At 41.9% G+C, this 45,130-nt stretch carries 35 protein-coding genes and 1 tRNA gene; 19 read left to right on the top strand and 17 right to left on the bottom strand.

Features of this window, described 5'->3' with window-relative positions; genetic code table 11:
* Positions 1-606: methyltransferase domain-containing protein (locus VK664_RS27515; RefSeq protein ID WP_461401944.1), on the bottom strand; the 606-nt coding region annotated here is incomplete at its 3' end.
* Between the two features lie 16 nt (positions 607-622).
* Positions 623-3,160, bottom strand: coding sequence for a YfhO family protein (locus tag VK664_RS27510; protein WP_461401943.1), 2,538 nt, complete (start codon positions 3,158-3,160; stop codon positions 623-625).
* A gap of 372 nt (positions 3,161-3,532) precedes the next feature.
* Here VK664_RS27510 and VK664_RS27505 point away from each other — a divergent pair, with 372 nt between their 5' ends.
* Complete coding sequence (locus VK664_RS27505; protein WP_461401942.1) at positions 3,533-4,312, top strand: queuosine precursor transporter; 780 nt, start codon at positions 3,533-3,535, stop codon at positions 4,310-4,312.
* A 66-nt stretch (positions 4,313-4,378) separates the two neighbouring features.
* On the opposite strand, the gene VK664_RS27500 is transcribed toward VK664_RS27505, so the two are convergent.
* Entirely contained in the window at positions 4,379-4,915 is a 537-nt protein-coding gene (locus VK664_RS27500; RefSeq protein ID WP_461401941.1) for a GNAT family N-acetyltransferase, read from the bottom strand.
* A 105-nt stretch (positions 4,916-5,020) separates the two neighbouring features.
* On the opposite strand from VK664_RS27500, the gene VK664_RS27495 reads away from it, so the two are divergent.
* Positions 5,021-8,104, top strand: a complete 3,084-nt coding sequence (locus tag VK664_RS27495; RefSeq protein WP_461401940.1) for a TolB family protein — start codon at positions 5,021-5,023, stop codon at positions 8,102-8,104.
* 150 nt (positions 8,105-8,254) lie between these two features.
* Here VK664_RS27495 and VK664_RS27490 read toward each other — a convergent pair whose 3' ends face one another.
* Entirely contained in the window at positions 8,255-10,897 is a 2,643-nt protein-coding gene (locus tag VK664_RS27490; RefSeq protein WP_461401939.1) for a valine--tRNA ligase, read from the bottom strand.
* 1,070 nt (positions 10,898-11,967) lie between these two features.
* On the opposite strand from VK664_RS27490, the gene VK664_RS27485 reads away from it, so the two are divergent.
* The 3 genes from VK664_RS27485 to VK664_RS27475 all read left to right on the top strand — a co-directional run bounded on the left by VK664_RS27485 (position 11,968) and on the right by VK664_RS27475 (position 14,839).
* Positions 11,968-13,341, top strand: coding sequence for an exonuclease domain-containing protein (locus VK664_RS27485; protein WP_461401938.1), 1,374 nt, complete (start codon positions 11,968-11,970; stop codon positions 13,339-13,341).
* Positions 13,342-13,464: 123 nt separating this feature from the next.
* Positions 13,465-13,959, top strand: coding sequence for a hypothetical protein (locus VK664_RS27480; protein ID WP_461401937.1), 495 nt, complete (start codon positions 13,465-13,467; stop codon positions 13,957-13,959).
* A 148-nt stretch (positions 13,960-14,107) separates the two neighbouring features.
* Positions 14,108-14,839 carry an esterase family protein gene (locus VK664_RS27475; RefSeq protein ID WP_461401936.1) on the top strand — a complete coding sequence of 244 codons (732 nt, stop codon included), beginning with the start codon at positions 14,108-14,110 and terminating at the stop codon, positions 14,837-14,839.
* Between the two features lie 159 nt (positions 14,840-14,998).
* Here VK664_RS27475 and aat read toward each other — a convergent pair whose 3' ends face one another.
* Positions 14,999-15,646: a leucyl/phenylalanyl-tRNA--protein transferase gene (gene aat, locus VK664_RS27470; protein WP_461401935.1), complete on the bottom strand. Its 648-nt coding sequence runs from the start codon at positions 15,644-15,646 to the stop codon at positions 14,999-15,001.
* A 38-nt stretch (positions 15,647-15,684) separates the two neighbouring features.
* Positions 15,685-15,990, bottom strand: a complete 306-nt coding sequence (locus VK664_RS27465; RefSeq protein WP_461401934.1) for an ATP-dependent Clp protease adaptor ClpS — start codon at positions 15,988-15,990, stop codon at positions 15,685-15,687.
* Between the two features lie 57 nt (positions 15,991-16,047).
* Here VK664_RS27465 and VK664_RS27460 point away from each other — a divergent pair, with 57 nt between their 5' ends.
* Positions 16,048-18,138, top strand: coding sequence for a hypothetical protein (locus tag VK664_RS27460; protein ID WP_461401933.1), 2,091 nt, complete (start codon positions 16,048-16,050; stop codon positions 18,136-18,138).
* A 179-nt stretch (positions 18,139-18,317) separates the two neighbouring features.
* On the opposite strand, the gene VK664_RS27455 is transcribed toward VK664_RS27460, so the two are convergent.
* Positions 18,318-18,734 (bottom strand): VOC family protein, encoded by a 417-nt coding sequence (locus tag VK664_RS27455; RefSeq protein ID WP_461401932.1) that lies wholly within the window; start codon positions 18,732-18,734, stop codon positions 18,318-18,320.
* A 285-nt stretch (positions 18,735-19,019) separates the two neighbouring features.
* On the opposite strand from VK664_RS27455, the gene VK664_RS27450 reads away from it, so the two are divergent.
* The 5 genes from VK664_RS27450 (at position 19,020) to VK664_RS27430 (ending at position 24,816) form a co-directional block, all read left to right on the top strand.
* Positions 19,020-19,649 (top strand): NAD(P)-dependent oxidoreductase, encoded by a 630-nt coding sequence (locus tag VK664_RS27450; RefSeq protein WP_461401931.1) that lies wholly within the window; start codon positions 19,020-19,022, stop codon positions 19,647-19,649.
* Between the two features lie 114 nt (positions 19,650-19,763).
* Positions 19,764-21,053, top strand: a complete 1,290-nt coding sequence (locus VK664_RS27445) for a flavin-containing monooxygenase (RefSeq protein WP_461401930.1) — start codon at positions 19,764-19,766, stop codon at positions 21,051-21,053.
* Positions 21,054-21,319: 266 nt separating this feature from the next.
* Positions 21,320-21,769, top strand: coding sequence for a GNAT family N-acetyltransferase (locus tag VK664_RS27440; protein ID WP_461401929.1), 450 nt, complete (start codon positions 21,320-21,322; stop codon positions 21,767-21,769).
* A 385-nt stretch (positions 21,770-22,154) separates the two neighbouring features.
* Entirely contained in the window at positions 22,155-23,870 is a 1,716-nt protein-coding gene (locus VK664_RS27435) for an arylsulfatase (RefSeq protein ID WP_461401928.1), read from the top strand.
* Positions 23,871-24,384: 514 nt separating this feature from the next.
* Positions 24,385-24,816: a response regulator gene (locus VK664_RS27430; RefSeq protein ID WP_461401927.1), complete on the top strand. Its 432-nt coding sequence runs from the start codon at positions 24,385-24,387 to the stop codon at positions 24,814-24,816.
* 36 nt (positions 24,817-24,852) lie between these two features.
* On the opposite strand, the gene VK664_RS27425 is transcribed toward VK664_RS27430, so the two are convergent.
* Positions 24,853-25,104, bottom strand: a complete 252-nt coding sequence (locus tag VK664_RS27425) for a hypothetical protein (RefSeq protein ID WP_461401926.1) — start codon at positions 25,102-25,104, stop codon at positions 24,853-24,855.
* Between the two features lie 153 nt (positions 25,105-25,257).
* Here VK664_RS27425 and VK664_RS27420 point away from each other — a divergent pair, with 153 nt between their 5' ends.
* On the top strand, positions 25,258-26,337 hold the full coding sequence (locus tag VK664_RS27420) for a chemotaxis protein CheB (RefSeq protein WP_461401925.1): 1,080 nt from the start codon (positions 25,258-25,260) through the stop codon (positions 26,335-26,337).
* Between the two features lie 175 nt (positions 26,338-26,512).
* Here VK664_RS27420 and VK664_RS27415 read toward each other — a convergent pair.
* Positions 26,513-26,587: transfer RNA gene (locus VK664_RS27415), tRNA-Val, on the bottom strand.
* 162 nt (positions 26,588-26,749) lie between these two features.
* Complete coding sequence (locus tag VK664_RS27410; RefSeq protein ID WP_461401924.1) at positions 26,750-27,169, bottom strand: response regulator; 420 nt, start codon at positions 27,167-27,169, stop codon at positions 26,750-26,752.
* Positions 27,170-27,457: 288 nt separating this feature from the next.
* Here VK664_RS27410 and VK664_RS27405 point away from each other — a divergent pair, with 288 nt between their 5' ends.
* The gene (locus VK664_RS27405; protein WP_461401923.1) at positions 27,458-28,312 is read left to right on the top strand and encodes a lysostaphin resistance A-like protein; all 855 of its coding nucleotides are present in this window, start codon (positions 27,458-27,460) and stop codon (positions 28,310-28,312) included.
* 263 nt (positions 28,313-28,575) lie between these two features.
* On the opposite strand, the gene VK664_RS27400 is transcribed toward VK664_RS27405, so the two are convergent.
* Complete coding sequence (locus VK664_RS27400) at positions 28,576-29,010, bottom strand: DUF1810 domain-containing protein (protein WP_461401922.1); 435 nt, start codon at positions 29,008-29,010, stop codon at positions 28,576-28,578.
* Positions 29,011-29,056: 46 nt separating this feature from the next.
* A complete protein-coding gene (gene mtaB, locus VK664_RS27395) occupies positions 29,057-30,382 on the bottom strand; it encodes a tRNA (N(6)-L-threonylcarbamoyladenosine(37)-C(2))-methylthiotransferase MtaB (RefSeq protein ID WP_461401921.1) in 1,326 nt (441 codons plus the stop codon).
* Between the two features lie 34 nt (positions 30,383-30,416).
* Here mtaB and VK664_RS27390 point away from each other — a divergent pair, with 34 nt between their 5' ends.
* From VK664_RS27390 to priA, 4 genes are all read left to right on the top strand, one after another.
* Positions 30,417-30,977 (top strand): DUF4258 domain-containing protein, encoded by a 561-nt coding sequence (locus tag VK664_RS27390; RefSeq protein ID WP_461401920.1) that lies wholly within the window; start codon positions 30,417-30,419, stop codon positions 30,975-30,977.
* A gap of 36 nt (positions 30,978-31,013) precedes the next feature.
* Positions 31,014-31,589 (top strand): hypothetical protein, encoded by a 576-nt coding sequence (locus tag VK664_RS27385; RefSeq protein WP_461401919.1) that lies wholly within the window; start codon positions 31,014-31,016, stop codon positions 31,587-31,589.
* A 310-nt stretch (positions 31,590-31,899) separates the two neighbouring features.
* Complete coding sequence (locus tag VK664_RS27380) at positions 31,900-32,682, top strand: lysophospholipid acyltransferase family protein (RefSeq protein WP_461401918.1); 783 nt, start codon at positions 31,900-31,902, stop codon at positions 32,680-32,682.
* Positions 32,683-32,764: 82 nt separating this feature from the next.
* Complete coding sequence (priA, locus tag VK664_RS27375) at positions 32,765-35,203, top strand: replication restart helicase PriA (protein ID WP_461401917.1); 2,439 nt, start codon at positions 32,765-32,767, stop codon at positions 35,201-35,203.
* Positions 35,204-35,272: 69 nt separating this feature from the next.
* Here priA and VK664_RS27370 read toward each other — a convergent pair whose 3' ends face one another.
* Positions 35,273-35,437: a hypothetical protein gene (locus tag VK664_RS27370; protein WP_461401916.1), complete on the bottom strand. Its 165-nt coding sequence runs from the start codon at positions 35,435-35,437 to the stop codon at positions 35,273-35,275.
* 444 nt (positions 35,438-35,881) lie between these two features.
* Positions 35,882-36,556, bottom strand: coding sequence for an NAD(P)H-binding protein (locus VK664_RS27365; protein ID WP_461401915.1), 675 nt, complete (start codon positions 36,554-36,556; stop codon positions 35,882-35,884).
* Positions 36,557-36,577: 21 nt separating this feature from the next.
* Here VK664_RS27365 and murB point away from each other — a divergent pair, with 21 nt between their 5' ends.
* Complete coding sequence (gene murB, locus VK664_RS27360) at positions 36,578-37,606, top strand: UDP-N-acetylmuramate dehydrogenase (RefSeq protein WP_461401914.1); 1,029 nt, start codon at positions 36,578-36,580, stop codon at positions 37,604-37,606.
* A gap of 867 nt (positions 37,607-38,473) precedes the next feature.
* A complete protein-coding gene (locus VK664_RS27355; protein ID WP_461401913.1) occupies positions 38,474-40,834 on the top strand; it encodes an ABC transporter permease in 2,361 nt (786 codons plus the stop codon).
* An 11-nt stretch (positions 40,835-40,845) separates the two neighbouring features.
* Here the strand turns inward: VK664_RS27355 and VK664_RS27350 are convergent, their stop codons facing one another.
* The 3 genes from VK664_RS27350 to VK664_RS27340 all read right to left on the bottom strand — a co-directional run bounded on the left by VK664_RS27350 (position 40,846) and on the right by VK664_RS27340 (position 44,649).
* Positions 40,846-41,439 carry a hypothetical protein gene (locus tag VK664_RS27350; RefSeq protein WP_461401912.1) on the bottom strand — a complete coding sequence of 198 codons (594 nt, stop codon included), beginning with the start codon at positions 41,437-41,439 and terminating at the stop codon, positions 40,846-40,848.
* A gap of 247 nt (positions 41,440-41,686) precedes the next feature.
* Positions 41,687-43,216: a sigma 54-interacting transcriptional regulator gene (locus tag VK664_RS27345; RefSeq protein ID WP_461401911.1), complete on the bottom strand. Its 1,530-nt coding sequence runs from the start codon at positions 43,214-43,216 to the stop codon at positions 41,687-41,689.
* 335 nt (positions 43,217-43,551) lie between these two features.
* Positions 43,552-44,649 (bottom strand): vWA domain-containing protein, encoded by a 1,098-nt coding sequence (locus VK664_RS27340; protein WP_461401910.1) that lies wholly within the window; start codon positions 44,647-44,649, stop codon positions 43,552-43,554.
* Between the last annotated feature and the right edge of the window lie 481 nt (positions 44,650-45,130).

The raw sequence follows: 45,130 nt of genomic DNA, 5'->3' as shown, positions 1-45,130 counted from the left end.
CCATTTCCTGTGCCAGAGTATGTGTTTTATATGTGAAGCCGGGTTATGATAATTGGCTGTGGTTGAAGAATAAATCAGCGCCCCCGGTTGGTAAGAATATACCGTATTAAAAAAGGTATCGAGCTTGTAAATATGTTCAATGACGTTACGGGATGTAATGATATCACATTGGATATTTTTTTTGTCAAGAATCTCCAATGTATCCTGTATATCACCTACAATGTATTCATCGATGTTGACACCAATGGCTTTTGCTATCAGCAGTGCACTTGTTTTCCAGTCTTCCAGGTGATCATTATAAATAACAGTTTTGCAACCGATCATCCTGGCGAGCATATATAAGGTGCCAACACCTGCGCCATAATCCATAATTACGGTTTCACCTACAGGCTTGCCTTTTAAAGTGATGGACCGGTATAAAAGATGAGCGCTTGTTTCGATTGAAAAAAACAATCTTTTAAAATGGCTGCTTCTAAAATAATCGAGACAATGTTGAGGCATGCCAAGGGTCTCAACTGGTAACTCAGTTAGTCTTTTCAATAAATCAGCCGCCTGATCCTGTATGGTACGACTTAAAGCATCTTTTTGTGGCAGAAAAATATCCATTGAAACATTTGCCGCATCAGGCTTTTACCGTTGTCGAATTATTTTTGCGATACTGTTTCCATTCATACCAGGCTGCCCCGAATAAAAGCAGGAAAGAAATGATGCCAATTACGAGGCCAATTTTATCCCCGAGCCTGAATGACTCCGGGTCGAATTTGAATTCTATTTGATGACTACCTGCCGGAACTGCTAAGCCGCGCAAAGTATAATTCACTCTTGCTATCGGCACTTCTTTGCCATCAATAAATGCTTTCCATCCACGGGGATAATAAACTTCACTAAACACTGCAAACTGTGGTGCAGAAGATTTTGAACTGTATTTAATTTGATCGTTCCGGTTAAAATCAAGTTTTATAGTAGCAGCAGAATCCGGTTGTGGAGCTACTGTAACTTTTGGTTGCTCACGTTTATCAATGACTGCAGTTTGAGCAGGGTTCAGGCTGTCCAGCGCTTTCATTTCTTCATCAGCGCTGTTGACGTATTTAAGCTCCTTTACAAACCAGGCTGGTCCCAGTGCCCCGGGATTTAGCTGGGCCATCGGCTGACCAGTCTGTGGATTCTGGGCAATAAAATACTTCGTGTTAAGCATGTTTATTACGTTCATGTTCATTTTAGAGATCTGGTTGGTCAGCAAATCATCATACAGGGATAATTTTGCGGGATGGTAACCGGCAATAGAATTGTGGTGATAAGATGATCTGGCAGTTGAAGGGGAGATTTCGTCGAATACGCGATAATAACTGGTATCCTGTTTAATCTGCAGATCAGCAGCATTGGCAGCAAAAGGTGCCATGAATTCTTCTTCACTTACATATTTATCTTTGTTCAGGTATCTGGCATCAACCCCGATAAGATCAATGAAACTCAAAGCACATATTGCAATGCCGGCATAGTGGGCCTTGATTTTGCCGGAAGCAGCTAACCAGATAAGGACAGCGCCTAACAATATATAGATAATCGATCTTCCAAAATCTGCTGCAAACAGCGCTTTACGATCTGCTTTCAGACCGGTGAGAATGGAAGATGCGATCCCGGCTGTTTGTTGTTCGATCTGCGGATTATTGGGATTAGACCGGGCCATAGCCTGGGTTACCTGGCCCATGTATTGTTGAATCTGGCCATCTGCAGAACCACGGAAATCGGCATTCAGATAAGTCAGGGCAAGCAAGCCTATGACAACTAAAGTAGCGATCCCACTAAACTTTAGTTTTTTGAATAATTCTTTCTTATCCCACTGTTCATACATTAAAGATTGTAAAGCCATTGCTGCCAGAGCGCAGACAGTTAATTGCGATATAACCAGGGCCATAGCAGGGGCCCTGAATTTATTATAGAAAGGCAGATAGTCAAACAAAAAGTTATTGAAGGCGGCAAAATGGGAGCCCCATGAAAGCATGATCCCCAACAATGTTGCTGCTACCAACCATCCCTTATGCCAGCTTTTTACAACAAACAAACCAACAATAAAGAGCAGGCAAACCAAAGCGCCAAAATACACGGGGCCCTCTGTAAAAGGTTGATCACCCCAATACGGCGAGCTGGATTGTAAAAATCCATTCAAAGCTTGCTGTGGCAAACCGGACTCCTGTAACGCTTCTATGGTTTTGCTATCTTCCGGAAGAGGTTGTGTAGAACTTCCCCCGCGGGCATTCGGGACTATCAGGGTAGACGTCTCCGTTATGCCATAACTCCATTGGAATGCATAGTCGCGATCCAGGCCATTTTTGGATTTGTTATCCTTGGTATCATTAGGGTTGGTGGCAATGGTTAATTCTGATTTGCCACCGCGCATCGTTTCCTTGGCATAATCATAAGTAGACAATAAGGTAACGGAATAGGAAGCAAAACCGATAAGACCGGCTATCAAAGCAAGGCCCGCGACCTTGGCGAGGTGAATATAATCTTTGGACTTTACTATTTGTATGAAAAAAGAAACGCCCAGGCAAACGGCAATAAGTAATGTATAATAAACCACCTGAACATGGTTTTGATAAAACATCAGTGTGCTGAATAAAAATGCCGTAACAAAACCCAGCACATATTTACGTTGGGTTAACAGGATCAAACCTGCAAGCACAGCAGGCGCATAACCCATAGATGAAAACTTGGTGGTATGGCCCGTTGCAACCAGTATTGCATTATACGTTGAGAATGCATAAGTGAGTGAACCAAAGATAGCGGGCACACTTTTTAATTTCAGCGTTATGCTTAAAATATAAAAACCTATACAGGCCAGGAAAAACAATCCGGCTGGTTGAGGCAGGAAAAACATAAAAACATAATGCAGCCAGGCGATCGTAATATTATATTGCGATTCGGCCATAATCTGGAATGTCGGCATCCCACTGAAAAGACTGTTGGTCCAGAGCGGAAAGTATCCGTATTTCTCCTTGAATTCAAAAGACTGCTGTGCCATTCCTTTCCAGTTAAGCACATCGCTAGAATTCGCGACCATACCCTGGAAAACCGGCAAACAATAAATCACTGAAATAATCAAGAAAATACCAATCGCAATTGCATGGGGCCTGAACTGTTGCCACAAAGTTTTATTCATCAGATATTTATTATATTATGAAGCAAACGCCCGCCTGAATAGCCAAGTTTCCGCTTTTGATTGAGCAAAATAATGCATTTTTACACCAAGTTAACCCATGAAGATCTTAATATTTTTCAGCCGTATCGCGCTGTTATGCAATATCTGCTTCATTATTGCGGAAATAATGAGGTATTCCGATGATCTGCAACTCAACCCGGTTTACTCAACAGTTGTAGTTCTTGGCTATGCGTCTATGATATTAAATGTATTGCTTGCAATCGCAATTGTGATTATTTTCGCCACCCGAAGGCAAAGTTTCAATTCCATTCCCCGTTGGTTATTAATTATTAACTTCCTCTTTTTGATAGCACAAATTTTTATTTTCCTCTCATGATTCATAATATTATTAAGGACAAGGGGACAAGGTTATTTATAATCCTGGGAGGTTTTTTTATAGCAAATGCAATCATTGCAGAAGTAATCGGGGTGAAGATCTTTTCATTGGAAGATACCCTTGGAATAGATAAGGCAAATTTCTCGCTGCTTGGCGCACAAAATCTTTCATTCAGCTTATCTGTCGGCGTGATTCCCTGGCCGGTCATTTTCGTGATGACGGATATCATCAATGAATATTATGGTGTGAAGGGAGTGCGTTTTCTGTCTTTGCTCACGGCGGGCCTGATCGCTTTTGCTTTTTTCGTATTTTATTTTGCCATCAAAACGGCGCCCGACACCGGCTTTTGGTTGAGTTCATATTCCAAAGATGGAGTTCCTGACATGCAGGCCGCCTACTATGCAATCTTTGGCCAGGGTATGAATATCATCGTTGGTTCGATAACAGCTTTCATCATCGGCCAGATAGCCGATGCCTTTATTTTCAGAAAAATCAAGGCGTTTACAGGTGAAAAAAGAATCTGGGCGCGTGCTACTATAAGCACCCTGTTTTCGCAGATGATAGACAGCTTCGTGGTAACCTATATCGCCTTCTACATATTCCGGGGAGTAAGTTTTGGCCAGTGCACCGCCTGGGCGCTCACTTCTTATAGCTACAAATTCCTGATTGCATTATTATTTACACCTGTAATTTACCTGGTTCATTGGCTGGTTGAAAAATATCTCGGCAAAGAAACGGCAGCAAATATGAAAGAAGCTGCCATGCGCGGAAGCTGAAAAAAGTGGTGAGTTGTGAGTGGTGAGTGGTAAGTTGAGTGGTGAGTGGTAAGTTGAGTGGTTGGGTTATGAAATCTTCAATTCCATGATGTAATCATCCATAACGAACCCATTGCCGATGTCGGTTTTTTCCTCTTTTATCTTTGCAAATCCAAGGCGTTCGTAGAAATTCAGGGCAGGATTGAAGCGGTTTACGCCCAGCCGAAGTGATATTGGTTTATCTGGTTCCGGCCCCGGGGTAGCGGAATGCCCGATTTTTATTTCTTCAATGATGAAATCGAGCAGGGCTTTTCCAAGACCTTTTCCCTGTTTGTCCGGGAGAATATATAGTTTATGTAGTTTATGGAGGCCGTTTTTATCCAGTGCGCCAAAAGACGCAAATCCAACCGGCTCTTCTTCAAGTTCGGCCAGGACAAATAAATGTTTTTGTTTTTTCATCTGGTCCATCAACGCATCCGGGCTATAAAACAGGTTCAGCATATAGCTGATCTGTTCTTTTTTCAGGATGGAACCATAGGCGTTGGGCCAGATCTGCTGGGCCAGGAAACCGATTGTATTAATATCATCAACATCCGCAAAACGAATCACCAACTCATTGTCCATGCCTGTAGTTTTTTTGTCTATACCCGTAATTTTTTTTAGTAGACAAAGATATTTATTCCCCTTAATATAAATTGGATCTGTATTTTCCCGTTCAATTCATTTCGCATGAGGCGCATCGTTCTTTTTATTTTATCAATGCTGTTCATTGCTCATGGCAGTGCACAGGTGTTCGGCGGCCATCCGCCTTCGCAAAAATGGCTGCAGATTAATACCGATACGGTCAGGGTAATTTTCGCTCCGGGCCTTGAAAAAATAGCCGGTGAAATAGTTGATATAACCCGGGGGCTAAATAATACTACATTACAAACGATCGGATCGCGCATGCGGAAGATCAGTATTGTTTTACAAAATCAGACCACTAACTCAAACGGATATGTGGGCCTGGGTCCATGGCGAAGTGAGTTTTACCTCACGCCGATGCAGAATAGCTTTGATCTTGGAAGTTTACCCTGGCACAAGTCACTGGCCTTACACGAGTACAGGCATGTTCAGCAGTTTAATAATTTTCGGAAAGGCGTTTCAAAAGTGGCCTATTATATTTTTGGTGAACAGTTACTTGGCCTGGTGAACAGCGCCGCGGTACCAAATTATTTCTGGGAAGGTGATGCCGTTTACCAGGAAACATTAATGAGCGGGCAGGGCAGGGGAAGGCTGCCAAATTTTCACAATGGATATAGATCCATATGGTCAGCAGATAAAAATTATTCCTGGCTTAAGCTGCGTAATGGTTCCCTTCGCGATTATGTACCCGATCATTACCAGCTCGGTTATCTGCTCGTAGCCTATGGCCGGGAGAAATATGGCGATAGTTTATGGGCAACAATTACCGACGATGCAGTTCGGTTCAGGGGCTTGTTCTATCCATGGCAAAGATCCATTAAAAAACATACTGGTTTATCCTATGCTGCATTTCGCGAAGCTGCTTTCGGATATTTTGAAAAGGAGCTGGCGCCTTCAATTGCGCCCGGTCGCGGGGCCAAATCAAAACCTGAAACCAAAGCCAGTTCGAATACTGATACTTATGCCAAGGCCAGTTCAAATACTGATACTGATACTGATACCAAAGTCAATTCAAATATCGATACTAATGCTAAATCCAGTTCGAATACTGATACTGAAGCCAAAGTCAGTTTAAATAGTGATACTGAAGCAAAAGTCAGTTCGAATAATAATACTGATGCTAAAGCCATTTCAAATACCGATACTGATGACAAAGCCGGGTCAAATACTGAAAACGGTTCAAAAGATAGTGTCTCCCTGTTCGCCGCCGGGCGAAAACATTTTGCGGGCGATGAACGCTATCCTCAATGGATAACCGAAAACCAGGTCCTCATGGTAAAATCAGATTATAAAAACATTTCTGCCTTTGTTACCCGGGACATCAACAGTGGCAGAACTAAAAAGATCAGGACTATTGATATTTCGGAGGACCAATATTATTCCTACAAAAATAACCGGATAGTTTATGCCGCATTTCTGCCTTCCACCAGGTGGGGATGGCGGGATTATAGCAGCATCAGACTGGTTGATCTAAGCTCAGGCCGGCAACGAACCATCACCGGCCACACCAGGTATTTTTCCCCTGATATTTCGGAGGATGGTAAACAGGTTGTTGCAGTGGAGCAGGATGCCATGGGAAGAAGTTCCCTGCATATTCTCAACACAGACAGTCCATCACTGAAAGAGGTATTGCCGAACCCCGGCCGACTTTTTTATAGCTATCCGAAATTTGTTGCAGACAACCTCCACGTTATCTCTGCCGTAAGAAATGAAGCCGGTGAAATGGCACTTGTCAAAATAAACCGGTTGGATGGTAGTTTCGAAAACCTGGTTCCCTGGTCTATGAATGTTATTGGCTTCCCCCTGGTGCAACATGACACGATTACTTTTACTTCTTCATACGCTGGCACCGACAGGCTTTTTATGTTGATTGGAAAAAGACTTTACCGGGTAGATGTTGATCCGCAAAATTCATCGACAGGTAATTACCAGCTTAGTCTATTGAATGGAAATTATGCCTGGTCGGCTTTTTCAGCGGTGGGCTATCGCCTGCAAACAGGTCGCCCGGCATTGATTGAAGAATCAGTGTCGATCTTTGAGGAGGAGATGCCAGCTTTCGGAGCAGGTCTTCCATCTTCCAATTTCCTGGATCAGATACCGCGCTCAGACTACCGGGTAACCAAATACAGAAAATCTTTTAACCTGCTTAATCCCCATAGCATCCGACCTTATCTGAATGAACCGGATTTCAGACTTTCACTGATCGGTGAGAATGTACTCAACACCTTTGTTTCGGAACTCTATTTTAATTATAACAGCAATGAAAAGAGTAAAGAAATTGGTGCAAATCTTACATATGGTGCATTGTTTCCATGGATACGTGGTGGCATGAACTATACTTTTGACCGGAGCACCAGGGTAAACGGAAACCGGGTTTACTGGGATGAAGCCGAAGCCAACCTGGGTCTAAGCGTGCCATTGAACTTCACCAGTGGCAAATGGTACAGGCGCCTGAATATTGCATCAGACTATGTGATAAACGCACGAAACTTCAAGGGTGCATACAAAGACAGTTTTGATAATCGCTCCTTTGGATATATCAGGAACACAATTAGCTTTTCAAACCAGGTGCAGCAGGCTCGCCAGCATATATACCCCCGGTTTGCTCAAACCTTAAACCTCAATTATTCAGTTTCTGTAAGTTCATTGGAGGCAAACCAGTTTCTTGCTTCGGCTTATTGGTATTTTCCAGGTATACTTAAGACTCACAACCTTGTTTTTAACACCGCCTTCCAGGGACGCGATACGCTGAGAAACGCCCTGTTCAGCAACAGTTTCCCATTTTCACGGGGATACACAGCCGAAAACTATCATCATATGTTTAAGCTGGGAGTCAACTATCATCTGCCGCTTGTTTATCCTGACTGGGGTTTTGCGAGTATTATTTATTTCCAGCGGATACGGGCAAACCTGTTTTACGACTTTACCCGTATCAATGATTTTAACCGCCTGGGAAAATTCGTTGGCGCCAATTTCCGTTCAATCGGAACTGAGTTGTTTTTTGATACAAAATGGTGGAACCAGCAACCGGTAAGTTTTGGACTTAGGTACAGCTACTTGCTTGATGCAGCAAACCAGGGATTGTCGAAAAACCAGTTTGGTTTCATTCTTCCACTGGAACTCCTTTAAGAGAGTTATGAGTCATGTTAAGAAGTGATGAGTTATGAGTTATGAGTGTGTTATGAATGTGATGAGTTCTGAAATATTGGCCTGATCTTTCACAACTCATAACTCTTCAACTCACTCATAACTCATCACTCATAACTCTAGTCAAGTTTTTTACATGGATCTAAGGCTCTCTTCAATTGTACGGAGCTTCGCTTCCGCATCCGCTTTTTTCTTTTGCTCGAGGGCAAGAACTTCCGGTTTTGCGTTGGCAATAAAACGTTCGTTGCCAAGTTTTTTATCGATAGATAAAAGAAAACCTTTCAGGTAATCCAGCTCTTTGTTCAGGGCTGAAATCTGTGCAGTGTTGTCTATGGCAGCGGTTGTTTCTATATAGTATTTATCGGTTCCAACTACCAGGGAGATCGTGTTTGTTATGGCATCTGGTACATGAGCTATTCCATTGATATTAACCTGCTTAACAAGTATATCCTGAATTTTTATATAAGTGCCGGGATTTGGAGAAACGATGTATAATTTGATTGGTTCCTTTGGCTTAATCTGGTTCTTTACGCGCGCATCCCTGAGACTGGTAATTAAATCTTTCAGAAAATTTGCCTGTTCAAGAACCGGTTTGTCAAATGACAAGGCCGGTGCATATTGTGATACAGTCAGATCCTGCTTCCTTTCTTCAAGCAGGTGAAATATTTCTTCCGTTATGAAGGGCATGAATGGATGAAGTAATTGCATCAATTCCGTAAAAAAACCGACCGTACTGTCATAGATCTTCGGGTTCACCGGTAATTCAAAACCGGGCTTCACCCATTCGAGGTACCAGCTGCAGAAATCATCCCAGATCAGTGAATAGATTGTTTTCAGGGCTTCATTAAGGCGGAAGTCTTTATATAACAATTCGACATCTGCTTTTACCTGGTTGAGGCGATTGCGGAACCAGTCAACCGCAAAATGATCCATTTCCGGTTCTTCTGTTCCTACACGGGATTCCCAGTTTTTTACAAGTTTCAGCGCGTTCCACAATTTGTTATTGAAATTGCGTCCCTGCTCACAACTGCCTTCATCGAACAGCAGGTCATTACCGGCTGGTGAAGAAATCATTATTCCGAACCGAACGGCATCAGCTCCAAATTTTTCAATGAGTTCGAGCAGGTCAGGGGAGTTGCCCAGCTGTTTGCTCATTTTGCGTCCCTGTTTGTCTCGCACCATCCCCGTGAAGTAAACATCAACAAATGGTCTTTCCTGTTTAAACTCCATACCTGCCATGATCATGCGCGAAACCCAGAAAAATATAATATCCTGCCCGGTTACCAATACCGAGGTAGGATAGTAATAATTGATCTGCGGATTTCCTGGCTCTGTGATCCCCTTAAACACCTCGATTGGCCAGAGCCAGCTGCTGAACCAGGTGTCCATCACATCTTTATCCTGTTCCAGCTTTGCGTTCTTCAGTTCAGGATGTTCTGCCAGCAAATGATCAAGCGTTTCAGCTACATAACAAGTACCGTTTTCATCATACCATGCCGGGATCTGCTGTCCCCACCAAAGCTGGCGCGAAATACACCAGTCTTTTACATTTTCAAGCCAGTATTTATAGGTAGCCAGAAATTTATCGCCCGGATGTATTTTGATTCTTCCTTCCAATACCTCCGCGAGAGCGGGCCCTGCGAGTTCCTTCATTTTCACAAACCACTGGGTGGAAATCCTTGGCTCAACCACTGCACCACTCCGTTGTGAAAATCCAAGCCGGGTTGTATAATCTTCTTCCTTCAGGAGCAAACCTTCCTCCCGTAATTGGGCAACCGCTTTTTTCCTGGCTTCGAAACGATCCAGGCCCACGAAAACTTCTGCCGCAGCGCTGATGGTTCCATCTACGTTCAGCGTGTCAATAACCTCGAGATTATGTTTGAGCCCGATATTATAGTCATTGATATCGTGGGCAGGGGTAATCTTCAAAGCACCGGTACCAAAAGCCGGGTCAACGTATTCATCAAAAATCACAGGCACTTTCCGGTTAACCAGGGGCACAACGACGTGTTTGCCACGCAGCCATGCATAACGTTCATCGTTAGGGTTCACACAAACTGCTGTATCACCCATGATTGTTTCAGGGCGCTGTGTAGCAATGGAAATATACCGGGGAGCTTCAATGGGCGCATGTGGGTTACCGGTAGCCTGGTCGTTTATCACCAGGTAGTTGACATAATAAAGTTTACCCTGGATGTCGCGGTGTTCCACTTCTTCATCCATGAGGGCGGTGCCGGCAGCAGGGTCCCAGTGAATCATTCTTGCACCGCGATATAACTTTCCCTTCTTATAAAGGTCTACGAAAACTTTCATCACCGCCTGGTAATAATGCGGGTCCATCGTAAATGTAGCCCTGTCCCAGTCAACGCTGCAGCCAAGTTTCGCTATCTGGTGATAAATGATATTGCCATATTTTTCTTTCCATTCAAAAGCATAACGCAAAAATTCTTCCCTGGAGAGATCTGATTTCTTTATCCCTTTTTCTTTCTCGAGCATTTGAACAACCTTTGCTTCCGTGGCTATAGCTGCATGGTCGCTGCCAGGCACCCAGCAGGTGTTGAAGCCGCTCATGCGCGCTTTCCTGATGAGAATATCCTGGACGGTTTCGTTCAGGGTATGACCCATGTGCAAAACACCGGTAACATTTGGAGGGGGAATCACAACGCTGTAAGCCGGGCGATCGTCAGGCTCGCTATGAAAATATTTTTTTTCCTGCCAATGCTTATACCATTTCTCCTCAACCGTTGCGGGATTGTAATTTTTGCTCAGTTCCATATTCTTACTTAAGTCTTCTTTGAATCGGGATGCAAAAGTAAGAAAAGAAAGCTTTGTAGGGATAAACAGGGGTTTGGCGGGCGACAAAAAAATAAATGGTGCATAAGGCAAAAGACCTCCTGCACCATTAACAGTGTTTTTGAATTATATAACCCTAAGTTAATTTCTTAAGTATAGGTTTATTCCCTAGGCATACCAAAACAGGTAAGAAAGGAACATTACCAGGAAAAGGAAACCAAACGCCCATAATGCGATCTTTAGATTTTGAGCGATGTGGAAAGAAGTCGTCTTCTTCATATGTTACAGTTTTAGTTTGAACTATTGTATTACGAATAGTTTTCCAGGTACGTGGATAGGGGTAATTTGTAAGATATTCTGACTACTTTCTAAGGGGAGGGATCAAGGGGGAACACTGCATGGGCCAGCGTTGAAACAAAAGTAATATTTCAAGTTGAAACTTGCAAGTGGTTAAATAGAGAAAAACGCTTAATATGTTAAAATTGGGGGGGACAACCCATAAAAATACCCGCAGATCTGGGCTGCGGGTATGTAAAATCTGTTGACCGTGACTCTGGAGAATCACGTTCGGGCGTCGGTTAACGCTGGGTGAACCAGAGCGAAAATGCCACCAGTGCCAGGAAATACAGCACAGCGGCTGCGGCAAGGGTGAAAACTTCAGTTTTTTTCTGGGTGCTTGTGTTTTGCATAGCTGATTGGATTTTAATGTTTAAACCATACAGGGTTGGATTTCAGGATTCATAGGGATTAGAAGTTTAACATAAAGATTTAGATGTTTAAGATACCATTAACGGCATCGGATATTGTAAAGTGCCACTACCGGCACCTGGTTTATCAGGGACTATATTCATTTTTTCAGGCTTTTTGTAAAAATTCAGTTCAGGCCCTCTTAATAGCGGCACATTATTAGCCGATAGTATTCCGGGAATACATTACTGATCCTATTTATTGTAATTTCTATTATATATAGTGAATTATTATTCGGCGCGAACAAGGATTTATGGGAAAATCCTAATTTTTTTACCACTGTTATTACTAACTTTGTTAGTATCATGTACGCCATCGTCGATATAGAAACAACAGGAGGTTATGCAGCTAATAACGACATTACTGAAGTTGCTATTGTGTTACATAATGGAAATTCTGTAGTGGATCGCTATGAAACACTTATAAGGCCAGCAAGGGACATCCCTTATTATATCCAGGTGCTGACAGGCATCACACCCGCGATGGTAGAGGATGCCCCGACTTTTGAAGAAGTGGCCGAGGATATATTTGACCGGCTGAAGGACTGCGTTTTTATTGCTCACAATGTCAACTTCGATTACTCTTTTATCAAACATCATCTCCAGCTTTGCGGCTTCGAACTTAACGTCCAGAAGCTTTGCACAGTAAGGCTTGCGCGCAAGGTGTTCCCTGGTTTACAGTCTTACAGCCTGGGTAAACTTTGTGTCCATTTCGAAATTGTAATTCAGAACCGGCACCGCGCCGGCGGCGATGCTGATGCCACGGTAACTTTGTTTGAAAATATACTACTTCATAACGGTATCGAACATGTGCAGAACTTCCTGAAGAAGGGATCCAAAGAACAATACCTGCCACAATTCCTGCCAAAAGAAGAAATCGATAAACTGCCATATACCCCCGGCGTCTATTATTTTCATAACCAGAAAGGAAAAATAATCTATGTCGGAAAGGCCAGGAATATCAAGTACAGGGTTAGAAGCCACTTTTCGCATAATGGTGCGGGTAAGCAAAGGCAGGAGTTTATGCGGAATATCTATAGTATAACCTATAAAACATGCGGTACTGAACTGATGGCTTTTATTCTTGAGAGTATTGAGATAAAACGTCTGTGGCCGGAGTACAATGCAAGCCAGAAAAGATTCACAGCAGCTTATGGCATCTATGCCTTTGAGGATCAGAATGGTTATCTAAGGCTGGCCATCAATAAAAAAATGAAAAACCAGGAAGCACTTTACACTTTTCAGCTGCTGCATGAAGGTCACAGGCTTCTGAAGCGTCTCATACATGATTTTGACCTTTGTCCTAAACTTTGCTACCTGCAGAAGGATGTTGGACCTTGCCTGCCGGATAGTCCTAAAACCTGCTTTGGTGCCTGTGAGAAAAAAGAAGAAGCAGCGATTTATAATGAGAGGGTAATGCGGGCCAAAGATTTCCTGGACAATCATCTTCCCACCTTTGCTGTTTTGGATGATGGTAAGGACAATAATGAACAAAGTTGTGTGCTCATTGAAAAAGGAAGATTCTATGGAATGGGCTATATACCCATGGATACACAGGTCTCCAGCCTTGATCAGCTCAAAGAATATATTATCCAATATCCCGAAAATGACTATATCAGGGGCCTTGTTTATAATTTTGCCGATAAAAGGCCCGAGAAGAAAAGACTGATTCCAGCTTAGATAGCACTTCGAAATTAGTTAGCACTTAAAAAACGGTTTCCTTTAAATTTTGACGGTTGATTGAATTCCGGAACAGTAATTGCGTTAGGATTATTTTTGTCTAACCCAATTATAAACCGTTCAATGAGATTATCATTCAGGCACTTTATTCCAGTAATTCCAATCGCATTTTGCAGTATCACGTTTATATCATGTGGAGATTCATCGACCAATAAACCAGTATCGGGGAAAGATTCCGCTTCCGGGATCCGGTCCGTTGCTGACATGATTCCTGAAGATCGTGCAGCAATAAAAAAAGAACCGGTTGCCATCTACATTGAAAAAGTCAAAAACCCTTTGAATGACTGGCGATTCCAGGTTCAGTTATTCGAAACACAGAAAACATTTCGCTTTCTTATGAAACTCGAATACGAAGAAATGAGAGAAACCGATACGTTGAAAATACCTAACCTTGGCTTCGAACCAAAATTGAAAATCATCAAAGGAAAAGAGCCTTATTCCTGCATCATTGGTTTTATTGATAACAAAAATGAGTTCAGGGAATATAAAAAGGTGATCGCTACAAACAACAGGTTGCGGGTGGTCACACTGAAACATTATGCTGTTTACTTGAAGTAGCGTTGAGTAAGGTGGTCACACTGAAAAATTGAGCTGTTTGCATGAAGTTGCATTGAGTAAAATGTACCATCGGTTGCTTTAAGGAAGTTAATACCGCAATAATTAATCAAACTAATATTGCTATCTTTCTTTTAAACAACATCAACGCATGGAAAGACATCTTAAATCGTGGTACAGTCCCCGTCTTGAAAAGGAAATGCCCATTGCCGTTTATGGAAGTTATGGTTTCGCCCTTCTGCTGATACCTACTGCTGCGGCAGATTTTCTTGAATACGAGCGTTTTCAGCTGATCGAGTCTTTAAGACCTTTTATTGATGGCGGTAAGGTAAAAGTGTTTTCCATCGACAGCATCAACCTGGAAAGCTGGATGAATCATGAAATGGATCCATATCATAAAGTGCACAGGCAAAATACCTGGAACGAATATGTTTACCAGGAAGTAATTCCTTTTATCAGGCAGAATACAAGCGCCGAAACACCGGTTATCGTCAGCGGTGCTTCTTTCGGTGCGCTCCATAGTGCGAACCTTTTTTTCAAAAGACCAGATCTCATAAACGGTTGTATCCCGATGAGCGGTGTTTATGATCTGACCGAATATTCCGGGGGATATTGGAACGACGATGTTTATTACAATAGTCCCATGCACTATTTGCCCAATCTTACTGATCATAATATTCTTGAACAGATCAGGCGTAGCGGTCATATACATATTTTCTCAGGATCTGGTGCTCACGAAGATCCGGGCTCCGCAGGCAGATTTGCGGCTATTTTATACTCGAAAAATATTCAGTATGAACTGGATATCTGGGGCCACGAATGGAGCCATGACTGGCCAACCTGGCGGGCAGTGTTACCACATTATTTAGGAACAAGATTCTGAAGAAGTGGTGAGTGGTTAGTTGAGTTATGAGTTATGAGTGATGAGTTATGAGTTGAGTTATTGAGTTATGAATTATAAAGCCCGTTGCCTAAGCTCTGCAACCCCGATAGGGGTTGACTTCGCATAGCCCGGGGTGAAACCCCGGGTATATGACCGGTTTTATGAAATCTGTTCCTTAAGCAGATCAATAAAATCTTTGCGATCAATCATGGTGGCTCCTAATGACTCCAGGTGAGGAGTATAGACCTGGCAATCGATCAGCACAACGCCTTCGTTTTTCAATAACTCAACATAGTTGATAAAAGCAAACTTTGATGCATTGCTCATATTACTGAACATGCTCTCCCCAAAAAACACATTACCCATCCGGATACCATATAATCCGCCCACGAGTTTTCCTTTAAACCAGGTTTCTGCTGAATGCGCATAACCATCACTGTGAAGACCAGCATAGGCCCGCTTCACTTCTTCCGAGATCCAGGTACCATCCTGGCCACGACGGGTTATCGTTTTGCAGTTTTCAATCACCTGGTTGAAGGCCGTATTGACCGTGAATTTAAATTCACCTTTACGGATAAGAGACTTCATTGTTTTGCTCACTTTCAAATCGCCGGGAAAAAGGACGAATCTTGGATCGGGGCACCACCATAAAATATCATCTCCTTCGTACCAGGGAAAAATGCCCTGGCGATAGGCCAGTAAGAGCCGTTCCCGGGAAAGATCTCCACCAAGAGCGAGGAGGCCATCGGGTTCTGAAAGATGTACTGGGGGGAAAGTAAGTGTTTTATCTAAGGCAAAAATCGGCATGTTAAAATCTAACCTATCAGCAGGTTTTTATGAAAATTTTAAGTGCCGGTAACAATTTCAATTGTTGCGCTGATACCCCTTTCGGTAATTGCGTCGCAATAAGGTTTGAGCTCATCATAGCTGCCGTTTTTTACGGCGTACTTTCCCTGGTAGTGAATAATATAAGCGCATTGTTCTGCCTGTTCGCGGCTGTGCTTACAAACCTCCATCAGCGTTTCAATCACCCATTCGAAGGTGTTCACTTCATCGTTCCACACAATGAGGTTACAGGGGTCCTCATGCAAAGTCAGCACATCTACCTCTTCCTCATAAAGTGGCTTCGTGTTATTACTAGTCAGAATCATACACTTAAGTTCGGTGAATGTAAAATTAAAAATTGAATCTGATGCTGCAACTTTTGTGTGCTGCTTTTTGTCTGGAAAGGGAGCGAACAAACCACAAAATTTGCTGTTCTCTACCAGATGGCGAGACTTTTTCAGAAAAAATCAACTCCGGGGCTTCCTCCTGAAAAAGGTAAAGCTGTTGTTCTTTCATTGGAACAGGGATACCGTGGGCTGGATCTCCTTGTAGATCTTATACGAAAAATCAGGCCAGATCATCACCGGAATATAGAGCAGGCAGAGACCAAAATGAAGGCCCTTCTTTTCCAGTTACATGAGGACAGGTCAGCATTATTCTCAATCAGGCGCGCTTTGTTGAGCCAGTTTCTTAAAAGTAACCTGGTACCCGCACTTACCCAAAGCGGCATTGTTAGCTCAAGGAGTTTTATCCAGGAGCTGATGGGTAAGCTGAAACATAAAATTTTGCCTGAACTTCTTCAGAAAAATGATTTCCTATATGTGATCAGCCATGTATTTTATCGTAAAACCGATTTTGTATGGGTGCAGGGCATCGATAAAGAACTCTGGATGAAGTTTTTTGAGATGATAGGTATCCAGGTTAATATCCAGGAACCCGCGCTTAATTCGCAGCTGAAACAATCCATGCAGTTACTGAGTTACCGGGTTGCAATGCTTGGCCTCGAAAAAGAATTGATGCATAGTTATGACGATGTCAGCAATGCTATTTATCCTTTCATTGAGCAGAACCGGCTCACAAATTTATGCCTTGAGAAAAAAGACATTCTTTCATCCAATGAAAGAATGCTGATCTTTTCAAATATCCAGGAGGCTCTTTATAATTGCGAGCAAAGCCTGAAATATATTCATGACCAGCGGATCATGCGTGGCACCAGCCTGGCTCAGACCTTTGTTGTTGTGCGGTTGCGTCAACAGATACAAAGGCTGTTTATCATCATTGATGTGCTGGACCGCGACCAGTCGTTTGACAGTGACCGCTTCATCAATTATTTTTTTACAGTTATCAGGAACCAAAATACAAAGAACAGTGTGGGTGAGTTTCTGTCTCAAAACCTCGGTTTGGTGGCTTACCAGATTGCCGAACATAAAGGCAGAAAAGGTGAGAAGTATATCAGTTCTACCCGCAAAGATTTCTCACAGTTATTCTGGAGTGCAGTTGGTGGTGGATTTATCATTTCTGTTGTTGCCATAACAAAAAACCTCATCGGCAAATTGCCTTTACCGCTGTTCTGGCAGGGAGCGGTTTATGGTACCAACTATGCTGCCGGGTTTGTTTTGATGGATAGCACCAATACCACGCTTGCAACCAAACAGCCTGCTTATACTGCTTCTGCAGTTGCAAGTTCTCTTGACACGCAAAAACGGTCAAGCCGTCCTGATCTCTGGAACCTTGCAATTACGGTTGGTAAAGTTGCCCGAAGCCAGATCGCATCTTTTGCAGGTAACCTGGTGATTGTATTCCCATTTACATTTGTACTGGCCTGGTTATACGATTTAATCTTTGGTGTAAAGATCGCGTCAGGAGAGGCGGCATTGAAATTACTTGCTGACCAACATCCCTATCATAGCCTTTCCTTATTGTACGCCTGTTTCACCGGTTTCTTTTTGTTCGTGAGTGGATTGATCGCTGGTTATGTAGAAAACCATGTGGTATATGGAAGGGTTGGAGAAAGACTGCGGGATCACCCGTTATTCAGCCATACATTGTCACCAAACGCTTTAAATAAGCTAGCGAGATTTGTGCAGAATAGTGCGGGTGGTTTTGCAGGTAGCGTTATGCTTGGGATCTTTCTCGGAGTTTCCGGGCCGCTTGGAAAATTTCTTGGGGTTCATTTCGATATCAGGCATATTACGATAGCTGCCGGTAATGCCAGCATCGGTTTATATGGGGTTGGATATAAAAATCTCGCTCCTTCTTACCTGGTTATTGTCCTCATTGGTGTTTTGCTTATTGGTATGCTTAATTTCCTGGTAAGTTTTTCACTGGCATTTTTTGTAGCTGTGAAATCGAGGGGAATAAAATTGAAGGAATACCCGGAATTTATCTGGATACTGTTCCGCTATTTTAGAAAATATCCGATGGATTTTATTTTTCCCCCAGGCAGGCCAAGGCAGGCGAAAGAACTGTATTAGAATTATGAATTATGAGTTATGAGTTATGAGTTGAGTGGTGAGTTGTGAGTTATGAGTTGAGTGGTGAGTTGAGTGGGAATCTACATGGTTGAGAATCGTCATTGTTGGGAATCCACATCGTTTGAGAATACTCTTCTTAATTTTAATACTCATGTTAACATTAATGGCAAGCCCCGCTGCTAGTCTTTCTCCGTATTGGTTGTAAAGATTACCGGCTGAATCAGGTCCCAGAGATTTCCATATAAATCTTCAAAAACGGCAACCTTGCCCCAGGATTCAATAAGTGGTTGCCTCACTATATTGATTTTGTGCCGGGTAAGATTGTCGAAATCCCGTTCGAAGTTATCTGTATGAAGAAAAAGGAAAACCCTTCCACCGGTTTGATTGCCAACCCGGCTTTTCTGTTCTTCATTGGTAGCTTTTGCCAGTAATAAACTGCAGCTTCCAGGTCCCGAAGGCTTAACCTTTACCCAACGTTTTGTTTCGCTGAGTTGAGTATCCTCTGTCAGTACAAAGTTTAATTTATTTGTATAAAACGCTATGGCCTCATCATAGTCGTCAACAATAATGGCAATCTGGGCTATCTCCTGGTTCATAATAATTTTTTCAATGTAGGTTAATTTCTTTATCAAATATTACACCTGTATTGCACCTGCTGGTAAATTAAAATCTTTTTAACGTATGCAATTGATTTGTTTGATTTTATCAATAATGTCTTGATTGATCTTACCATGATCATTTGTTTGGTCTAACCGATAATGGTGATGCGTTTTTCAGAATAAGGGATAGCTAATTTTTTGTTTTTGTTTCAAATTGCCAGGATGAAATTGTTTATGCTTTCATCTTTATGATAACATCATTCAGCAATAAAACCTGAACAAATGAATATCCTGATTTTTGGAGCCTCCGGCGCAACCGGCCACCAACTTGTAAAGCAAGCACTTGCAAAAGGCCATCATGTGAAAGCCTTCCTTCGTCAAAATTCGAGACTTAGACTGATGGATGCCCGGCTCAATATTATTCGCGGCGATATCAACAATCTTCAAGAAGTTTCTGCTGCCCTTGAAGGACAAGAGGCGGTTCTTTCCGCTTTGGGTGCCAGCAGTCCTTTCAGGTATGATCAATCGATAGTGGATGGTTTAAAAATAATCATGAGAGCGATGAAGATCTGTGGTGTTCATCGTTTTGTTTATATGTCGTTCATGGGGGTAAGTGATAGCAGGAAACAAGCTGGCCTGGTCGTAAAATATATTGCCCCTGCATTACTGGCTACTGAAATCAGGGGCCATGAAACCAGGGAAAAAATGATAGTTGAAAGTGATCTGGGTTGGACCATCGTGCGACCGCCCACATTAACCAATGGAAAGCATCTTGGCCAATATCGCAGTGGTGAAGACATTCAATCAAAAAGTTTTGCTGCGACTATTTCAAGAGCAGATGTCGCTGATTTTATGTTGAACCAGCTAACCACTGATAAATATTTGTTTGGTAAACCAGCTGTGATGTATTGAATAATCCTTTAATGATGTGTTGAATAACCCTTTAATGATTTATTGAATAATCCTTTAATGATGTAGTGAATATCTCTTTAATAATAATCTTTAATAATTGAAAATTTTATCAACATGAAAAATGCAGTAATGGATGTGGTGATTGTCGGGGCAGGACATGCAGGATTAAGCCTGAGCTATCATATGAAGCAATATGATTTAAAACATATTGTTTTTGAACGTGGATGTATTGGAGAGTCGTGGAGAAATCAACGTTGGGATTCATTCCGGTTGAATTCAATGAACAGGCTAAATATGCTGCCTGGTGAAAATGCCGGTACTGAGCCGGAGCTGTTCCAGACTGCCAAAGCATTTGCCGATAAGCTGAAAAATTATGTGTCTCAATATGCATTACCAGTCATCGAAAATGCCATGGTGATCTCTGTGGTTAAAGATGAAGATTATGGTATTTTCAAAATAGTTGTGAAAGAAGCCGGCCGCTTGAATAAATATTTTTGCCGGCAACTGGTAATCGCCTCAGGTTCTCAGAATGAAGTTAAGATGCCGGCATTTGCGAAAATGGCTCCTGCCGGTTTAACTCAGCTGCATAGCAGTGAGTTCAGGTCTGCATCCATTTTGCCCGAAGGTGCAGTATTGGTAATCGGAAGCGCGCAGTCAGGATGCCAGATAGCAGAAGATCTTGCTGAAAACGGCCGCCAGGTTTATCTTTCAACCAGTATGGTTCCAAGGATTCCCAGGCGATATCGCGGGAAAGATATCATTGACTGGCTTCTTACCTCGGGTTTCTTTGATATACGCACGGAGGAGATCAAAGATCCTAAGGTGTTCCGGATGACGGCACCACAACTTACCGGAGCCAGCGGTATGACAATCAGCCTTCAATCGCTGGCAACAAAGGGTGTGAAAATACTAGGCAGGATGGAAACCGTGCAAGGATCCAAAGCAATCTTCGAACCAAACGCTGCCTTGCATGTAAAAACTGCTGACGAGTTTTCCAAAAACATCAGAGCCGTGATTGATGAATATATAGCGAAGATGATGTTACCGGCACCACCAGCTGAGTCAGATCCTAATGATATACCGGATTTATATGCAGATTGTACTTCAGGTATTACCATGCTGGATCTGCCTGCAAATAATATTAACACGATTATCTGGGCAACCGGTTTCATGAAAAATTATGAATATCTAAGGGCACTGTTTCCCGTTGATGGAGATGCCCCGGCACATGTGAATGGAATTGCTGAGATTGACGGACTTTATTTTATTGGATTGCCCTGGTTAAGGAAACGCAAGTCAGGTTTGATTAACGGAATAAGTGAAGATGCGGAATTTATTGCCAGGCAAATCTTTAACTGCTGGAAATTTCTTGAACGCCGTAGAAGAGTTATGAGTTATGAGTGATGAGTTTAGTGGTGAGTTGTGAGTGCTGAGTGGTGAGTGGTGAGTGGTGAGTTGAGTGGGTGAGTTGTGAGTGATGATTGTTTTACAATCCCGATAGGGGTTGATTTCGCATAGCCTGGGGTAAACCCCGGGGCCGTCAATGTTAAACGAATTATAATGCAACAATTAATTAATTTGTTTGTGAAAATGCAACAGAAGATACAGGAATGATTTTTTTTGTCGTGAAATCGAACCTTACAAACTTTAAGTATTATTGAGATTTATCTATGAACATAGAAATCAGAAAACTTACAGACAGCGACCCCGATCATTTTCTAAATCTGATTACTGTTTTTGAAGAAGTTTTTGAAATGGCTGATTTCAGTATGCCCCCGCGCGATTACCTGCAACAACTCCTGCTAAAAGATACATTCAGTGTTTTTGTGGCTATATCAAATGATGAAGTAATAGGAGGTTTAACCGCTTATACACTTGAGTCATATTACACAAAAGGCAGTTTCCTGTATATATATGATCTGGCGGTTTTGGCAAAACACCAACGACAGGGTATAGGTAAAAAATTAATGAAAGCAGTAGTTGACCATTACCGCGAAACTTCGATAGAAGAAGTGTTTGTGCAGGCAGATCTCGTTGATGATTATGCTGTCGACTTCTATCGTTCCACCGGCGCCCGCGAAGAAAATGTCGTAAGCTTTTCCTATTTGCTTAAAGGTTAAATTACCATCTTCGTTTTAGTCTATCGCAAACAATGTTAGATTAAATTGTGATTGATATTGATGCTTAACCGGATAATGTGATTGATGCTTAACCGGATAATGTGATTGATATTGATGCTTAACCGGTGAAATAGATAGAAGAGAAAAATATTTGAAGAAGCTGAATGATGAGAAAATCAATCACGATAATGATTATTATACTTCTTGTATTATCATTGCATATATCCGGACTGCTGCTATCCTTCAGTGAGAGGAAATACCAAATCCTTGACATTCAGTCAGACCGGAAGGGAGACTCTATTTTGATAGAACAATTATGTTATTACTTCGCGGCATTCTTGTTAATGATAGCCTGGGGTTATATTTCAACTCATTAATTCTAACCATGAAAAGACTAAGAAGAAACCTGGTTTATATCGCGGGATTAATGGCAGCTATTGGCATTTTTGCATTTACAGAAACGCGGATGGGAAATGAACTGCAAGTAGCGACAAAAGACACAAGGCCAAACATCATTGTCATTCTTGCAGACGATCTTGGGTATTCAGATATTGGTGCTTATGGTGGTGAGATCAACACTCCCAATCTTGATTATCTCGCTAAGAATGGAATCCGGTTCACACAGTTTTATAATGCTTCCCGTTGTTGTCCCACAAGGGCGGCGTTGTTGACTGGCTTATATAATCACAATGCCGGTATCGGGGAAATGACAACCAGGAGAGAAGCACCAGGCTATCAGGGTGCTCTCAATAATCAGTCTGTAACCATTGCAGAAGTATTGAAACAGGCGGGTTATAACACAGCCATGACCGGTAAATGGCATGTGTCTAATACCATTGAACAGCCTACTAAAGAAGCACAGCTGAAATGGCTGAATCACCAGGCACAGCACCCATTGTTTTCACCGGTGAATCAATATCCAACCAATCGCGGGTTCGACAGGTATTTTGGCACATTATGGGGTGTGATCGATTTCTTCGATCCATTCAGTCTTGTTAACGATACCACACCGGTAAAATCTGTTCCGAAAGATTATTACCATACAGATGCATTAAATGATTCTGCTGCAGCATTTATAAAACAGATGAGCAGAGATGATGCTCCATTTTTTCTATATGTAGCTGAAAACGCGCCGCACTGGCCGCTCCAGGCAAAGCAGGCAGATATTGAAAAATATAAAAACACTTATACCAAAGGCTGGGATCATATCCGGCAGGAGAGATATAAAAAAATGGTTGCTATGGGACTCGTTGATCCTAAGATATCAGCGCTGTCTCCACGGATGGATCATGACCTGGCCTGGGAAAACAATCCGGACAAAGAGTGGGATGCGCGGGCAATGGCGGTGCATGCTGCTATGATTGATAATATGGACCAGGGAATTGGAAGAATCATCCGGTCATTAAAAGAATCAGGCCGGCTTGAAAATACCTTAATAATTTTCCTGAGTGATAATGGTGCAAGTCCTGAAGATTGCTCAAAATATGGTCCTGGCTTTGACCGCCCGGGAGAGAACCGCTCTGGTCAAACCATTATTTATCCGACAGATAAAAAAACATTGCCGGGACCTCAGACAACTTTTGGCTCCATTGGTGCGAGATGGGCGAATGTTGCAAATACCCCTTATCAATTGGCAAAAGCTGAATCATATGAAGGAGGAGTGCGAACACCCTTTATAGCTTATTGGCCAAAAGGAATAAAGGTAAAGCCAGGCACATTCAACCGGCAGCCAGGTCATGTTATGGACCTGATGGCAACCTTTGTAGAGCTTGCTAACGCCACTTATCCCGAAAATTATAAAGGCAATACTATTCACCCGATGCAGGGGATAAGCCTCGTGCCTGCATTACAGTCTAAACCTGCTAAGACCCGGCCTGAATTATTTAATGAACATTTCAATGCGCGATCAATTCGTGAAGGAGATTGGAAGCTTGTTTCAAAGGCGCAGGACTCCACCTGGTATTTATATAATCTTGCCATCGATCAAACCGAACTAAATGACCTGGCCGGGAAAGAACCTGGAAGGGTAGAGCGATTGAAGGCAAAATGGTATGACTGGGCATATAAAAACAACGTACTGCCCAAAAGCAAGCCCAGGTGATTTTTAATATCAACAACAGTTATTTCAACAACAGCTATATCAACAAACGTTATCACAACAACTGTTATAACACTGACATTTTATGGCACCGACAATTATAACACCGACAGTTATAACTCTGCAGCTATAACAATACAGTTATAACGCCGACAGTTATAACTCTGCATTTATAACACTACAGTTATAACGCCGACAGTTGTACCAATAACAGCTATACAAATACTGATTTTACAGCTCTAAGCTGAATACCTACTAATATCTATAGCTATTAATTTTTTTACGTACTAATCCTGTTAACCCGCAGATCGTATATATGGAAATATTGATATAAGTCAAAAAATTCCAGACCTGCTAATGGTTTACCCATATTGATGCAGGATGCCTGTTAATTATGGTACTGATTCCGATCTAAATCGGTTACATTGCAGACAGAGTAGAAATCCTAATATCATAAATCGCAGTCTTGCCGGACATAAAAATTGCCAAACTTCCAGGCTATAAGTAACGATTAAGTATGAATATCCATAATCCAATCATCATTGTTGATGAAGATCAGGACGATCTTCGTTTATTATCCGATGCGCACCAGGACCTCGGAATTAAAAATCCCCTGATTACTTTCCAGACTTGTGAAGAAGTGCTTCCATCGATTCAGAGGATGAAATTGCAGCCCCTGCTGATCATCTGCGACTATCGGTTTCGCACCATGAATGGTTTGGAACTGAAGAGACAATTACTTGAACATAAGAACCCGGAACTTAGACAGGTACCATTTATTATCTGGTCATCTGTGGTAGAACCGTTACACGTTAAGCTGGCAGAAGATCTCGACATCCAGGGCTTTTATCTCAAGCCTTCAACTTTTGTAGAACTACAGGAAATCTATTCATCGATAATCAGGCAATGGGGTTATGCGAGCAGGTCCAGCATGTATTCCCGACAGTAGGAGTTGTGTCGATAGTCTATTATAGTTGTCGATAGTCTATTTTATTTTATATTTTGCCGCCACTGCAAACCCTGCATATTCTCTTTCAAAAGCAAAGTTCAGGTTATATCTTAATTCTGGCTCCACTGATATACGGGAAGCAACAGGAATATTTTTGCTGAGCTTTATCATAGCTCCCAGTGAAAAGGTTGGATCAACATTATAGTCATTTACATTAAGCATTTCAGTTTTATTTTTCTGACGCCAACCAATATAAAAATCAAAAGTTGGTCCGATACTGGCGTTCACTATCCGGGAATAGTATTTGTATAAAACCGGGATAGATAAGAGTCTTTCTGATATGGTTAGTGTAGCGTTTGTAAACGGACCTCCGGGCGATCCCGCAGAATATGAAACAAATTGTGGGTGTTAGTGGATCAGTATTTGATTTAAATTTAGTTTATGAAACTCAGAAATATTATTGTGGTCGGTGCTTCTGCAGGTGGTGTTCCCGCTTTGATAGAATTAGTGACCACATTACCGAAAAATTTTGAGGGTAGCATTTTTGTAGTGTTACATATACCAGCGACATCGCCGAGCAATTTGCCGGAAATATTGTCAAGAGGTGCTCTTCCGGCTAAACACCCCAAGGATGGAGACCAGATAAAGCCCGGAGTGATCTATATCGCGCCGCCCGATCACCATTTATTATTAGAAGAGGATAAGGTTATGGTAAAAAGAGGACCAAAGGAAAACAGATTCAGGCCCTCCATTGATGCACTTTTTCGTTCGGCAGCATATGTATACGGAACGCGTGTTATTGGAATCGTCTTGTCTGGTGTGTTGAATGACGGCACTTCAGGATTGTGGTCTATAAAAAGACTTGGTGGCTTAACTGTGATCCAGGATCCGGCTGAAGCGCAGCATCCGGAAATGCCTTTAAATGTACTCGAATATGTTTCTGTAGATTTTCAATTGTCAATTAAAAAGATTGGTCAGTTAATCGATCGAACTTCGAGAAAGGTTGCGCCCAACAAAAAAGTAGTACCCAAAAAGCAGCTAAAATTAATAGAACTCGAGATCGAGATCGCGATTAAAGACAATGCCTTTGAAATGGGTATTATGGATATGGGAGAATTAACGCCATTCACTTGTCCGGAATGTAATGGCGTATTAATCCAAATTGTCGAGGGGAGATTAATTCGTTTCAGATGTCATACCGGACATGCCTATACAGCCAGTGCCTTAATGGCCGATTTGTCAGAATCCGTTGAAGATAAATTATGGCAATGTATGCGGGGCTTAGAAGAAACCACTATGCTATTGAACAAAGTAGCCCTGCACTTTCAAAATATTGGGCAGAAAGAAGCTGCACATCTGTTCTTAGAAAAAAGCGAAAACACCGCAAAAAGAGCCCGTATCATTCATGACTCTATATTTCAACAGGCAGTGTTGAGCGAGGATATCCGTTATGAAGCCCAAAAGCCCAGGAGAAGTCCCGCGAAACATAAGACGAAAAGCACATCAAAAGCGCAAAGATAAAGGGGTTGGAAATCCGACGGCGTCTCAATTGAAGAACGCTCCTTTCAATATGCAACTTTTGCACGTATCCCTGTTGCCGGTTGTAAACCGGGATGCTCTGAATAAATTGCAATTTTTAAAGTGTTAGATACTATCAAATAAAAAAGGCTCCAATTTCTTGGAACCTTCTAATCTGTGGGAGTTGACGGGTTCGAACCGCCGACCCTCTGCTTGTAAGGCAGATGCTCTGAACCAGCTGAGCTAAACTCCCTTTTCCCTGTTTTGGGAGTGCAAAGATAGGGGAATGAATATTTTAGGCAAATTTTTTTATGGTTTTTTTACGATTTATTCCTTCCATCAAAACCTTGAAATTTACAAGCTGCCGAGACTGGGCTTATTGTCAGAAATGATTGATCATTTCCATGCAATACAATTAAAACTTCGGTTGTAAACTCAGTTCCCAATATCTGAGAATAGCTGAATAAGTAGTCTTTAATTCTTCAAATGTGGGTGGTTTCAGGAAAAAACCTTGCACAAATGTGTCGTAACTTCTTTTTACCTGGACGGAGTTCGCACCCGTAGACCAGATAATATACGGAATGCTTTTATATCTCGTACTGGTATCCTCAAGGATCTTTTTTCTCAGCTCCAGGCCATTTATGATTGGCAGATTGAAATCGCTGATAATGATAAATGGATTTGCAGAAGATTCCTGCAGGTAGTTAATAAGCGCTGCACCTGACTTCAATAAAATAAGTGGATGGGGTACTTTTAGTTCTTCGTGGGCTTCTTTTATCAGATCGAGGTCGTCAAGGTCATCGTCAACGATCACAATTGGGGGATGCGAAGTCATAAAATCAAAGCAATATTAAATAGCCAGAATATAAAAATAAGATTCTCAGGTTTTTTGCCTACGGAAATGTAATCTATAACTCTTTTTTAATAGTAAATTATTAGTTTCCCCGATGATTCCCAACTCCGGCAGCAGTTGAAACATAAGTGTTTTGAATCCAGGGATTAAATGGGTTACATTGGTCATATAATCACAACATTTTGCAGGATTAATAAGACTACTCTTGTAGCATATGTAGTAAAGACTCCCTGGAAAACCAATTGCAAAAATTTCCCTTAACCACTTGAAATGATATTTAACCCTTTCCTTCAACCTGACCGGAATCTTCGTAATATATGGTGGGTTGTGCTGTTTTTTCTGGTGCTCGCGGCTTTTACCCTGCCATTAATATTAGTAGCAACCAGGAATGGGTTCGAAATAACCATAACTCACCAGGTTATCATTATAGTGCTTGCTTCTGTTATTAGCCAGGCCCTGAAAAAAAGACAATTCAGCGAATTAACAGGACAGATCAATATTTCCTGGTTAAAGCGATTAATGCAGGGGATGATGATAGGTGCGACGCTTATGATCATTCCATCCGTTTTGCTTTTGGTTACAGGCCACGTGACCTGGCAGGGTTCCGGTATCGATATCCGGACTCTCACTCTCGGCACATTTATGTTCCTGATGGTAGCTATTGCAGAAGAATTGCTATTTCGGGGGTTCATTTTTCAGCGGTTGATCGATGCTTTTGGTGAATGGCCAGCCCAGATCATCATTTCATTATTATTCCTGTTAACTCATTTGGATAACCCTGGTATGACAGGTAACATAAAATTATTTGCCAGCATTAATATCTTTCTTGCGTCCATCCTGTTCGGATTGGCATATATAAAAACAAGGAGCCTGGCCATGCCCATAGGTATTCATTTTATGGCAAATTGGGTACAGGGTATATTATTGGGTTTTGGTGTTAGCGGAAACGAACAGGAAAGTATATTGATCCCGGTTTTCGGAAAATCACCTGAATATTTAACAGGAGGTGTTTTTGGACTGGAAGCAAGTGTGCCGGGATTGATATGTGTGATCGCAGCTGTTGTAATGATGTACAGGAAGCAAGGGCAAAAAAGCATTTCTCAAAACAATTCTCTGCTTCCTTAAAATTAAAAATCTTCCTTAAAAAATATAAATCTTCTTTAAAGAATAGAAAGCTTCCTTAAAAGTAGCAGCAATTTTGATTATCTACTGAATTGCGTTTTCCTGAACGTAGAAGTTTATTCTTTCTTGTATAAACTGTTTTAACTGTTTTAACTGCTTCAACTGATTCAACTGTTTCAACTGTTTCAACTGTTTCTACTGTTTCAACTGTTTCAACTGTTACAGCTGTTTCACCTGCTTAAACTGTTTGAACTGCTTCAACTGCTTCAACGCTGATCCAAACCGAGAATCCGCATCGTTTGCGGATCTGTCTGGCCATCAAAAAACTTATCCAGCACCAATTGAAATACCGGGTCCGTAGCCGGGATTGAAGCAAACAAACTCATCGACGATCTTAGTTTCATATCATCCGGTATTCCAAATATCATACGTGCATTATTTGATTTCAACTTTAGCAACTCTCCCGAAATGGCCACAAGCCTTTTGCCTAAAACCGGATGCTTAAGATAGTCAACAGCTTCATGTACATCTTTGATCGAATAAAACCTGGAGGTATCAGTTAAGCCAAGTCCTTCAATCTGTGGAAATATATACCACATCCAATGGCTCGTTTTGCGACCCTTTTTTATCTCGTCGAGCGCTACTTCATAATCAGTTTTTTGCGCTATCTCAAATCTTGTGAGGTCTTTATCTTTTGACATGGTGGGATGTGAATATTACCTCAATTCAAAAGTTGTACCCTTGCTATCAAATCTTCCAATCAATCAGTTCATTCACCCATTCGGTTTTGCGGGGAACTGTTACCTTGATATAGTTATCGGTATAACCTTCCATCATGGCATGGTTACTATGTTTTTCAAACAATACTTTTCTTGTCTGACCGGCATGCAATGAAGTAAAGTATTGCATTTTCATGTAAGATAAATTCCGCAGTGTTTTGTTCCGCTCATTCCGAAGGTGAATAGGCACGATAGGTTCAATATCAAGAGCATGCGTATTTGCACGTTCTGAGTAGGTGAATACATGGAGATAAGACACATCCAATGAGTGCAGGAAATCAAATGTGTCTTTAAAATCTTCTTCCGTTTCACCCGGGAAACCCACAATCACATCAACACCGATTGCGCAATGTGGCATCAGCCTTTTGATGAGGTTAACACGATCAGCATATAACCCGCGCTGGTAGCGGCGACGCATCAATCCAAGAATTTTATTGCTGCCACTTTGCAGCGGAATATGGAAATGCGGCATAAACTTATCGCTGTTGGCTACAAACTCTATGATTTCGTTGGTCAGTAGATTTGGTTCGATAGAAGAGATCCGATACCGCGCTATGCCTTCAATTTTGTCGAGCGCCTGTATAAGTTCATAAAAGTTTTCGGCTTGTTTTTTATTTCCATTATTCCCATCATTTCCACCAGGACCTTTGCCAAAATCACCCAGGTTAACACCCGTCAGCACCACTTCTTTAACCCCGGTTGCGGCCAGTTCGTGAACATTCTTCACTACGTTAGAGACGAGATCACTGCGGCTTTTTCCCCTGGCCATTGGGATGGTGCAGAAGGAACAGTTGTAATCACATCCATCCTGCACTTTCAAAAATGTTCGGGTGCGGTCATGCATTGAAAACGAAGCATTAAAACCGGTGACTTCAGAGATATCACAGCTGCAGATCTTCGCAGAATCTGAATCAGCTTTTGACAGTTCTTTCAGGTGCTGACCTATATTGAACTTTTCGGCTGCTCCGAGCACCAGGTCTACACCCGGGATAGCAGCAATTTCTTTTGGTTTTAGCTGCGCATAACAGCCGGTGATAACCACAAAACTTTCGGGAGACTTTCTTTGGATTTTCCGGACCAGGTATCGGCATTCCTTGTCTGCATTTTCGGTAACCGAACAGGTGTTAATCACATAAACATCGGCGATTTCAGTAAAATCCTTTTTTTCAAAACCTTCATCCTCAAGCAACCTTGAAAGAGAAGAGGTTTCTGAGAAATTGAGCTTACAACCAAGTGTGTGAAAAGCCACTGTCCTTTTTGCCGTCATACGGCGACGAAGGTAATATTTATTCAAAACAATACATATCTTGAAGTTTATCCTGAGTTTTATGAGACAGCGGCGGTTGCCTATTTTGGTGGTGATTTTTATTGGGATCCTGGGATTGGTCGTTTTCCGGCTTTATTGTAAGGGAACTGACCAGCGCGAAAACCAGGATAAAAGGGATCAGCAGGAAGCTCCTTCAAAAAGCAATACCGTCTCCGTCGATAAACCGGATCCGAAAAAAAGTTCGGGTAATTCACCCGATGCAGGTTCCCGCAAGGAAACAAATGGTTCCGGTGAGGCAACCACCGACCCTGGTCAGGAAACGAGGGCGGGAGATGAACCAATATTCAACCGAAATCTCATAAAAATAGTTTATTCCAAACACGCCCGTTGTCGAATGGATTGCCGGCGGATCGATGAATCCGAGATTCTTGAAATCCGTGAGGAGGGGAAGGTTAACTATGCCAAAAGCGAGCTCGACTCAAAACGTGATCCGAAGTTTGCACTAGAAGGCATCACGCACGACAAACAACATGTGCGCATTGTATTTGCGCAGACCCCTAATTCCCATGTCGTCGTAACCTGCATCGACCTCGACACTGATTGGGCCTGCAGTTGCAATTAAAACAAAACCAGCATACCATCATTCAACATATCTAAAATGAAACATCGGGTCATTTCTATATGCTGCTTAGTCACAATATTTTCCCCTATAATTGGCTTAAGCCAACAAACTTTTATTTCCTTAGGTGGTGAGATTGCTATACCTAATTCCTACGGATTGAATATGGTTGCAGGTACGTTAACCGGCGGTTCGTTACGCATCGAATCTTCATTTGGTAAACACATTGCCGGTTTGGCTACAATCGGGTATTTATTTTCGTCAAAACAACATCCATTTCCATCCGTCCCCACAACCACTTCGACCTATAAAGTCCTTCCTCTTCAAGTAGGCATTAAATATTACACGAAAGAAAAAGGAGTGGTTCGAAAGGGGCTTTTCTTTTCAGGTGAATTAGGATTACTATTTACAACGACTAACTTTACCTTTGCATCAAATCCGGACGATAAACGGAAGGAAACCGATCTTGGTTTTGCCCCCGGTATTGGTTATTTAATCGGAAAAATAGAACCCAGCTTCCGGCTTCAATTTGATTTATCAGATTCCGGCTTTAATGTATATTATTATAATTTCAGAGTAGCCTATGCCTTTATAAAGAACAGCAAAAGTAGGTAGATTCAATGCCTCAGAATCGGAAAGACAATAGTTCGAAGTTTCCCCGGCTGCAGTTATCTTCTCCGGAAAATCCAGCGGAAATCACCCGAAAGTTCTGTAGTTATTACAGGTTGTTATGCTCATGTTGTAACCAGCACGCATATTTGAACACTTTTCAAAGATCTTTGCTTACCTAACCGAAATTGACTCATAACATAACTCTTTTGAACTAACTTTCATAATTCATAACTTATAACTCTCTTAATTTGTCTTTCATAATTCACAATTCATAACTAATTTCATAATTCATAACTCATAACTCATATCTCTCTTGACCATTGTCATAAAATTCTCACGTTACATATATGCGGTCTATGCGCTGATTATATTTATTCTGACCATGTTCCTGATTTTGCCATTCGTGGTAGTCGCTTCATTTTTTGGGAGAATAAAAGGAGGGAATACTATCTATCTACTCTGCACATTATGGGCCGATCTGTGGTTTTTTTTTATCGGGATCCGTCACAAAAATTATTATGAGTCGCCGCATGATAAACATAAACCTTACATCTTTGTTACCAACCATATTTCTTATATAGATGCGCCCATTATCTGCAAAGCTATCCGCCAACGATTAAGGATACTTGCAAAAGCAGAAACGGGGAAGATTCCATTTTTTGGATTTATATATCGCAACGCAGTGGTTACGGTCGATCGTTCCAATACCGAAGCCAGGTCAAAAAGTGTTAGGATATTGAAGTCAGTATTGAAAAAACAAATCTCGATATTCATTTTTCCCGAAGGAACTTTTAACGAGACCGGGGCACCTCTGAAAACATTTTTTGATGGGGCTTTCAGGGTCGCCATCGAAATGCAGACGCCTATCAAGCCGGTACTTTTTCTTGATGCTTATGATCGGATGAACTATAAAAGTGCATTACTTATTTCGCCGGGCAGATCAAGGGCCGTGTTCCTGGAGGAAATACCTACAGCCGGTCTCCATTCTCAGGACCTCAACTTTTTGAAAGAACAGGTGTTTACAATCATGGAGCAAAAATTGATACAGTATAAAGCTTCATGGATCAAGGCTGAAAACCTTATCAAAGCGGGTTAAATACTGTTCAGTTAAGCGAATTCGAATGTATATTGCCGGTTGACTTGTGCAAGGCAAAGCCTGCCAGTCACCATTTACAAACATGTTTGCAGAAATCATCATACCATTGGCTTTGCCAAAAAATTATACCTGGTCAGTTCCGGCTGAACTGGAGCAACAGGTATTGCCCGGCTGCAGGGTGGAAGTGGTGCTTGGAAAGAATAAAAAATACGCTGGCATAGTTAAACGCCTGCATCATGAAAATCCTTCTTTCGAAGTAAAGGATATGCTGAATGTGCTGGATGTGGAACCAATCATTTTTTCTGAACAGCTGGCGCTTTGGAAATGGATCGCGCGATATTATATGTGTAGTGAAGGCGAAGTAATGGCAGCGGCTTTGCCGGCACATTTTAAATTGAGTAGTGAAAGCATTCTTGTATTTAATGAAGAACATGGGGAAGATTTTGCCATGCTGGAGCAGGATGAATTTGTTGTAGCGGAGGTGTTAAACGTTAAAAAAGAACTAAAGATCACCGATGTTCAGCAACTGCTCGAATCGCCCAAAGTTTACCCGGTTATAAAAAAGCTGATTGAGAAAAAAGTTTGTTTTGTTTGGGAATCGCTGAAGGAAACCTATTCTCCCAAAAAAGAAACCTATGTAATACTTCATTCGGTATATGACTCGGAAGATAAACTGGCAGATCTGCTGAACAATTGGTCGAGGGCGCCAAAACAGATGGAGTTGTTGCTTGGATATCTTCATCTGCAAAGAACTGAAGGCGAGGTTACAAAATCAGGCTTGCTTAAAAAAAGCAATGCTTCGGATGCTCAACTCAAAGGACTGATCGAGAAAAACATACTGTGGATAGAAAAAAGGCATATCGACCGGATCCGGTATTTGCCGCGAGATATACAGATCGATTTTCAGCTGACACCGAAACAGGAAATATCGCTGGAAGTCATTAGTAAATCTTTTGAAGAAAAATCCGTTTGCCTTTTACATGGAATTACTTCCAGCGGGAAGACACTTGTTTATATAAAATTAATTGAGCAATATATCAGGCAGGGCAAACAGGTGTTATTCCTGTTGCCTGAGATCGCACTAACGTCGCAGATCATACGAAGATTGCAAAAACATTTTGGTGGATATATTGGTATTTACCATAGTAAGTTTAGTCAGAATGAAAGGGTGGAGATCTGGAATAAGGTTAAAAACGGCGAGCTGAAAGTAGTATTGGCGGCACGTTCTGGTTTGTTCCTTCCCTTTACTGATCTTGGCCTTGTGATTGTCGACGAAGAGCATGATGGTTCTTATAAACAGCAGGATCCGGCACCAAGATACAATGCGCGTGATGCAGCGATTTTTTATGCTTCTCTTTTTAAGGCGAAGGTGTTACTGGGTAGTGCCACGCCTTCGGTGGAAAGTTATTTTAATGCGCAGTCCGGCAAGTACGGTTTTTCTGTATTGGATGAGCGTTATGGCGGTGTAAAGTTACCGGGTATTGAGTTGATTGATATAAAAAAGCAGTTCAAGGTCGGCAATGAAAAGATCATGGTGAGTCAGCCTATGCAGGCTGCCATAGAAGATTCTATTGAGAGGGGTAAGCAGGTGATTTTGTTTCAGAACCGGCGTGGTTATTCGCCATACCAGGTTTGTAAGGCATGTGGAGTGATTCCGCATTGCCGGTATTGCGATGTGAGTCTCAGCTTTCATAAGAACACGAATAAATTACATTGTCATTATTGTGGCACGGTATATCCGCTGGTGCATCGTTGTGAGGCTTGTGGGAGCGACCAGTTTATCCAGCAGAATTTCGGTACAGAAAAAATTGAGGAGAAGTTGGAAGAGCTGATACCAAAAGCACGTATAGCAAGGATGGACATTGATAGTGTTCGGGGTAAGATGGCGCATGATAATTTAATACAGCAATTTGAGCAGCATCGGATTGATGTGTTGATCGGGACTCAGATGGTGGTGAAAGGGCTTGACTTCGAAAATGTTAACCTGGTGGGCATATTGGATGCTGATAGTTTATTAAGTTTTGCCGATTTCAGGGTGAATGAGCGGGCATTTCAGTTGATGGAGCAGGTAAGCGGGCGTGCAGGCAGAAAAGATGGTGAGGGTAAGGTGATGATACAGGTAGCGCAAACGGGCCACCCGGTGTTGGCCTATGTGGCTGCGCATGATTACGGGCTTTTTTATGAAAACGAAATTCATAGCCGGAAGCAGTTTTTTTATCCGCCTTTTGCGAGGATCATTCAATTGACATTGAAGCATAAGTCAAAAGATGTCGTTGCTGCAGCTGCAAAAATTTTTGCCAGTGCCTTAAAAGATGAGTTTGGATCTTATATGATCGGACCTGCGGAACCTGTTGTGAACCGTGTCAGAAACCAGTACCTGATGGAGTTGCTTTTTAAACTTCCGAAAGACACTGCGCTTAACTCCCGTTGCAAAGCTGCTATTCATGACCAGGTTGCCGTTATGCACAATGATAAGAATTATAAAAATGTAGTAATCATCGCAGATGTAGATGCGGTTTGATTGTTGTGAAATAAGGACATCCGCTGTTTTTACGATTTGATTTTTTCACATCAGAGTTTCCTCCCTGGATTATTTTTCTATCATATCATGAATTCTCCTTCTATTATTTTTTTCTGTCGTATCAGGAATTCTTCTTCTATCTATTAATTTTTCCATCGTATCAAGAATTCTCCTTCTATCTATTAGTTTTTCCATCTTATCAAGAATTCTCCTTCTATCTATTAGTTTTTCCATCGTATCAAGAATTCTACTTCTATCTATAGTTTTTCCATTGTATCAAGAATTCTCCTTCTATTATTTTTTTCTGTCGTATTAAGATATCTCTCTCTAATATTTTTTCTGTCATATCAAAATTTCTCTTTCCATTATTTTACTCATCATCTCAGGATTTTCATTCACAACCATGATGCTTGTTCAACATGATTTGCTACTGCCACGAACTCTTTGAGTTTTTTCTTTAGAGGAACTTTGAAGGCTTGCCATACCTCTTTAAATCTGCCATACCTCTTTAAATCGATCTTTTCAAAATGACCGCTATTTCAGTCAAAGTCTGGTCAAAATGACTGAAATCGCGGTCATTTTGAAAAACCCGGAAATAAGCTATCCCGCTAATCATTCTTTCTTTCTCATGGTCCGCTATTCATTGTCAGCAAAATCTTAGCCTCTAATCTTCCTTAGCTAATGGTTTTGGGCCAAAGCTTCAATTTCAGCATATTGATATACCTGGATTCCTTTTTTTTCTGATTTGGCTGCATTGACCATAGCCCGGGCAACATTCATCGCTTTGACCGGTTTGTATTTTTTCAGTTTTCCGGCAAGCATAAACGAAAAAGCAGGCATCAATACCTGGGCTATCTTTTCAGTTATCCGGGATTCGTTTCTTTCGCCGAGCAATAATGAAGGTTGAAAAATATGCAGTGAAGGAAAATTGATTTTTTTCAGTGCCTCTTCTGTTTCTCCTTTCAGTTTCAGGTAAAAGTTTCCTGAATCGTGATTTGCACCAACAGCCGAAACCAGCAGGAATTTGCTGAAGCCATTTTTAAGACCCGTTTTTGCTGAATTGACAGGGATATCGAAGTCAACCTTGCGGTAAGCATTTTTATCTCCCTTCACTTTCGATTGGGTAGTTCCCACGCAACAAAAAATACAATCGCCGCTGCCCATTTGCTGATCCATGTCAGCCGGGTCTTCAAAGTTAACTAGCTTAACTTCGATCTTTGATTCATGAAAAAGAATAGGGCGACGAACCAGCAGCCTGACATGAGTAAAGGTGGGATCATCGATCAGCTGTTTAACAACAAGATCTCCAATCATTCCTGTAGAGCCGATGACTACCGCGGTTTGTCCGGACATAATTTTTTATTTTTGTACTCTATGCAAGTTCATGAAAATTACCCACTGCGGGATCTAAATACCTTCGGCATCGCTGAAACTGCAAGATATTTTGCATCATTCAGGGATGAATTCGAACTGGAAAAGCTGCTAGCCCACTATAAAAAGCTCAGCGAGGTTTCAAAGTTCCCGCCTATAATACTTGGTGGTGGTTCTAATATATTGCTTACGGGCAAGCTAAACAGAATGGTGCTGAAAAATGAAATCCGGGGCATGGACATCATCAAAGAAGATTCAAACCATGTTTATATAAAAGTCGGGGCGGGGGAGAATTGGCATCACTTTGTATTGTTCTGCCTTGAGAATAATCTTGGGGGCGCAGAAAATCTTTCATTGATACCAGGCAATGTTGGTGCTTCCCCCATGCAGAATATCGGGGCTTATGGCGCGGAACTCCGGGAAATTTTTGATGAACTCGAAGCTTTTGATCTCCAATCGGGAAAAGCTTTTATGTTCTCGGTAAACGATTGCGAATTTGGTTATCGTGAAAGTGTTTTCAAACGGAAATTTAAGGATCGTTTTGTGATCCTGAATGTCACCTACCGCATGAATAAAAAACATGATTACAGGATTTCTTATGGAGCCATCTCGCAGGAACTCGAGAGAATGCGTGTGAAGGATCTTTCAATACAAGCCATATCCCAGGCTGTAATAAATATCAGGACATCAAAATTGCCGGATCCACGGGTGATAGGCAATGCCGGAAGTTTTTTCAAAAATCCCACCGTAAGCGAAGGCGTTTATGAAAAACTCGGTGCTAAATTTCCAGACATTGTTGCCTATCCGCTGGAAGACGGCTCAATGAAACTTGCCGCAGGCTGGCTGATCGAACAATGCGGCTGGAAGGGCTATCGCAAGGGCGATGCGGGCTGTCATGCACAACAGGCGCTGGTATTGGTAAATTATGGTAACGCCAGGGGATCAGAGATAAATGCGCTTGGCATTGAAATCGCGCATTCTGTCAAGAAAAAGTTTGGTGTTCAGTTAGAGAGAGAGGTTAACCTCATTTAGAATTTAGAGAAATCAACCCTGGGATAAAAGTTCAGGAATCTGCATTAATGATGGAGCTCAGCCAGAAATGCTGGGACTCAGCCAGAAATGCTGGGACTCAGTCAGAAATGATGGAGCTCAGCCAGAAAAAGATATAGACGTCATCAACAGAAATTTTCCTGGGTTAAAAGTTGCAGGTACCTGCATTCGCATTGCGGCCCTTCCCGAAAGACGAAATCGGTTGCCCTATGTTTCCTTCGAAATTTTTTGATTGCCTCTCATGTCTCCTTCAAATCGAAGTTTTAAAAATGACCGCGATTGCAGTCAAAGTCTGGCTGTAATGACTGAAATGGCGGTCATTCTTAAAAAACATGGAAAGACAGTAGTCACGAACCCTCGGGTAATCATTTCATAATACAAAAACGCTGGTCAAACGCTGGTCAAACGCTTGTCAAACCCTTGTTACCCTGTTACCCTGGTTAAACCCCGGAGGCAGCAGAGAAATGTTCGGATAGCCAGCATCGCCTTCAATCCTGTCTCTTCCCGAACGGGATATTTAAATTGTACAGGTAATTGATAGATCAAACCGGTCAGTCTGTTGCATCAAAAATGAACAGTTGGTTTCCGCCACTGAATCTAAGGGGCTGAAAAACATCATTTTGCATTATTGGCATTGCAATTGAAAAATTCTAATATTATTCAATTGAACGAACCAGTTGAAGGAATCAAGTTGAACGAATCAATTGGACTAATCAATTACACGAATCAATTTGACTAATCAATTACACGAATCAATTTGAACAAATCAATTTGAACAAACCAATTTGAACGAACCAATTGAACGAATCAATTTGAACGAACCAATCAACTCAACCAATCATTTCGGCTATGATTAAAAGCTACATTTTAATTGCCTGGAGAAACGTGCAGAAAAGCAAGATCTATTCAGCCATTAATATCATCGGGCTGTCTACCGGTATGGCAGTCGCATTATTGATAGGCCTCTGGATCTGGGACGAAGTATCATATGATGATTATTTCAAAAACAAAGAACGACTCGCACGGATTATTGCTACCCAAACTTTTAACGGTGAAACAAGCTCCCATTCAACAACTGTAGTGCCGCTTGAAAATGAACTGCGGACTAAATATAGCTCCGATCTAAAAAGACTATCGCTTATTTCAAAAAATACCAATATACTCGCCGTCGGCGAAAAACGTATCTCGGCTTCGGGAATGTGGGCAGGGCCGGATATAACGGATATGCTCACCCTGAATATGGTTAAAGGCAGTGGTGTTTCGTTCAGGGATCCGTCAACCATGCTTCTTTCCAAATCTATGGCGAAAACGCTGTTTGCTGATGAAGATCCTATCGGCCAGGTTGTAAAAATTGATAACCGCGGTGAACTCAAAGTCGGCGGGGTTTATGAGGATCTTCCCAAAAACACGACTTTTTTTGAAACGGCTTATTTGTTACCCTGGTTCAACAAACAGAACTGGTGGAACACACAAACGGATGCATGGAGCAATCATGGTTGCGAGATTATCGTGGAGTTGAACGAGAACATAGATATCGAAAAAACCAGCGCCAAAATAAAAATGATCACACAGGATCATGGATATGTGCAGAGCAATGAATTGTTGATGTTACACCCGATGGACAGCTGGCACTTATACAGCAAATTTGAAAATGGCCAGCAGGCAGGCGGCAGAATTCAATATGTGATGTTATTCGGTACCATTGGTTTATTTGTTTTGTTGCTTGCCTGTATCAATTTTATGAACCTCAGCACCGCCCGAAGTGAAAAACGTGCAAAGGAAGTCGGGATACGGAAAACAATTGGTTCAGGCAGGCTGGAACTGGCGGTGCAGTTTCTCTGCGAGTCGATGGTTATGTCATTTTTTGCTACCGTTGTCGCCGTAGTACTGGTTCATAGCTCATTGCCATTTTTTAACCGGTTATCGGATAAGGCAATGACCATGCCCTGGAATAATCCTGTATTCTGGCTTATTACAATCGGCTTCACCTGTATTGTAAGCCTGGTGGCAGGAAGCTACCCGGCGTTTTATCTTTCTTCGTTTCGGCCGATCAGGGTTTTAAAAGGAAATATGATTACCGCCAGATTCGCCGCTATTCCACGCAAGGTGCTTGTTGTATTGCAGTTCACTGTATCAATTGTTTTGATCATTGGAACCATCGTTGTTTACCGGCAAGTAAAGTTTGCAAAGAGCCGGCCGGTTGGGTACGAACGCGATCACCTGATCAGCATAAAGATGAACACTCCTGAAATCTATGCTCATTATGATGCCCTGAGAGCTGATCTTATTGCAAGTGGAGGAGCGATCGAGATGGCAGAATCGAACAGCGCACCAACGCAGATTTTTTTTAATAACAGCGGGATGGACTGGCCCGGCCGGCCCGCTGACCTCGATCCGCTATTTGGAACCATTGCAGTAACACATGATTTTGGCAAAACCATAGGTTGGAAGATCGTTGAGGGCCGTGATTTCTCCAGGAATTTTAATGATACGGGCGCGCTTATATTAAATGAAGCCGCGGTGAAAGTGACAGGAATAAAGGATCCGGTGGGCAAAATATTTAAACTGGTGAATAAAAACCAGGTAATTGTTGGTGTAGTGCGTGATATGGTCATGAATTCACCATTTGATCCTGTTGTTCCGACCATATTTCACCTGCAGCCAGGTTGGGTTCACCTGGTTTGTGTTAAGATCAACCCGGAAATGAATATGCAGCTGGCCCTTGCAAAAATTGAATCCATTTTCAAAAAGTATAACCCCGCAAGTCCTTTCGAGTACAAATTTACCGACCAGGAATATGGGGAGAAGTTTTCAGAAGAAGAAAGAGTGGGTAATCTCACAACAATTTTTGCAGTGTTGGCTATTTTCATTTCATGCCTTGGACTTTATGGGCTGGCCTCTTTTGTTGCAGAACAAAGAACCAGGGAGATAGGAGTGAGGAAGGTATTGGGTGCATCCATATTTACGTTATGGAAATTGCTTTCAAAGGAGTTTGTGCTGCTTGTCACCATCTCTTGCATTATTGCCGTGCCTTTGGCTATGTATTTTTTAAGTGGATGGCTGGAGAATTACAATTACCGCACAGATATCTCCTGGTGGATATTTGCCGTTTCTATTTTGGGTGCTTTGATGATTACCATGGTCACCATTAGCTTCCAGGCGATTCGGGCAGCTTTGGCCAACCCGGTAAAAAGTTTGAGAATGCAATAATTCTTCTTCACTCATTTATTTAACTCTTGAAACAGGGTAATCAGGGACTCATCATTTCTTAACCTGAGATCATTTGTCAATGTCATAATTTTCTCCGCATAATCAGGCATTGCCTTCATCAAAAAATTTCGGTCTCTTTTTATCCTGGTGATTCTATTGCCGGGAAGTGCAGCATATAATTGAGATCCTTCCACGTAACGTTTTTTATTTGCGGTACTATACTCTCTATATCCAGTGACAGTTTTGTACCTGTATTTTAACAATACAATTTTACCGTCAACTAGCAATTCGTAAAAAGTAGCCCTGGTGTTCCTGTCTATTGGCGGAAAATTACTTCTGAAAACAAGGCCCAGTGTATTATTTTCTTTATGCTGCAAATAAAAATCCGTGATACTATCTACGAATTCCAGAACCATATCGTCACGCTTAAATAACAACTTGTTATTAAGCATATTGAATTGTAAATACAAGTCGTTGCTCATTTTCCCGTTTGTAAATACTACCCGGCCAGATTCGAATTCATCATTAAGAAATGGACTGCCTTCAATATCAAAGTTCTGGGATCCAGGCAGGGGCTTCCCTGTCAGATCACGTAAAAAAACCATGGTAGGCTTTCCTGCTCCATTGAGAGTAGGTAGAGGTGTTGCTTCCTGGGCAGACCCGGAATAAAAAAAGAGGATGCAGGTTGATAGGATAAAAAGACCCCGGCAATTCCGGGGTCTTTTTATTAAAGATTATTATTCATCAAAGATTGTAGTTACTAGCGGTAATGGATAACAGAATAGTAATGGATAACTGAAAAATTAATTGCTTACCTGAATCTGAGATTGTGTTTATTAATTTAAATCATCGTTAATTAAAATCATCGTTCTCGAAATCATCATCTGCCTGGCCGGCACCACTGCTCATGTTCAGCATGGATCCCATCAGGTCCTTAAATTCGATCTTATTATCAACAATTTTTTTGCTGATTAATGAATAAGAGGCCAGGCCATGCAACACAAATTCCATCAGTAAAGCAGCTTCTTTTTCGTTGGCTGTCTTATAATATTTCTTGACCAGCGAATGCAGGCCATCGACCTTGTAAAGCTGCTGGATCTTCTCCTGGTCCTTTGTATTCAAAAACAGGTTCAGCGCATTGCCTTTATCAAACCAGTTCTGCACGGGTTTATAAGGATTTTCTTCCTGCGGTAATTTTGGATTTCTTTTTTTCTTGAAAGAATCCGGGTTAGGGAAATAAGCCGAGAATTGTGTGCGCATGGCTTTATCTAAAAGATTTGTTGCAACCTGGTAAGGACCTTCCTGTTCGCCTTCATAAACCAGTTCAATCTTACCAGTGATGGAAGGAATAATGCCTGACAGATCACTGATCCAGACCTGGGTTTCCTTTTCGTTATTAATAATAGCACGGCGCTCCGCAGAACTTACCGCATTTTCATAAGCTGAAATACTCAGACGTGCAGAAACACCACTTTTCTTATCGACATATTCACTACCCCGGGCTTCAAAAGAGATCTGTTCGATAGTACGCTTAATCAGGTCGCTGATCGTCACCCTGGATGATTGAACTTCCGGTATATCGGCTTCCTGTTCAGTGATGCTTAAGGCGGTATCGATTGTTTTAGGATAGTGTGTGAGAATCTGGCTTTCGATACGATCCTTTAAAGGAGTAACGATGGAACCGCGATTCGTGTAGTCTTCCGGGTTAGCCGTGAACACGAACATGATATCAAGCGGCATACGCAACTTGAAACCACGGATCTGTACATCACCTTCTTCCAGGATATTAAAGAGGGCAACCTGTATACGTGCCTGTAAATCCGGAATTTCATTGATTACAAATATGCCACGGTTACTACGCGGAATTATGCCATAATGTATAACCCTTTCATCGCCGAAATTCAGTTTCAGATTAGCGGCTTTGATCGGATCGATATCACCGATCAAATCAGCAACACTAACATCAGGAGTAGCGAGTTTTTCACCATAACGTTCTGAATGATGCAACCAGTGGATAGGAGTGTCATCACCTTTTTCGGCTAACAGGTCGCGTGCGAAGCGGCTGATGGGATGGAAAGGGTCATCGTTGATATCACTGCCCTCGATTACCGGTACATATTCATCCAGCAGCATGGTCATCTGGCGGGCCATACGTGTTTTCGCCTGGCCACGAAGACCAAGAAAAAGGATATTATGTTTTGATAAAAGTGCACGTTCAACATCCGGAATCACAGTTTCTTCATAGCCGATGATATTGCTGAAAGTTGCTTCTTTTGCCTGTAATTTTTTGATGAGGTTGTCGCGAATTTCTTCCTTGACTGATTTTGGTTTGTAGCCTTGTTTCTTTAGTTCACCTAGTGTCTTTATTTTCTTAATATCCATTGTTGGTTTTTTATTTGGCAGCTTCAGCAACAGGCTTCAGCTATTTTATGCTTTTGTATGCTATTTTATGTTTTTGTATACTTTGTATACTTTTGTTTGATTTTTTATGCTTTGTATTATTTGTAATCTTTTATTCTTTCTATTCTTTAGTCTTGTTCTTGTATTCTTCTACATTCTTCCTGTATTCTTTTTTATGCTTCCGTATGGAAGTTACCGTACAAATTTCCTGCAACACATGCAGTAACATGTACAGAGATTGTTAAGATAAGGGGCAAGTTCGTTTGTAAATAAACCAATCTGATAAATAAACCAATCTGATCAATAAACCGATCTGATCAATAAACTGTTTTACGTTTTCCGTTCTCGAAGTCTTTGAAGATGAATGAACCGAGCCTGTCCAGTGAGGCAAAAAATGCTTTACCATTATTTGTTTCGGTGAACTCGGTCACAAACCGCTGTAGATAAGGATCCGTGGCGATCATAAAAGTGGTGATGGGTATTTTTAGTTTTTTACATTGGGCTGCCAGGTTCAGGCAACGATTGGTAATCTTCCTGTCAAGTCCAAAACTGTTCTTGTAATACTTCTTACCAATTTTGAGGCAGGTCGGTTTACCATCCGTGATCATAAAAATCTGCTTGTTTGGATTTTTACGCCGACGCAGCAGATCCAAAGCCAGTTCCAGTCCCGCCACCGTGTTTGTATGATAAGGGCCAACTTCCAGGTAAGGCAGATCCTTGATCTCGACCGGCCACGCATCATTGCCAAATACCACTATATCGATCGTGTCTTTCGGGTATTTTGTAGTGATCAGTTCGCTCAGCGCCATCGCCACTTTTTTAGCCGGTGTAATCCTGTCTTCCCCGTACAAAATCATTGAATGGGAAATATCAATCATCAGCACGGTTGAAGTCTGGGCCTTGAAATCGGTTTCCCTGATAGCCAGATCATCCTCGCTCATCATGAAACTGTCGATCCCATGATTGATCTGCGCATTCAGGATCGATGTGGTAAAATCAATTTGTTCCAGGGTATCACCAAACTGGAAAGGTTTGGTTTCAGGATTAATTTCATCGCCCTGTCCGGGTTTGAAACTATGATGGTCGCCGGATTTTGTTTTCTTGAGTTTTCCGAAAATTTCTTCCAGTGAACGTTTCCGGATTCCCTGTTCGGTTTTTGGTGTGATCTTGATCTGTCCTGTTTCTGTGTTGTCTTTTAAATAGCCTTTTTCCTTTAGTTCATCGATGAAGTCGCCCATGCCATATTCGTCGTTGGTAAGATTGTATTCCTTATCCAGCTGGTTCATCCAGTTCATGGCTTCGCCCACATCGCCATTGGTATAGCTCAGCAATTGCATGAAAAGATCCAGCAGTTCTTCGAATTTGCTTTTGCCTCCCTCGCCCGGTTTAAATTTTGAAAAGTTGTAGCCTATCACGCGCAAAAGTTTTAGTGAATCAATTATCCCAATTTAAGCATTATTTGCCAACGGTTTAATTACAAATAAAACGCCTGATTGTTGTGGGATTACATACTGAATCCTGCGATTGCCTCCACCTGGGATGGGTTGGCGGATTTCGTTCCGAACGTAAGGGATTGTCGCCGTTGACAGCGGATGGTCCCGCAAGTGGGAATTGGCTACCAGGCGCTTTTTGATCCCTGATCAGCTTTTTATGATCTGTTGGGCTCCGGTTGCGGACACGCCTTGATCAGCTTTTTAATCATCCCGCAAGTACGGGAAAAAAAGGCGCAGGATTCAGCATCCCGGCCCTTGGGGGTTGGGGTTGGGTGGATGAAAGATCGATCCAGTCGGCATGTAAATTAGTACTTAACTATAAAACCCGTCAAAGGACGGGTTATAGACTGAATGTGGCAGAGGTAGTTTAAAACGGGTATTATAGATTGGTTCATTAGGGGTT

This window comes from Flavitalea sp. (assembly GCF_035489435.1).
Lineage (GTDB): Bacteria > Bacteroidota > Bacteroidia > Chitinophagales > Chitinophagaceae > DATHKG01.
This window is presented reverse-complemented; position numbering and strand designations above follow the sequence as displayed.

What these genes read in the sequence shown, in the direction of transcription:
- VK664_RS27430 (WP_461401927.1), top strand. Translation starts at nt 24,385, where the DNA reads ATGAATATCCATAATCCAATCATCATTGTTGATGAAGATCAGGACGAT.
- VK664_RS27390 (WP_461401920.1), top strand. Translation starts at nt 30,417, where the DNA reads ATGAGACAGCGGCGGTTGCCTATTTTGGTGGTGATTTTTATTGGGATC.
- VK664_RS27355 (WP_461401913.1), top strand. Translation starts at nt 38,474, where the DNA reads ATGATTAAAAGCTACATTTTAATTGCCTGGAGAAACGTGCAGAAAAGC.
- VK664_RS27450 (WP_461401931.1), top strand. Translation starts at nt 19,020, where the DNA reads ATGAATATCCTGATTTTTGGAGCCTCCGGCGCAACCGGCCACCAACTT.
- VK664_RS27455 (WP_461401932.1), bottom strand. Translation starts at nt 18,734, where the DNA reads ATGAACCAGGAGATAGCCCAGATTGCCATTATTGTTGACGACTATGAT.
- VK664_RS27445 (WP_461401930.1), top strand. Translation starts at nt 19,764, where the DNA reads ATGAAAAATGCAGTAATGGATGTGGTGATTGTCGGGGCAGGACATGCA.
- VK664_RS27475 (WP_461401936.1), top strand. Translation starts at nt 14,108, where the DNA reads ATGGAAAGACATCTTAAATCGTGGTACAGTCCCCGTCTTGAAAAGGAA.
- VK664_RS27485 (WP_461401938.1), top strand. Translation starts at nt 11,968, where the DNA reads ATGTACGCCATCGTCGATATAGAAACAACAGGAGGTTATGCAGCTAAT.
- VK664_RS27400 (WP_461401922.1), bottom strand. Translation starts at nt 29,010, where the DNA reads ATGTCAAAAGATAAAGACCTCACAAGATTTGAGATAGCGCAAAAAACT.
- VK664_RS27385 (WP_461401919.1), top strand. Translation starts at nt 31,014, where the DNA reads ATGAAACATCGGGTCATTTCTATATGCTGCTTAGTCACAATATTTTCC.
- VK664_RS27480 (WP_461401937.1), top strand. Translation starts at nt 13,465, where the DNA reads ATGAGATTATCATTCAGGCACTTTATTCCAGTAATTCCAATCGCATTT.
- priA (WP_461401917.1), top strand. Translation starts at nt 32,765, where the DNA reads ATGTTTGCAGAAATCATCATACCATTGGCTTTGCCAAAAAATTATACC.
- murB (WP_461401914.1), top strand. Translation starts at nt 36,578, where the DNA reads ATGCAAGTTCATGAAAATTACCCACTGCGGGATCTAAATACCTTCGGC.
- VK664_RS27495 (WP_461401940.1), top strand. Translation starts at nt 5,021, where the DNA reads ATGAGGCGCATCGTTCTTTTTATTTTATCAATGCTGTTCATTGCTCAT.
- VK664_RS27370 (WP_461401916.1), bottom strand. Translation starts at nt 35,437, where the DNA reads ATGGAAAAACTAATAGATAGAAGGAGAATTCTTGATAAGATGGAAAAA.
- VK664_RS27350 (WP_461401912.1), bottom strand. Translation starts at nt 41,439, where the DNA reads ATGGTTTTTTTACGTGATCTGACAGGGAAGCCCCTGCCTGGATCCCAG.
- VK664_RS27505 (WP_461401942.1), top strand. Translation starts at nt 3,533, where the DNA reads ATGATTCATAATATTATTAAGGACAAGGGGACAAGGTTATTTATAATC.
- VK664_RS27500 (WP_461401941.1), bottom strand. Translation starts at nt 4,915, where the DNA reads ATGGACAATGAGTTGGTGATTCGTTTTGCGGATGTTGATGATATTAAT.
- VK664_RS27510 (WP_461401943.1), bottom strand. Translation starts at nt 3,160, where the DNA reads ATGAATAAAACTTTGTGGCAACAGTTCAGGCCCCATGCAATTGCGATT.
- VK664_RS27490 (WP_461401939.1), bottom strand. Translation starts at nt 10,897, where the DNA reads ATGGAACTGAGCAAAAATTACAATCCCGCAACGGTTGAGGAGAAATGG.
- VK664_RS27440 (WP_461401929.1), top strand. Translation starts at nt 21,320, where the DNA reads ATGAACATAGAAATCAGAAAACTTACAGACAGCGACCCCGATCATTTT.
- VK664_RS27345 (WP_461401911.1), bottom strand. Translation starts at nt 43,216, where the DNA reads ATGGATATTAAGAAAATAAAGACACTAGGTGAACTAAAGAAACAAGGC.
- aat (WP_461401935.1), bottom strand. Translation starts at nt 15,646, where the DNA reads ATGCCGATTTTTGCCTTAGATAAAACACTTACTTTCCCCCCAGTACAT.
- VK664_RS27365 (WP_461401915.1), bottom strand. Translation starts at nt 36,556, where the DNA reads ATGTCCGGACAAACCGCGGTAGTCATCGGCTCTACAGGAATGATTGGA.
- VK664_RS27435 (WP_461401928.1), top strand. Translation starts at nt 22,155, where the DNA reads ATGAAAAGACTAAGAAGAAACCTGGTTTATATCGCGGGATTAATGGCA.
- VK664_RS27465 (WP_461401934.1), bottom strand. Translation starts at nt 15,990, where the DNA reads ATGATTCTGACTAGTAATAACACGAAGCCACTTTATGAGGAAGAGGTA.
- VK664_RS27420 (WP_461401925.1), top strand. Translation starts at nt 25,258, where the DNA reads ATGAAACTCAGAAATATTATTGTGGTCGGTGCTTCTGCAGGTGGTGTT.
- VK664_RS27410 (WP_461401924.1), bottom strand. Translation starts at nt 27,169, where the DNA reads ATGACTTCGCATCCCCCAATTGTGATCGTTGACGATGACCTTGACGAC.
- VK664_RS27405 (WP_461401923.1), top strand. Translation starts at nt 27,458, where the DNA reads ATGATATTTAACCCTTTCCTTCAACCTGACCGGAATCTTCGTAATATA.